Source organism: Bacillus sp. EA-CB0995, assembly GCF_055814245.1.
The window spans coordinates 4062501-4120171 of sequence record NZ_CP169269.1; the positions used below are offsets into that span (position 1 = coordinate 4062501).

General features: G+C 35.9%; 46 protein-coding genes, 1 rRNA gene and 8 pseudogenes (2 of these 55 cut by a window edge). 13 read left to right on the forward strand and 42 right to left on the reverse strand.

Annotated elements, in window-relative coordinates; genetic code table 11:
* Positions 1-662, reverse strand: a 16S ribosomal RNA gene (locus tag ACEWFJ_RS20940); it reaches 890 nt to the left of the window's first position.
* A gap of 396 nt (positions 663-1058) precedes the next feature.
* On the opposite strand from ACEWFJ_RS20940, the pseudogene ACEWFJ_RS20945 reads away from it, so the two are divergent.
* Positions 1059-4100: pseudogene (locus ACEWFJ_RS20945) on the forward strand (efflux RND transporter permease subunit).
* 183 nt (positions 4101-4283) lie between these two features.
* On the opposite strand, the gene arsC reads toward ACEWFJ_RS20945, so the two are convergent.
* From arsC to ACEWFJ_RS20980, 7 genes are all read right to left on the reverse strand, one after another.
* Complete coding sequence (arsC, locus tag ACEWFJ_RS20950; protein WP_473689791.1) at positions 4284-4688, reverse strand: arsenate reductase (thioredoxin); 405 nt, start codon at positions 4686-4688, stop codon at positions 4284-4286.
* Between the two features lie 26 nt (positions 4689-4714).
* On the reverse strand, positions 4715-5755 hold the full coding sequence (gene arsB, locus ACEWFJ_RS20955; protein WP_473689792.1) for an ACR3 family arsenite efflux transporter: 1041 nt from the start codon (positions 5753-5755) through the stop codon (positions 4715-4717).
* Positions 5756-5772: 17 nt separating this feature from the next.
* Positions 5773-6174, reverse strand: a complete 402-nt coding sequence (locus ACEWFJ_RS20960; protein ID WP_098309093.1) for an ArsI/CadI family heavy metal resistance metalloenzyme — start codon at positions 6172-6174, stop codon at positions 5773-5775.
* A 65-nt stretch (positions 6175-6239) separates the two neighbouring features.
* Positions 6240-6545 carry an arsenical resistance operon transcriptional regulator ArsR gene (gene arsR, locus ACEWFJ_RS20965; protein ID WP_098309092.1) on the reverse strand — a complete coding sequence of 102 codons (306 nt, stop codon included), beginning with the start codon at positions 6543-6545 and terminating at the stop codon, positions 6240-6242.
* A gap of 343 nt (positions 6546-6888) precedes the next feature.
* Positions 6889-7806, reverse strand: a complete 918-nt coding sequence (gene pstA / locus ACEWFJ_RS20970; RefSeq protein ID WP_253628628.1) for a phosphate ABC transporter permease PstA — start codon at positions 7804-7806, stop codon at positions 6889-6891.
* Between the two features lie 2 nt (positions 7807-7808).
* Entirely contained in the window at positions 7809-8693 is an 885-nt protein-coding gene (pstC, locus tag ACEWFJ_RS20975; RefSeq protein ID WP_473692627.1) for a phosphate ABC transporter permease subunit PstC, read from the reverse strand.
* 69 nt (positions 8694-8762) lie between these two features.
* A complete protein-coding gene (locus ACEWFJ_RS20980) occupies positions 8763-9662 on the reverse strand; it encodes a phosphate ABC transporter substrate-binding protein PstS family protein (protein WP_473689793.1) in 900 nt (299 codons plus the stop codon).
* 668 nt (positions 9663-10330) lie between these two features.
* On the opposite strand from ACEWFJ_RS20980, the gene ACEWFJ_RS20985 reads away from it, so the two are divergent.
* From ACEWFJ_RS20985 to ACEWFJ_RS20995, 3 genes are read left to right on the forward strand one after another with little or no spacing between them, the layout of a single operon-like run.
* On the forward strand, positions 10331-10588 hold the full coding sequence (locus tag ACEWFJ_RS20985) for a FeoA family protein (RefSeq protein ID WP_098309088.1): 258 nt from the start codon (positions 10331-10333) through the stop codon (positions 10586-10588).
* Complete coding sequence (locus ACEWFJ_RS20990; protein WP_473689794.1) at positions 10585-11307, forward strand: FeoB small GTPase domain-containing protein; 723 nt, start codon at positions 10585-10587, stop codon at positions 11305-11307. Before ACEWFJ_RS20985 ends, ACEWFJ_RS20990 begins: the two co-directional genes overlap by 4 nt.
* Positions 11285-12685, forward strand: a complete 1401-nt coding sequence (locus ACEWFJ_RS20995) for a nucleoside recognition domain-containing protein (RefSeq protein ID WP_473689795.1) — start codon at positions 11285-11287, stop codon at positions 12683-12685. The genes ACEWFJ_RS20990 and ACEWFJ_RS20995 overlap by 23 nt, the downstream gene beginning before the upstream one ends.
* 18 nt (positions 12686-12703) lie before the next feature.
* On the opposite strand, the gene ACEWFJ_RS21000 is transcribed toward ACEWFJ_RS20995, so the two are convergent.
* The 11 genes and pseudogenes from ACEWFJ_RS21000 to ACEWFJ_RS21050 form a co-directional block, all read right to left on the reverse strand.
* Positions 12704-12844, reverse strand: a complete 141-nt coding sequence (locus ACEWFJ_RS21000; RefSeq protein ID WP_473689796.1) for a hypothetical protein — start codon at positions 12842-12844, stop codon at positions 12704-12706.
* Positions 12845-12860: 16 nt separating this feature from the next.
* A pseudogene (locus ACEWFJ_RS21005) lies at positions 12861-14046 on the reverse strand (Ger(x)C family spore germination protein).
* A pseudogene (locus ACEWFJ_RS21010) lies at positions 14030-15147 on the reverse strand (GerAB/ArcD/ProY family transporter). Before ACEWFJ_RS21010 ends, ACEWFJ_RS21005 begins: the two co-directional pseudogenes overlap by 17 nt.
* A 1-nt stretch (position 15148) precedes the next feature.
* On the reverse strand, positions 15149-16618 hold the full coding sequence (locus tag ACEWFJ_RS21015; protein ID WP_473692629.1) for a spore germination protein: 1470 nt from the start codon (positions 16616-16618) through the stop codon (positions 15149-15151).
* 115 nt (positions 16619-16733) lie between these two features.
* Complete coding sequence (locus tag ACEWFJ_RS21020) at positions 16734-17909, reverse strand: M20 family metallopeptidase (protein WP_473689797.1); 1176 nt, start codon at positions 17907-17909, stop codon at positions 16734-16736.
* 272 nt (positions 17910-18181) lie between these two features.
* A complete protein-coding gene (locus tag ACEWFJ_RS21025; protein WP_154711198.1) occupies positions 18182-18406 on the reverse strand; it encodes a DUF4022 family protein in 225 nt (74 codons plus the stop codon).
* A gap of 349 nt (positions 18407-18755) precedes the next feature.
* Positions 18756-19067, reverse strand: coding sequence for a cytochrome aa3 quinol oxidase subunit IV (qoxD, locus tag ACEWFJ_RS21030; protein WP_098309079.1), 312 nt, complete (start codon positions 19065-19067; stop codon positions 18756-18758).
* A 2-nt stretch (positions 19068-19069) separates the two neighbouring features.
* The gene (gene qoxC / locus ACEWFJ_RS21035; RefSeq protein ID WP_098309078.1) at positions 19070-19672 is read right to left on the reverse strand and encodes a cytochrome aa3 quinol oxidase subunit III; all 603 of its coding nucleotides are present in this window, start codon (positions 19670-19672) and stop codon (positions 19070-19072) included.
* Between the two features lie 13 nt (positions 19673-19685).
* Entirely contained in the window at positions 19686-21620 is a 1935-nt protein-coding gene (gene qoxB / locus ACEWFJ_RS21040) for a cytochrome aa3 quinol oxidase subunit I (protein WP_473689798.1), read from the reverse strand.
* Between the two features lie 33 nt (positions 21621-21653).
* On the reverse strand, positions 21654-22535 hold the full coding sequence (qoxA, locus tag ACEWFJ_RS21045; protein WP_473692631.1) for a cytochrome aa3 quinol oxidase subunit II: 882 nt from the start codon (positions 22533-22535) through the stop codon (positions 21654-21656).
* Between the two features lie 285 nt (positions 22536-22820).
* Positions 22821-24227 carry an amino acid permease gene (locus tag ACEWFJ_RS21050; protein WP_473689799.1) on the reverse strand — a complete coding sequence of 469 codons (1407 nt, stop codon included), beginning with the start codon at positions 24225-24227 and terminating at the stop codon, positions 22821-22823.
* Between the two features lie 289 nt (positions 24228-24516).
* On the opposite strand from ACEWFJ_RS21050, the gene ACEWFJ_RS21055 reads away from it, so the two are divergent.
* On the forward strand, positions 24517-25260 hold the full coding sequence (locus tag ACEWFJ_RS21055; RefSeq protein WP_473689800.1) for a C39 family peptidase: 744 nt from the start codon (positions 24517-24519) through the stop codon (positions 25258-25260).
* A gap of 169 nt (positions 25261-25429) precedes the next feature.
* Complete coding sequence (locus ACEWFJ_RS21060; RefSeq protein WP_473689801.1) at positions 25430-25867, forward strand: GNAT family N-acetyltransferase; 438 nt, start codon at positions 25430-25432, stop codon at positions 25865-25867.
* A 60-nt stretch (positions 25868-25927) separates the two neighbouring features.
* Here ACEWFJ_RS21060 and ACEWFJ_RS21065 read toward each other — a convergent pair whose 3' ends face one another.
* Positions 25928-27220 (reverse strand): NCS2 family permease, encoded by a 1293-nt coding sequence (locus ACEWFJ_RS21065; protein WP_473689803.1) that lies wholly within the window; start codon positions 27218-27220, stop codon positions 25928-25930.
* A gap of 315 nt (positions 27221-27535) precedes the next feature.
* Here ACEWFJ_RS21065 and ACEWFJ_RS21070 point away from each other — a divergent pair, with 315 nt between their 5' ends.
* Entirely contained in the window at positions 27536-28933 is a 1398-nt protein-coding gene (locus tag ACEWFJ_RS21070; protein ID WP_473689804.1) for an amino acid permease, read from the forward strand.
* Positions 28934-29354: 421 nt separating this feature from the next.
* Positions 29355-30740: a peptide MFS transporter gene (locus tag ACEWFJ_RS21075; RefSeq protein WP_473689805.1), complete on the forward strand. Its 1386-nt coding sequence runs from the start codon at positions 29355-29357 to the stop codon at positions 30738-30740.
* A gap of 30 nt (positions 30741-30770) precedes the next feature.
* On the opposite strand, the gene ACEWFJ_RS21080 is transcribed toward ACEWFJ_RS21075, so the two are convergent.
* The 5 genes from ACEWFJ_RS21080 to ACEWFJ_RS21100 all read right to left on the reverse strand — a co-directional run bounded on the left by ACEWFJ_RS21080 (position 30771) and on the right by ACEWFJ_RS21100 (position 34741).
* The gene (locus ACEWFJ_RS21080) at positions 30771-31811 is read right to left on the reverse strand and encodes a YHYH domain-containing protein (protein ID WP_473689806.1); all 1041 of its coding nucleotides are present in this window, start codon (positions 31809-31811) and stop codon (positions 30771-30773) included.
* Positions 31812-31959: 148 nt separating this feature from the next.
* Positions 31960-32586, reverse strand: coding sequence for a class A sortase (locus tag ACEWFJ_RS21085; RefSeq protein ID WP_473689807.1), 627 nt, complete (start codon positions 32584-32586; stop codon positions 31960-31962).
* Positions 32587-32720: 134 nt separating this feature from the next.
* Entirely contained in the window at positions 32721-33194 is a 474-nt protein-coding gene (locus ACEWFJ_RS21090) for a DUF2178 domain-containing protein (RefSeq protein WP_473689808.1), read from the reverse strand.
* Positions 33187-33405 carry a helix-turn-helix transcriptional regulator gene (locus tag ACEWFJ_RS21095; RefSeq protein WP_154711184.1) on the reverse strand — a complete coding sequence of 73 codons (219 nt, stop codon included), beginning with the start codon at positions 33403-33405 and terminating at the stop codon, positions 33187-33189. Before ACEWFJ_RS21095 ends, ACEWFJ_RS21090 begins: the two co-directional genes overlap by 8 nt.
* 112 nt (positions 33406-33517) lie before the next feature.
* On the reverse strand, positions 33518-34741 hold the full coding sequence (locus ACEWFJ_RS21100) for a 3D domain-containing protein (protein ID WP_473689809.1): 1224 nt from the start codon (positions 34739-34741) through the stop codon (positions 33518-33520).
* Positions 34742-34989: 248 nt separating this feature from the next.
* Between ACEWFJ_RS21100 and ACEWFJ_RS21105 the strand changes: the two genes are divergently transcribed.
* The gene (locus tag ACEWFJ_RS21105) at positions 34990-35130 is read left to right on the forward strand and encodes a hypothetical protein (RefSeq protein WP_176524589.1); all 141 of its coding nucleotides are present in this window, start codon (positions 34990-34992) and stop codon (positions 35128-35130) included.
* 90 nt (positions 35131-35220) lie between these two features.
* Here the strand turns inward: ACEWFJ_RS21105 and ACEWFJ_RS21110 are convergent, their stop codons facing one another.
* Positions 35221-36069 carry a phospholipase C gene (locus ACEWFJ_RS21110; RefSeq protein WP_473689810.1) on the reverse strand — a complete coding sequence of 283 codons (849 nt, stop codon included), beginning with the start codon at positions 36067-36069 and terminating at the stop codon, positions 35221-35223.
* 420 nt (positions 36070-36489) lie between these two features.
* Between ACEWFJ_RS21110 and ACEWFJ_RS21115 the strand changes: the two genes are divergently transcribed.
* Both ACEWFJ_RS21115 and ACEWFJ_RS21120 read left to right on the forward strand, forming a co-directional pair.
* A complete protein-coding gene (locus ACEWFJ_RS21115; protein ID WP_473689811.1) occupies positions 36490-38196 on the forward strand; it encodes an IS200/IS605 family accessory protein TnpB-related protein in 1707 nt (568 codons plus the stop codon).
* 185 nt (positions 38197-38381) lie between these two features.
* Entirely contained in the window at positions 38382-39536 is a 1155-nt protein-coding gene (locus tag ACEWFJ_RS21120; RefSeq protein WP_473689812.1) for an MFS transporter, read from the forward strand.
* A gap of 299 nt (positions 39537-39835) precedes the next feature.
* On the opposite strand, the gene fsa is transcribed toward ACEWFJ_RS21120, so the two are convergent.
* From fsa to ACEWFJ_RS21190, 14 genes and pseudogenes are all read right to left on the reverse strand, one after another.
* A complete protein-coding gene (gene fsa, locus ACEWFJ_RS21125; RefSeq protein WP_429710319.1) occupies positions 39836-40483 on the reverse strand; it encodes a fructose-6-phosphate aldolase in 648 nt (215 codons plus the stop codon).
* A 272-nt stretch (positions 40484-40755) separates the two neighbouring features.
* Positions 40756-41055, reverse strand: a pseudogene (gene rbsC, locus ACEWFJ_RS21130) (ribose ABC transporter permease); the annotation flags it as partial.
* Positions 41056-41127: 72 nt separating this feature from the next.
* Positions 41128-42027, reverse strand: coding sequence for a ribokinase (rbsK, locus tag ACEWFJ_RS21135; protein WP_473689813.1), 900 nt, complete (start codon positions 42025-42027; stop codon positions 41128-41130).
* Between the two features lie 13 nt (positions 42028-42040).
* A complete protein-coding gene (locus ACEWFJ_RS21140) occupies positions 42041-43012 on the reverse strand; it encodes a LacI family DNA-binding transcriptional regulator (protein ID WP_473689815.1) in 972 nt (323 codons plus the stop codon).
* Between the two features lie 148 nt (positions 43013-43160).
* Positions 43161-44801 (reverse strand): MDR family MFS transporter, encoded by a 1641-nt coding sequence (locus ACEWFJ_RS21145; RefSeq protein WP_473692633.1) that lies wholly within the window; start codon positions 44799-44801, stop codon positions 43161-43163.
* A gap of 168 nt (positions 44802-44969) precedes the next feature.
* A pseudogene (locus tag ACEWFJ_RS21150) lies at positions 44970-45278 on the reverse strand (MarR family winged helix-turn-helix transcriptional regulator); the annotation flags it as partial.
* Positions 45279-45573: 295 nt separating this feature from the next.
* Positions 45574-45950, reverse strand: a pseudogene (locus ACEWFJ_RS21155) (OsmC family protein).
* Complete coding sequence (locus tag ACEWFJ_RS21160) at positions 45925-47352, reverse strand: amino acid permease (RefSeq protein ID WP_473689816.1); 1428 nt, start codon at positions 47350-47352, stop codon at positions 45925-45927. Before ACEWFJ_RS21160 ends, ACEWFJ_RS21155 begins: the two are co-directional and overlap by 26 nt.
* Before the next feature lie 282 nt (positions 47353-47634).
* A complete protein-coding gene (locus ACEWFJ_RS21165; RefSeq protein WP_473689817.1) occupies positions 47635-48279 on the reverse strand; it encodes an amino acid ABC transporter permease in 645 nt (214 codons plus the stop codon).
* Entirely contained in the window at positions 48280-48936 is a 657-nt protein-coding gene (locus ACEWFJ_RS21170) for an amino acid ABC transporter permease (protein ID WP_473692635.1), read from the reverse strand.
* 72 nt (positions 48937-49008) lie between these two features.
* Positions 49009-49838: pseudogene (locus ACEWFJ_RS21175) on the reverse strand (glutamate ABC transporter substrate-binding protein).
* A 12-nt stretch (positions 49839-49850) separates the two neighbouring features.
* Positions 49851-50579 carry an amino acid ABC transporter ATP-binding protein gene (locus tag ACEWFJ_RS21180; protein ID WP_473689818.1) on the reverse strand — a complete coding sequence of 243 codons (729 nt, stop codon included), beginning with the start codon at positions 50577-50579 and terminating at the stop codon, positions 49851-49853.
* Positions 50580-51006: 427 nt separating this feature from the next.
* Positions 51007-51981, reverse strand: coding sequence for a phosphotransferase enzyme family protein (locus tag ACEWFJ_RS21185; protein WP_473689819.1), 975 nt, complete (start codon positions 51979-51981; stop codon positions 51007-51009).
* 364 nt (positions 51982-52345) lie between these two features.
* A complete protein-coding gene (locus tag ACEWFJ_RS21190; RefSeq protein WP_253628600.1) occupies positions 52346-52549 on the reverse strand; it encodes a hypothetical protein in 204 nt (67 codons plus the stop codon).
* A 365-nt stretch (positions 52550-52914) separates the two neighbouring features.
* Between ACEWFJ_RS21190 and ACEWFJ_RS21195 the strand changes: the two are divergent.
* A pseudogene (locus tag ACEWFJ_RS21195) lies at positions 52915-53804 on the forward strand (SDR family oxidoreductase).
* Positions 53805-54034: 230 nt separating this feature from the next.
* Here ACEWFJ_RS21195 and ACEWFJ_RS21200 read toward each other — a convergent pair.
* A complete protein-coding gene (locus tag ACEWFJ_RS21200) occupies positions 54035-55120 on the reverse strand; it encodes a hypothetical protein (protein ID WP_473689820.1) in 1086 nt (361 codons plus the stop codon).
* Between the two features lie 68 nt (positions 55121-55188).
* Positions 55189-55992 carry a hypothetical protein gene (locus ACEWFJ_RS21205; protein ID WP_473689821.1) on the reverse strand — a complete coding sequence of 268 codons (804 nt, stop codon included), beginning with the start codon at positions 55990-55992 and terminating at the stop codon, positions 55189-55191.
* A gap of 460 nt (positions 55993-56452) precedes the next feature.
* On the opposite strand from ACEWFJ_RS21205, the gene ACEWFJ_RS21210 reads away from it, so the two are divergent.
* Positions 56453-57671 carry the 5' portion of an amino acid permease gene (locus tag ACEWFJ_RS21210; RefSeq protein ID WP_473689822.1) on the forward strand. 206 nt of this gene lie beyond the right edge of the window, so the window shows 1219 of its 1425 coding nt (coding positions 1-1219); the start codon lies at positions 56453-56455; the stop codon falls past the right edge of the window.

Below are 57671 nucleotides of genomic sequence, written 5' to 3' on the forward strand. Positions count from 1 at the left end.
AAGTCTCCCAGTTTCCAATGACCCTCCACGGTTGAGCCGTGGGCTTTCACATCAGACTTAAGAAACCACCTGCGCGCGCTTTACGCCCAATAATTCCGGATAACGCTTGCCACCTACGTATTACCGCGGCTGCTGGCACGTAGTTAGCCGTGGCTTTCTGGTTAGGTACCGTCAAGGTGCCAGCTTATTCAACTAGCACTTGTTCTTCCCTAACAACAGAGCTTTACGACCCGAAGGCCTTCATCGCTCACGCGGCGTTGCTCCGTCAGACTTTCGTCCATTGCGGAAGATTCCCTACTGCTGCCTCCCGTAGGAGTCTGGGCCGTGTCTCAGTCCCAGTGTGGCCGATCACCCTCTCAGGTCGGCTACGCATCGTCGCCTTGGTGAGCCGTTACCTCACCAACTAGCCAATGCGCCGCAGGTCCATCTATAAGTGACAGCCGAAGCCGCCTTTCAATTTCGCACCATGCGGTGCAAAATGTTATCCGGTATTAGCCCCGGTTTCCCGGAGTTATCCCAGTCTTATAGGCAGGTTACCTACGTGTTACTCACCCGTCCGCCGCTAACTTCTTAAGAGCAAGCTCTTAATTGGTTCGCTCGACTTGCATGTATTAGGCACGCCGCCAGCGTTCATCCTGAGCCAGGATCAAACTCTCCAATAAAGTGTTTGTCTAGCATCATAAATAAAAATTGACGTTTCACGTTGTTTGTTTCGTTCAGTTTTCAAAGAACTTGTCCGCCGCTCAATTAGCGACTTCCCTATGTTAACATCTCAGTTATTCGATGTCAACATTTTTTTATTTTTCTTTTTTCGCTTTCTGCTGCAGTGCAGCAGCGACGTTTATTAATATATCATCTGTATTTTTAAAGCGCAAGTACTTTTTAAAAAATATAAAGTTTTTTGTATACCTACTGTTAACTCGTTAACTAACCACAAAGTGAATCCCTTACTTAAGATTTTTTTAGAAAATTTTTACATATTTTTAACTCTACTTCCCTGTCATTTGTTATATAGTAAAACAGTAAACCATCAAACCCTATTATGGAGGAATTTATTTATGGAAAGATTGACGAAGTTTTCATTAAAAAATAGGGCCGCTATTATCATCATGGTTTTTCTCATCTCTGTATTAGGTATTTATTCCGGCTCTAAGTTACCGATGGAGTTTTTACCAAGTATCGATAATCCAGTAATAACAATCACCACCTTATCCGAGGGACTAGATGCTGAAACAATGACAAAAGAAGTAACAGAACCTCTCGAGAAACAATTTCGAAACCTTTCACACGTCGATACCATTACATCGTCAACAAGTGAAGGTTTATCACGGATTGATATTACGTACACCTCAGAAGCAAACATGAAAGATGCAACACGTGAAGTTGAAAAACTCACAAACGGAATACCACTTCCAAAAGACGCAATGAAACCTGTTGTCAGCCAACTAAACACTTCTATGATTCCACTCGCACAAATTACAGTTCAAAAGAAAAACGGTTTTACACAAGCTGATGAAAAACAAATTGAAAAAGAAATTATCCCGCAACTTGAAAATATCGATGGTGTTTCCAATGTTATGTTTTACGGGAAATCAACAGCTGAATTATCTATTATATTAGATCCCATTAAAATGAAAGATAAAAACATCATAACATCACAAATTGTATCTGCCCTTCAAGGAAAAGAAGTTTCTATACCCGCTGGACAAATATCTATAAATAATGAAAATCATCTACTTCGTGTAATTGGAGAAATAAAAAATATTGAAGACATAAAAAACATTACACTCACACCAGAAGTAAAACTAAGTGATATTGCAAAAATTGAGCTAAAACAACATCATGATGCAATTTCTCATATTAATGGAGAAGATGGTGCCGTATTAGTCGTTATGAAGGAACCGAGCAAAAATGCAGTTACAATTGGAAAAGAAATCGAGAAAAAGTTCATAATATGAGCAAACAATATAAAAACACTTTCACTATAAAAACACTTATGTCAACGCACGAACAAGTCGAAAACGCTGTTACAAGCATGGCTAAAGAAGTTATTCTTGGTGCTATCGCTGCTACATTCATCATTTTAATTTTCTTACGTAACATTCGTACTACTTTAATCGCTATTGTCAGTATCCCTTTATCCATACTTCTCACACTCTTTTACTTGATCAATCTCATATCACTTTAAATATTTTAACATTAGGTGGATTAGCAGTTGCTGTCGGACGCCTTGTCGATGATAGCATCGTTGTAATCGAAAACATTTTCCGTCGTTTACAAAAAGATTCTTTCTCAAAAGACGTTATTATTGATGCTACGAAAGAAGTTGCAATCGCAATTACGTCTTCCACTTTAACGACCGTCGCTGTTTTTTTACCAATTGGCTTTGTAGCAGGCGGAATCGGTGAATTTATGTTGCCTATGGTGTTGGCAGTTGTATATTCAATTCTTTCCTCTCTAGTAGTGGCCTTAACAGTTGTTCCGCTCATGGCTTTTCTACTGTTAAAGAAAACAAGACACGAAGAGCGAAAAGGAACAAAACGTTATACAGCCATTTTAAAATGGTCGTTATCACATAAATTTATCATTTTACTTACTTCTTTCTTATTGTTTGTCGGTTCAATTGTAGCTTACATTGTACTTCCAAAAGCGAATATTAAATCTGACGATAACACAATGCTTTCTATCAATATGACATTCCCTGCTAATTACGATTTAGAAAAAGGAAAACAACAAGCTTTCGAATTAGAAAAGAAATTACTTGCAGATACACAGGTACAAGACGTTACATTACGAATGGGATCTGCTTCAGAAGATGCGCAGTGGGGGCAAACGACGAAAAACAATCTTGCAAGTATATATGTAGGATTTAAAAAAGGAATTGACCTTGACGCATACATTAACAAACTAAAAAAAGAGCAGAATCAATTTCAACCAGCAACGTTTGATTATATAAAAGTGAGTTTTTCAAATTTCGGTGGCGGGAATACTTTACAATTTAACGTTACGGCCAACAATAGTGAAGATTTAAAGAAAACTGCCGATCTTGTTACCACAAAATTAAAAGGCTTAGATAGTCTTTCAAAAGTAAAAACAAATGTGGAAGAAGAGAAAAAGAATGGATCATCAACGTCGATCAAACAAAAGCAGAGAAAGCGGGATTAACTCCTGAAGTCATCGCACAACAAGTTGCATTTTTAATGAAAAAATCACCAATTGGCCAAATTTCACTCGATAATGAAAAAACAACTATTGTACTAGAACATCAAAAAACAGACATCCATAATAAAGATGCGATTTTAGACTCAAATATTTTGTCTCCAGTTACTGGTTTGATTGCATTAAAAGATGTTGCAACCATTTCTGAAAAACAAATACAAACAGAAATATTCCATAAGGAAGGAAAAGAAACAATTCAAGTTACAGCAGAAGCAAAAGATGACGATTTAAGTAAAGTAAGTAAAGACGTAAATACAACTATTACAAATTTAAAATTACCTGATGGAGCGAAAGTTAACATTGCCGGAGCAACAGAATCGATGCAAGAAAGTTTCACTGATTTATTTAAAATTATGGGAATTGCAATTGGTGTCGTTTACTTAATTATGGTTATTACTTTCGGGCAAGCACGTGCACCGTTTGCAATTTTATTCTCTCTTCCATTAGCTGCTGTTGGCGGTATTTTAGGTTTAATTATTTCACAAACACCTGTCGATTTAAACTCTCTTATCGGTGCCTTAATGCTAATCGGAATCGTTGTGACAAATGCAATTGTATTAATAGAACGTGTACAACAAAATCGCGAAAAAGGAATGCCAACAAGAGAAGCACTATTAGAAGCTGGCTCAATAAGACTACGCCCAATTATCATGACAGCTATTACAACAATCTTCGCAATGCTTCCTCTACTATTCGGTGATACACAAGCTGGAAGCATGGTATCCAAAAGCTTAGCTGTTGTAGTAATTGGCGGTTTATTAGTTTCTACATTACTAACGCTGGTTGTTGTACCTGTTATGTACGAATTACTAGATCGAATTGGTAGTAGGAAGCATCGCAAAAAACAACATGATTCTTATACGGATATTCCAAACTCATAAAGTGAAATTTCCATCAGTGGGGGTCTTACTGCCCGTTAATACGGGATAAAATACAACAGCCGCATTCAGACTTCTGGATACAACTTTATTACAAGTGCTTAAACTGTTTTAAGAAAGAGAGAGATACTGTCAACAAACTAGAGCAGATGCTCAAAGTGTTGACGGTACCTCTTATTGAAAGAATTATTCTCCTTTTGCTGCAAATTGTTGAATGCGCTCTCCAATTTCATTACGCACTCGTTGAAACTCAGACCATTCTTTTCCTGCTGGATCGTCAAATCCCCAATGAACTCGTTTTACATGTGAAGGTGTAGTTGGACACACATCATTCGCATGACCACAAAGAGTTACTACAAAGTCAGCTTTATCTAAAATTGCTGGATCAATGACATCAGATGTTTGGTCAGTAATATCGATGCCTACTTCTTTCATCGCTTTAACTGCATTAGGATTTACTCCATGTGCCTCAATACCGGCAGAGAGTACAGTCCATTTGTCACCTAAATATTTTTTACCCCAAGCTTCAGCCATCTGACTACGGCAAGAGTTTCCTGTACATAAGAAGTAAATTGTTTTTTTGCTTTCCATATGAATTCCACCTTTTTTATGAATAGTTATTTGGGTTGTGTTTGAAAGTATTTACGTTGAAACCACAGTGCTACATTTACAAGAGCAATCATAACGGGAACTTCGACTAAAGGCCCGATAACCGCTGCAAATGCTGCGCCGGACTGAATTCCAAATACACCTACAGCTACAGCAATTGCTAATTCAAAGTTGTTACTTCCAGCTGTAAATGCTAATGTAGTTGTTACTCCGTAACTTGCCCCAATTTTTTTGCCCATAAAGAAAGAAACAAAGAACATTAATACAAAATAAATAAGTAACGGGATCGCAATACGTACAACATCAAGTGGTACACTCACAATGACTTCTCCTTTTAATGAGAACATCACAATGATTGTAAATAATAATGCGATTAATGTAATCGGGCTAATCTTTGGAATGAATACTTTTTCATACCAAATACGTCCTTTTGTTTTTACAAAGATTAAGCGCGTTAATATCCCACTGATGAATGGAATTCCTAAGTAAATAAATACCGATTTTGCAACCTCCCCCATTGTAATATCTACAATAGCACCTTCAATTCCCAACCATTCTGGAATTACTGTTACAAATACATACGCATACACTGAGAAAAATAACATTTGAAAAACAGAGTTAAAAGCAACTAATCCTGCCGCATACTCTATATCACCTTTTGCTAGGTCATTCCAAACAATGACCATAGCGATACAACGGGCTAAACCAATCATAATTAAGCCCACCATATATTCTGGCTTATCTGGTAAAAATATTACCGCTAAAGCAAACATCAGAACAGGACCAACGATCCAGTTTTGAACAAGTGATAAAACTAATACTTTTCCATCTTTAAAAACTCTCCCCATCTCTTCATAACGAACCTTCGCTAAAGGAGGATACATCATCAAAATTAAACCTATTGCAAGTGGAATAGATGTTGTACCCACTTGTAATAGGTTTAAGTTACTTGTGATTTGTGGAAATAGTATTCCTATACCGATTCCTATAGCCATAGCAAGAAAAATCCAAATGGTTAAGTATCGATCTAAAAATGATAGTCGCTTCATAAAGTTCTCCTTTCAGATTAACAGCAAGATGTAGATTCTATCTTATGAACGTCGCTGTCCGCCCTTGTATAGAAGAATTCCCATTCGTTACCGTCTGGGTCAGTTATCCAAAATTTATCTTGTACGGCATAGCAACATGTTGTATTTATCTCGTCTCGTGCGAAAAAACCTTCTTTTTCTAAACGGTCCTTATGGCCCTTTATTTCTTCTTCATTTTCTAATTGGAATCCAAAGTGATTAACTTGATTTCCATTCACATTATCTATTACATTTAAGGTGAAATTTAATCCTGGAGTTTCCAATAAGAATTTTGCATAATCATTCTTTACTTTAACTGGTTTTACTCCAAATACTTTTTCATAGAATTCAATAGATTTTTCTAGATTTGTAACATTAATCCCAACATGTACGTATTTCATCATAAATTCCTCCTTTGATTTTACATAATATTAATCAAAAAAAATTGATGTATAGTTTAAAAAAATTAGCAACAAGTTCCTTTTCCTGTTTTTCTAAATATACAACAAAGTTCTTCTGATAATAGATTATTTACTTCAGTATCATTTAAATCGTAGTAACTCCAAGTACCTTGCGTTTCTTTGATTATTAAATTTGCATCTAATAAAATTTTCAAGTGATAAGATAATTTAGATTGTGTCATCCCAAATACTTCTGTTAAATCACATACACAAGTTCTTCCCCTTTGACAAAGTTCATACATAATTTCTAATCTTTTTTGATCTGCAAGGGCTTTAAATTTCTTCTCATATTGTTCAAATTGTTTATTCATATCATCCAACCTCGTTCATCAATTTTGTTTGATATTTTTATTATACGCGAGACTTTTTGTTCAATACAACAGTTAAATCAAATTTTTTTGATCAATTCAATTAAGAAATCTTTAGTTCTCCAAAATGGAACATATTTATATAATAAGACAGTCCCCAACACATTATATATGTCTAATATGTTGGGGGTTTGATTTGAAAACGTTTTTATAAAAAAGATAGATCGGACACTTTTTTTCACTCTCTATCTCTTCATTGTGTATAAACAAAAAGAGCATCCTCAAAAGGTCGATTTTATCGAACTTTTAGAGGACACCCTCTTTATTCTATATAGGATACAAGAAGTTATGCTGCTTTTACTTTATTACTTTTACGAGATTTTTTCGTGCCAGTAAAGCGTTTATGCAGTACAGATGCTATAAAGCGAGCAAGAATATTAAATAGTAATACCATAATAATTAATACTGCTGCTGATTTTGCTGCAATTAGCTTCGCATCAGGAACAATTCCCTCAGAATTTAACTTCCAAATATGCACTGCTAATGTTTCTGCTGGTCGAAATGGGTTCAACGGATTAGCAGGACTTGAAAGATCTGCTGCTGCATTTAAAATTGGTGACGTTAATCCCGCTGTATAAATTAGTGCTGCCGCTTCACCAAAAATACGTCCAGCCGCTAAAATTACACCTGTAATAATTTGTGGTAATGCCGATGGAAGAATAATTCTAACAATTGTTTGCCACTTTGTTGCACCTAATCCAAGACTTGCTTCTTTCACATTAGATGGAATTTCTGTAATTGCATTTTCACAAACGCGCGTTAAACTTGGTAAATTTAAAATCGTTAAAGCTAACGCCCCGCCCATGGCAGTATAACCCCAACCTGCCATCGTAACAAACACAAGTAATCCAAATAAACCAACTACAATAGAAGGTAAAGATGCCATTGTTTCGATACATAGACGAACAAAATTTAAAAATCGACCTTGCTTTGCATATTCCGCAAGATAAATTCCCGCACCAAGACCTAAAGGAATTGAAATAATTAATGTAATAACAAGCATATAGAAGGAATTAAATAATTGAGGACCAATCCCTCCTCCTGCTGTTGTATTACTTGGTTCTCCAAATAAAAAATTTGGATCCCAAAATCCCCAACCTTGTCGTAAAATTTCGTATACAAGAAAACCAAGTAAAGCGACTACTAACACTGCAACCGCATATAAAATCCCTGTCCATATACTATTAACTGTTCTAGCATTCATCGTTATCTTTCACCTCTTTGGCCAATCGCTCGAATTACTAAGATAAATAAGAAGGAAATAAGAAGTAATATCATCGCTAATGTCCATAGCGCATTATTCCAAGCTGTCCCATTTAACGTATTTGTCATATCCATTGTCAAAATACCTGTTAAAGTTGAAGTTGGGCTATATAGTCCTTCTGGTAATTTTATTGTATTACCAATTACCATCTGAACTGCTAATGCTTCACCAAAAGCACGAGCTATTCCAAGAACAACCCCTGTTAAAATACCCTGTTTCGCCGCCGGAACAATGACGCGGCTAATCGCTTGCCATTTCGTCGATCCTAAACCATAAGAGGCTTCTAAATATTCAAAAGGAACTGCACGAATTGCATCGGAAGCAATACTTGCAATCGTTGGCAAAATCATAATACTTAATACAACAATACCTGCAATTAAACTAAATCCTACACCACCAAAAGAATCACGTAAAAGCGGAATTAAAATGGTAACCCCTAGTAAACCATATACAACAGACGGAATCCCTACTAATAATTCTAAAACCGGCTTTAGTACTTTGTTTCCAAACTTTGGTGAAATTAAATTCATAAACACTGCTAGTGCAATTGCAATCGGCGCACTAATAATTACTGCACCGAGAGATACAGCAGTAGATCCAACTATGAAAATAACAGCTCCAAAACTTCCATCATTCGGAGCCCATTTTGTTGATGTGAATATTTCTGAAATTGAGATATTGCTTTGCGTAAATGATTGAATTCCTTTTGCACAAATGAATGCGATAATAGCTAATGTAACAGCAACAATTAATAAACCACAAAGCGTCACAAGTGTTCTTCCAATATATTCACTTTTTACGTAGTTAATTTGTTTTTTCCCCTTCATCACAAGACCACAACCTTACTTCCCATATTGAAATGAACAAGACTGGCTAAATAGCCAGCCCGTTTTATATTATTGCTTTAATTTAGACATTGGGATGTAACCCATTTCTTCTACTTTCTTCTCGAAGTCTTTACCTTTTACATAATCAATGTAACCTTTTGTTGCGTCTTTTGCTTCACCTTTTGTGATCATGTATTCATAAGACCAAAACGGATATTTACCAGAAGAAATATTTTCAGTTGTTGGTTCTACACCATCAATTTTCATTGTTTTTAAAGTACCTTTTTTGTCACCAACCATGTAAGAGTTAGCTAAATAACTAATAGATCCTGGTGTAGAGTTGATTGCTTGCTCTACTGCACCATTTGAATCTTGTGTTGTACCTGTAGCATCGTTAATTTTCGCGTCTTTCATAACTGTTTTTTCAAATGTAGCACGTGTACCAGAAGCCGCTGGACGATTAATTACATTAATCTTTTCGTCTTTTCCGCCAACTTCTTTCCAGTTTGTAACTTTACCAGAGAAAATATCTTGTACTTGTTTTACTGTTAAGTTATCAACATTTACATCTTTATTTACAACTAATGCAAATCCGATACCTGCAACTTTGTTATCTACTAATTCTTTTGCTTTGTCAGCTTCTTTTATTTTATCTGCAGCAGGAACATCAGAGTTACCAACTTGAACAGCGCCAGAAGCTACTTGGTTAATTCCAGTTCCACTACCGCCACCTTGAACTGTAATTGACACTTTTGAATTTGTTCCCATAAATTCTTTAGCAGCTTCTTCTGCAAGTGGTTGAAGCGCCGTAGAACCAGCTGCTGTAATTGTACCGGATAATTCTTGCTTCGTTTCGTTACCACCTTTAGCAGTTTCCGTCTTTGTTGTGTCTGTTTTCCCACAACCTACTAAAGCACCTGCAACTACTAATGCTGCTAACGAAAATTTAAAGCCTTTTTTCATAACCATGTCTTGTACCCCCATTTGATTATCACTTTTCATTTCTACATTATTATGTGCATATCTCGTAGTACAAATTCATTGTAGGATAATAATATTATGTCAGTGTTAAGCGTTTTTTAATTTTAAGTAAAGACAGGGGATTCATAGAAAAATCCTTATATATTCATTGTTTTTAACATAAAACAAGTAAAAAACCTTAAGAAACAGAACGTATTGTAAATTTAATTTTAAGAATGTAAATTGATTGTAAATTCTTATCCTCGCTTTTACACTTTTGTTAAGATGTTTTTTCCAAAAGCTCTACTTCCCCTTGTTAAGACACCAACATCCACAACAAAACATGGAATAACATGCAAGTTAGCCATATGAAAACTCCCGCCACTTATCTCCTTTGGATCTTGAAGTGAGGGTTTCTCGTGTATCACCTTCAAGAGATGCTTAACACGAGTGGAGTTGACACAGCTGCCTGATGGCACAACCCCTCTATTCCATCGGCAAACGCCTTTGGAACTACTTTTTTAAGATGTTATAGGAACCATTCAAAAAATACCTGAATATTTTTAAAGTAGTAATTGACAACAACGCTCAATATAACCTAGTATATTATTAACAAAATGTTTCCCTAAGGAAACATTTTGAACTCGTACTAAAAAAATAGAAGTGAGGTAACTCTTATGGTATCGGTTAAAACCCAACCACTCTCTACTTTTAAAACAGGTCAACTTGTACAAATTGAAAAAGTTCAATTAGAAGGAACCATGAAACGCCGCCTGCTTGATTTAGGATTTATTCCTGGTGCAACGATTAAAGTGTTACAGAAAAGTCCACTTGGCGATCCCATTGCATATCAAGTAAGTAATACGACAATCGCCCTTCGAAATGAAGAAAGTTCACGAATAACAGGGACATTGATAGGAGATGATCCGAAATGAATAAGCATCGTATTGCATTAGCAGGAAATCCGAACACCGGAAAAAGTACATTATTTAATACATTAACTGGATTAAAACAACATACTGGAAACTGGACAGGGAAAACGGTATTAAAAGCTGAAGGCGAATATGAACATAACGGAAGCCTCTACACCGTAATCGATTTACCAGGAACATATTCCTTATACTCAAACTCTGCCGATGAAGAAGTTGCACGTGATTACATTATCTTTGAAAAACCAGATGTAACAGTTGTTGTTGTAGATGCTACTGCAATGGAAAGAAACTTGAACTTAGCCTTGCAAGTTATGGAAATGACAAAAGAAGTTGTCATTTGTGTTAACTTGATTGACGAAGCAGAAAAGAAAGGAATTATAATCGATGAGAAAAAATTAGCAAAATCGCTTGGAGTTCCTGTTGTGAAAATTTCTGCACGTAATAAAATTGGACTCGGTCAGTTGTTAAATATGATTGAAAAAGTAGCTAATAGAAAAGTAATTTGTACTCCTTTTCAAATTACTTATAACGAAAAAATAGAACAGATGATTCAAGAACTCGAACCACAAGTCTATAAAGTTTTTGGAGATTCCTATCCTGCACGTTGGATTGCACTTCGCATTCTAGATGGAGATAAGAACTTCTTAGAATCTCTTCAAAAACATCATGAAGAACCACTTGTAAGGGAGGTTGTAATCAATGGAATCTCATTCAACCAGTAAAGCTCTTCCATTAGACTATATCGTGCAGCGCGCGCAAGCACTTGTTAAAGAAGACATTCGCGATGAAATTGTCGTTGATATCTACCGTGCTTCAGCTAATATTTGTAAGAATTCGGTTCAATACACAGATAAAAATAAATTATACCGTTCAGAGAAGCTCGATAAAATATTCACTTCTCCTATATTCGGTTTCCCTATTATGCTCGCTATTTTATCTGTTATTTTTTATCTTACAATTGCCGGAGCTAACGTTCCTTCTGATATGATCGCTGAATTTTTCGGATGGGCAGAAGGTTATTTAACCGCTTGGTTCCAAGCGATGCATGCCCCGGAATGGTTACATGGCATCCTTATTCTCGGTTTATTCCGCGGAACAGGAGCTGTTATTAGTGTTATGTTGCCACCGATGGCTATTTTCTTCCCAATGTTTGCTTTATTAGAAAACTATGGTTACTTACCACGCGTTGCTTTTAACATGGACCGTCTCTTTAAACGTGCCGGGGCACACGGGAAGCAATCTTTAACAATGGCAATGGGATTTGGATGTAACGCAGCTGCAATTATGTCAACACGTATTATCGAATCACCTCGTGAACGTATGCTCGCAATCTTAACAAATAACTTTGTTCCTTGTAACGGTCGATGGCCAACGCTAATTTTATTAGCATCTTTATTTATGGCCGCTGGATATACAGGTGGTATGCAAACCCTTGTAACAGCCGGAGTTGTTGTCGGCATGGTTGTAATTGGCATTATCGTAACTTTAACCGTATCATGGGCACTCTCAAAAACAGCTTTAAAAGGTGTTCCAACTCACTATACGTTAGAATTACCACCTTATAGAAAACCAAAAATTTGGGATACAATCGTACGTGCAACGCTTGATAAATCAATATACGTTCTGAAACGTGCCGTTATCGTTGCAGCACCCGCTGCAGTATTAACATGGGTATTAGCAAATCTATTTATTGGAGACACAAGTCTTCTTATGTATATCGTAAATTTTTTAGATCCGTTTGCAAAATTACTTGGCCTTGACGGATACATTTTAGCAGCATTTATTCTCGGCTTACCTGCAAACGAAATTGTTGTTCCAATTTTATTAATGGCTTATTTATCAACAGGTTCATTAACAGACTTAGACAATTTAACACAAATTAAACAACTGTTTCTTGATCACGGTTGGACTTGGCTAACTGCATTAAACATGATGTTGTTCTCCCTTCTTCATTTCCCATGTGGAACAACACTAGTTAATATATATAAAGAAACAAAAAGTGCAAAATGGACATTTCTTTCATTTGCCATCCCTACTGTAATTGCCATTGTTGTTACATTCTTTACGGCACAATTGGTACATTGGTTAGGACTTATATAAAAAAAGAAACCCAACGTATTACTCGGGTTTCTTTTTTTGCTGCATTTGTTTTTGCCAAGGTTGTGCACCGTATTCTTGTATTTTTTTATGAATGAAATAAGCAGTATATGGAAGAGCTGCCATTAAAATCGTACATATAATCCCTAAAGTTGTAAACATTATGCCGCTCCTTTACTCACCTTCTTACTGGTAACACAGATCCAGTATGTTCAATACTTGGATGCACACGAACAATAATGTTACTCTTACTAAAGTAATTTTTACCTTGGTCCCAATTTTTCCCGATTTTTATCCATTGCTTATAATTTTGACGCTTATAATATTCCCCTAATCCAAGTGCATCTACTTTTAAATCTTTTTGGACAATTTTAATTGTTTTTTGTATCTGTTTTTCCATTTCACTTGCAAGGTATTTACTGATTTCTTCAGGACTCATCGTCTTATTATCTTTCCTTAAATAAACCTCTGCTAATGTTCCGTCTAAATATACATCAATTACAAATTTAGGCTTTTTAGGATTTGTTAAGAATGTGTGGATTTTTCTACGCATCTCACGAATTTCAAATACAATAAGCTGATTTCCTTTTTTTATTTTAAAAAAGCCCCTACTTTTTTCCAACAATATAATTTAGTCCTAATGTTTCCATCCCATTCAGACTACCTACAAATTTAGTATCTTTTCCGCGAAATACAGCTGCTCCTTCCATTTTAATTCCCTGCCGAGTTAGCCCTAAGACAGGAAGAACAAAACTTCGATCAGCAGACATTTTTTCTTGTAAATCACCAATTCGAACTGCTTCTAACATTTGGGCATTTTTCTGCGCATGATTTGATATCATACTTACGTATTTAGAGGGTAAATTTTCTGGTTTTGCACTCTGCTTTAAAATTTCTTCCGCCCTTTCTTTTGAAACGAAAATACGAATGTTCCTGCGCATTTCATGATCACGAAAAAATACATCTAATGTATCTTCTAAAACGAAAGGTTTTTTCAATAAGTCCTCAGAAAAAATAAGCGCTTCTATATGGGGAAAGAATAAGGACCGACTTATTTTCTTAGAGATAATCCGAATTTGAGCAAATACACTATCAGCCGTCGCATTAATATTAATGTAATTTTTTCCACTTGACGGCTTGCTTCCCTGCTGCGTTAAAGAACTAGGCAATACAATTTGATACGTTCCTTTTATAAGGGGTGAATGACTGGTAGTTGTCGTTTCGCTTTTTTCTCCCTTATTCGTTGCCTTATCTAATGCAACACCAACAACAAACCCTCTTTCTTCAATTTCCTGCCGTTCAGAGCAGCCACTTATAAGTAAAATCAAAAACAGACAACTCATGATTTTAAGAAGAAGGTTCATTTTTATTCCCCCTCCTTTTATTTTATAGAAAATAAAAATGAGAAGAGGAACAACAAACATAACAGACATGTCAACCCAAGCTAAATATGTACCATACTTACTTATCACATCCAAATTACCTGGAATATTATTTACAACATAAATGATAGGTGCACTAATAAAAATAAACGTATGTTTTTTTATTGCAGGAAACATTGCACAAAATAAAAAAATAGCGACATCATAATACAATGCAGTTGTATTAAAAACAGTAATAATCCATGTTATAAAAAAGATTGCATCAAATCTCTCTAGAAAACCTCCCCCAATTTCAATTTCTTTTCCAAGTTCAATCGTTGGATATGTTAAAGTGCTAGTCGTTAAATAAGTAAATACACTTATACAAGTAACATAAATTAACATATAGGATAAAACAGTAATCATAACCCCTTTCGCTGCTGCCATAGGGGCTTTTTTTGTTGACTTGAGTATAGCAGCATAGAAAAACCCCACTTCAAATCCAATAAATGTAAAGGCAGATTCTCTGATTCCACCCATATATTTACTCATTTTAGTTTGAAAAAATGGGGCTAAATTTTCAAATTCCATTAAATTAACATTTAACAGCGATAACAAAATAATAGCAATAAAAACAATAGGTAAAAACAGAACAGTAAGTCTTAATAATCCTGCCCTAGATCCACAAACGCCATAAACAACAACGAGCAAATAAAAAAAGGACAAAAGCTGAACAGGTGTATCACTAAATAAATAGGTTTGAGAAATAATAGAAATTGTTCGCGCTTCATGAGCCGTAATTCCTGTAAATATTAGTATTAAAATAAGACAGATAAGATAAGTAATCGGCTTCGTTAAATACACGCTCGTATATTGAACAAAATTTTGTTTCGGAAATAAAATGGCAACCTTCATGATAAACCATGCAAAACAAGCAGATGCTAATCCACCTAGGAGTAAAAGAATCCATCCATCCGCAAAAAGCGCATGAGTCGCTATAACACGCGGCATGGCAAGTGCACCTGTACCAATAATAGTAGAAGATATAGCAAACGTGAGTTCACGAGTACCAACTTCTTCATCTCCATACTCAAACGGCTTCACTTCATCCCCTCTCCTTTGAACGCAGCGTTTTATCCTGTGGTTGTAAGTACTCCGGTCTTTCTTTCAACATTGCTTTAGGCAAACGTACAACATCTTCCTTCCAATCTTTATAAAAGGCAGGTGTAATCGGTGCAGAATACGGTACTCCAACACTCGTTAAATTTACGATGTGAATTGCTAAGGCAATTAATCCTAAAATAATTCCATACAAGCCAAAGACTGTAGCGGCCAACATAAATGCAAACAATAAAATACGAAAGGTAATTGTAATGCTATATACTGGCAATGAAAATGTAGCTACGGCCGTAACCGCAATAATAATGACAAGAAACGGATTTACAATGCCGGCACTTACAGCAGCTTCTCCAATAACAAGACCTCCTACAATACCAATCGTTGGTCCCATTGGCTTAGGAAGGCGAATTCCAGCTTCACGAATCAGCTCCATTGTAAAAGCCATTATGAGTGCCTCAATATACGCTGGAAACGGAACACCTTCTCTTGCTCCAGCAATTGAATATGCAAGAGTAGAGGGGATAAGCCCTTGATGATAAGAAACGAGAGCTACATACATAGCCGGTAATAAAATCGCAATCGTGCCCGCTAACATTCGAAGGCCTCTTAACAACGTTCCAATCATCCAACGTTCATAGTGGTCTTCCGGTGATTGAAATATGTCAATCATCACCATTGGAGCAATAAGTGCAAATGGAGAACCATCTACTAAAATAGCTGCTTTCCCTTTTGCAAGTGAAGCTGCGACGTTATCTGGTCTTTCTGTATTTAAAAATTGAGGGAAAGGAGACAAACTATTATCTTGTATGAGTTGTTCAATCGTTCCTGTTTCAAAAATAATATCTGTTTCAATAGACTGCAGTCTCCGATTTAATTCTTTTACAATATAAGGATGAATAATATCTTCAATGTAAGCTAATGTTACTTCCTTCTGTGAACGTTTCCCCATAATATAGGAATGAAAACGTAATTGCGGGTCACGGATGTGACGCCGAATTAACATTTTGTTTACATTCACATCTTCAATAAATCCTAAATTAGGCCCTCGAATGATTGTCTCTGTCGTCGGTGAATCAAGACTTCGTTTCTCCCATTCACGGAAATTTACAATCATTGCAGAAGGAATACCATCTAGCAGCACAATTGTATCGCCTGCTAATAGTGCATTCATAACATCTGGAAATGTCTTTGCAATACTCACTTCTCCAACTGATAAAAATTGATCGATTAATGTTTGCATAATTGGAGCTTGTTTAGGAATGTCTTCATACTGCAATGGGCGAATAACAAAACGATAAATCATATCTTTATTGCTTAGTCCGCATAAAAATATAACTGCACATCGATCGTTTGTTCCTGAAAGAGAAAATTCACGCACAGTTAAGTCATTAGGTGAATCTAACTTTTCTCGAATTGCATTGGTAATTTTCGATAAGTTAGCATCTAACTGAATCATCTTTATCATCTAACTTTCTTTTTCAAAATGTTGTAGTTATATTTCTCCACTTCAAACAAATATATACAAAAAGAGTTATCCTTTTGTAACAGGATAACTCGAGTAAAACACTATCTTATTCCCTATTTCTCATGAAATTCAAAACAGACGAAACAAATATTTCTACACCGATTGGCAAGGCATCCTCGTCAATTGTAAAAAGCGGATGATGATGTGGATATATAATTCCCTTCTCTTGATTTCCAGCTCCAATAAAGAAAAATGTACCTGGGGCTTTTTGCAAGAATGCGGAAAAGTCTTCTCCAGCCATCGTCGGCTGTAAATGAACAACTTGTTCCCTTCCTAAAAGTTGCAATGCCGTATTTTCTACATGCCTTGTTACATTCTCTTCATTTACAACTGGGCGATATCCATATTCATATGTAAATGTATAAGATGCCCCGTATGCCTCTGTAATACATTTTACAATTCTCTCAATTCGCTCTGCTGTTTGCTTCCGAAGTTCATCTCGTAAACTTCTTACTGTTCCTCCAATTGTCGCACTGTCAGGAATTACATTATGAGTTGTCCCTGCATGGAACTGTGTTACAGATAACACTAATGAATCTAACGGATTAGTAAGCCTAGAGACAATTTGTTGTAATTGAGAAACAACTTGTGTGCCAATTGCAATACTATCAACCGTTTCATGCGGAATACCAGCATGCCCACCTTTTCCCACAATCGTAATCGAAAACGCATCAGGAGCAGCCATTGCTGGACCATATACAACACCAATTTTCCCAACTTCCAGTGGTGCCCAAAGGTGTGCACCAATAATATAATCGACCCCTTCCATAACACCAGCGTCAACCATTTCCTGTGCACCGCCCGGAAAGTTCTCCTCAGCATGTTGAAACAAAAAACGAATTTCACCTTGAATTTGATCCCGCTTTTGTGAAAGTGTGTATGCTGTTCCAAGTAACATCGCAATATGTCCATCATGTCCACACGCGTGCATAACTCCTTGATATCTAGAAACAAAATCAAACTCATTCTCTTCTTCAATAGGTAGTGCGTCCATATCAGCACGAAGCGCAATTGTTTTTCCTGGCTGTTTACCAACCAATTTTGCCATCACACTATACTGCGTTGGACGCGAAACTTCTAGATGAGGAAATGTTTGTAGTATGTCGTAAATCGTTTGAGATGTTTTTTCTTCATGATAAGAAAGCTCAGGATACATATGAAAATGTCTTCTCCATTGAATAAGCTGCTCTTTCGAAATAGATGCTTCTTGTATAATATCCATATACAATCATCCTTTCTCCACTAAATTACCTGTTATTATAGCGTGTACAGCTAACAAAACAAACATTATTCTGATAATTATCACTATTAAATGTTATTGATTTATGAATTTAAAAAATAAAAAGGCTATCGGATTTGATAGCTTTTTTATCCCGCATTAACAGATAGTAAGACCCCCACCTCAAGATTCAGAGAAAATCGAAGAAGTTAGGTGGGGGATCTTACTGCTCGTAAAAGCCCGATTGGTTCAACTAATAATCAATAGCCATAAAGTTAAAATTTTACCTTATCTGTAAGTTGTATAAAAAAATAGGCTGGTGCTATACAAAGCCCCAATATGCTACTGGTTCCAATAATAAGAGAAAGTAAAATGCAAGAATACTTTACTCCGTTTGTTTTTTTCCATCCATAACTCCAAATTTCAATGCTGAGGCCAATCAGTATAATTGCGATAAGTACTTCCCCAAGTAATAAAAGAGCTAAAGTTGATATTGACATGTCTTAACACTTCCTTAGCTACATATGATAGTAATATTTTACCATACATATAACTTAAGGAATATTGCGAACTTACTGCGCAATTAAGGTTTAATAAATTAATTTCTTCTATAAAGAATAAGGTGAAAATGTCATTAAATCTGTTCTTTTGAACCTGTTAAAAAGGGTGGATCTCCATGCTGTAGTTTCGTAGTACCATGAGATATTAATGATTTTGAATAGTGAGTACCTTACCTAAGGGGAGTAGACGACGCAGTGCTAAAGCTTCATATGTATATAAGATAAGTATTTAAGCAATATAAAAAAAGCCTGCTGAGGCATTGCCCCAACAGACTTTTGAAAATACGCGTTACATAGAGAAGAAAATCCAAACTGTACCAACAACCGTTACTGCAGCGATGAAAAAGTGGAATACGATTGTGAGTGTTTGTATTGTGCCTTCTCCTTCTGTCATGTGCATAAACATAACTAATTGTAATGCGGCTTGTGCCACTGCCATTATAAGAATGCTCGTTAAGATTGTTGCAAATGGCAAACTTGTATATAACGCTACATATAAAGCAAGGAACGTTAATGCAAGTGATAAAATAAATCCGAAAACGTGTGACCATGGAAATCCGCTATGAGCGTGTTGATTTGCTTGTGTATTGTTTTGTCCCATTATTACGCCACCATCCCGTTCAAGTAAACTAGTGTGTAAATGAAGATCCAAACAACATCAAGGAAATGCCAGTATAAGCTGATAATAAATACTTTACGAGCTGTAACTGGTGTTAGTCCTCGTTTTAAAATTTGGATAATAACACAAGTTGCCCAAATGATACCACCTGTTACGTGGGCACCATGCGTTCCAAGAAGAACGAAGAACCCAGATAAGAATCCGCTTGTTTGTAGTGTAGCACCGTGGCTTGCGTACAGTGCAAATTCTTCAATCTCCATGTAAAGGAAGCCAGCGCCTAACAGTAATGTAATGATAAACCATAGGAGCATACCATTTTTATTTTCTTTACGCATTTCATGAATTGCGATCCCGCATGTGAAACTACTTGTTAAAAGTAAAAGTGTTTCAATCATAACAGGCTTTACTTCGAAAAGTTGTGCAGGTGTTGGACCACCTGCGGTACTACCAGCTAATACTAGGTAAGAGGCGAAAAGCGTTGCAAATAGCACGATTTCAGCCCCAAGGAAAATCCAAAACCCTAAAATATTCAATCTGCTTTGTTCAGTTTGATATTCTAGAGGTAAGCTTTTATCTAAAGCCGCCATTTCGTTTCACCTCTCATGCAACATGTTCTGTCTTTTTAATTTCATCCACGCTAATGTAATATCCGTTGTCGTAATCAAACGAGCGCCAGATCATACAACCTAACATACCAATACCACCGACAATTGCTAACCCGAACCAACTAAATACTAATGCAAAACCTGCAAGACCAATAAAACAAGACATAATAATTGGAACACCTGAATTGCTTGGCATATGAATTGGTTTCAAGTCTTCAGGTTTTGGTGTAATAGACTCACCGTTTTTCTTCATTTCCCAGAATATATCGCTCTGCTTAATTTCTGGTACTACTGCAAAGTTGTAATGTTGTACAGGAGACTGTGTTGCCCATTCAAGTGTACGGCCATCCCAAGGATCTCCAGTTAAATCACGCTCGCCATGACGAATGCTGTAAACTACGTTGTAGCATAATAAGATAAAGCCGATACCCATCATTACTGCACCAACAGATGCGATTAGGTTTAATCCACCCCATCCAAGGTTTGCAGAGTATGTGTACATACGACGTGTCATACCGTCTAAACCTAGGAAGTACATTGGGAAGAAACAGATGTTAAATCCGCTCATAAAGATCCAGAATGTCCATTTACCAAGGCGTTCATTTAGCATATGACCTGTGATTTTTGGATACCAGAATGTAAATCCAGCAAGCATCGCAAATACTGTACCTGCGATTAATACGTAGTGGAAGTGAGCAACTAGGAAGTAGCTGTTATGGTACTGATAGTCAGCTGCTGCCATCGCAAGCATAACACCCGTAACTCCACCGATTACGAAGTTTGGAATAAACGCCAATGACCAAAGCATTGGAACTGTAAAACGAATACGACCTTTATACATTGTAAACAACCAGTTAAAGATTTTAACACCGGTTGGAATCGAAATCGCCATTGTTGAAATCGAGAAGAATGAGTTAACCGATGGTCCTGCGCCCATTGTAAAGAAGTGATGGAGCCATACAAGACCACTTAAAACTGAGATAGCAACCATTGAGTAAACCATCGCGCTATATCCGAATAGACGCTTACGCGAGAATGTACTTATGATTTCAGAGAAAATACCGAATGCCGGTAAAATAACGATATATACTTCAGGGTGACCCCATACCCAGAATAAGTTCGCCCAAAGCATTGGCATACCACCGCTCGCCATCGTAAAGAAGTGAGCATCAAATAGACGGTCAAATGTCATTAATGCAAGAGCAACTGTTAATACTGGGAAAGCAAAGATAATGATTACACATGTGATTAAAATAGACCATGTAAACATTGGCATTTTCATTAACTTCATGCCTGGTGCACGCATTTTCAAGATCGTAACAAGGAAGTTAATCCCTGTCATCAGCGTACCGAGACCCGCAATCTGCAATGCAATTGAATAATAGTTGTTTCCTACGCCTTGGCTAAACTCTTTACCAGCCATTGGGAAGTACGATGTCCATCCAGCGTCTGGAGAACCACCGACAACGAAGGAGATGTTAAATAACATAGCACCTACAAAGAATAACCAAAAACTTAATGAGTTTAAGAAAGGATATGCAACATCACGCGCCCCAATTTGAAGAGGTACAACAATGTTCATTAATCCCATAACAAATGGCATTGCCATGAATAGAATCATTACAGTGCCGTGCGTTGTAAAGATGCCGTTATAGTGTTCAGCATTTAAATAAGTTGTGTCAGGAAACGTTAATTGGGCACGGATCATTAAGCCGTCCATACCACCACGGAACAGCATTAAAATCGCTGAAAGAATATACATAGTCCCAATTTTCTTATGGTCAACAGAAGTTAACCACTCATCCCAAAGCCATCTCCATTTTTTGTACTTTGTTAGTACGAAAAGGATTCCTAATGTCACAAGAACAATAGATACGTCCGCTCCGTAGATAATCGGATCGCCTGTGACAAAAAATTCATCAAGCTTCACTGTATTCACTCCAATCTGTTGGAATAGTCGTTGTTACTTTTTGTTTTTGTAGTAGTTGTAATCACAATATTCAAGTGATTTTGGATCTACATATTTTAAATGATTGCTAGAGAACGTCATACGCCCTACTACACCTGGTTCAATAATTTCTTTATACTTGTTTTCTGATAATTTAGGGGCAGTTTCTTGTACTTCTGTTACCCACTTGTTGTAGTCTTCTTTTGTTTTAGCTTCAAGTTCAAACTCCATGTCAGTAAATCCTTCACCAGAGAAGTTTGCACTACGTCCAGTATAAGAACCTGGTTTATCAGCTTGTAGGTATAAATCCATGACCATATTATCCATTGTATACTTCATACCACCAAGTTCTGGAATCCAGAAAGCATTCATTGGACCGACAGAAGTTAATTTAAATTGAATTGGTACACCTGCTGGTACATTTAAATAGTTAACGGTTTCAATTCCTTCCTCAGGATAACTGAATAACCATTTCCAGTTTGCAGATGTAACGTAAATTTCAACAGGTTTTATATCTTTTGATTGTGCTGGAGGCTTTTCCGATGCATATGTTGCTTTTACCGTTGGAATTGATAATGCAATCACGATGATAACAGGGAAAATAGTCCAGATAATTTCTAAAAGAGTATTACCGTGTATATCAGGTGGCTCATAGTCCATATTATCTGGTTTTTCACGGTAACGAATTAAAATAACTGTAAACAAGACGAATACGACTAGAATAATTACAGACATCAGTATCATTGACCAAACAATTAAATCATACTGTGTTTTTGCAACAGGTCCTTGTGGATTTAATACAGCGATTTTGTCGCATCCACCGAGGAACAAGAGTAGTGATAGTGGAAGAAGTGCAGCCAACTTCCAAAACTTTTTTTCAGTTGCACGATTGAAAATCTCCTTTCTCCTTGGATTGAAACTATGCCAATAAAACAATATAAACCTATTAATTTATAGATGGCAATAGTTTTTAAGATATTGTTAAAAAATAGACACAAATACACAGTTTTTACGATGAAAAACTTTTGTAACTTGCTAATATTGTAAACTATTTTTAATGCCATATCTCGATTTTTAAAATTTTAAGATAAATAAAGTTATACCAGAATATCCAATAAATAGAAAAAAGCTATCTCATAATAAGTTGAAATAGCCGAATATTTCATATATTTATTTTATTACTCATGAAACATTTTTTTGTTGTTCAAATGTGACAATTTTTTTAAATTTTACACGATAAAAAATGTAACAAATAATCATGAATGGAATTCCACAATATAAAGCAATACGTTGATCTGGAATAAACGCTAAGCTTATGAATGTAACAAAGTTTAAAGAGAACGCCAAAATAGGAACGAGTGGATAAAGTGGAGTGCGGTATTTTAATTCTCGTATATCCCCACCATTTTTTATAAATTCTCTTCTAAAGAAAAATTGAGATGCAGCAATGGACATCCAAACAACGACAGCTGCCATCGCTGCAATAGATGTTAATACTAAAAAGACGGTATCAGCAGCGAATACACTTGTTAAAAGAGAAAGGCTAGCAAATATAAGGCTGAAAATTAATGCATTGAGTGGTACGCCTTTTTTCGTTAATTTTGAAAAGATAGGACTTGCCATTCCTTGTTTTGACATTGCCCAAAGCATACGAGAATTTGCATATAAACCAGAATTTGCTACCGATAATACAGCTGTAATAATAACAAAGTTCATAATGTCTGCTGCATACGGAATTCCAACTGTGTCAAAAACGAGTACGAACGGGCTTTCCACAAGATTTGCTTCTTGCCATGGTAATAATCCAACGACCACAGCAATTGAAAGGACGAAAAAGAAAAGTGTACGCCAAATTGTATTTTTTATAGCACTTGGTACTGTTTTTTCCGGTTGCTTACTTTCAGCTGAGGCAATACCAATTAACTCTGTTCCTTGGAACGCATAATTAACAGTAATCATTGTAAGCAAAACAGCTGGAAGTCCATTTGGAAATAATCCGCCATTTCCTGTGAAGTTATGGAACATCGGCGCGGGCTTACCATTAAAGTCTAATAGACCAAACATAACGGCACCGCCGAGTATGATAAAAACAATAATCGTTATTACTTTAACACTCGCAAACCAAAATTCAGTTTCAGCGTATGCACGTGCAGATGAAGCGTTTACAATAAAGAGCACGGCGGCAAATACAACACACCATATCCAAGATGAAACATCCGGGAACCAACGTTTCATTAAAATGCTGACAGTCGTTAGTTCAACTCCAACGGTAACAGCCCAGTTTAACCAATACATCCATCCCATGACAAATCCAAAACCAGGTGAAATAAATCGGCTAGCATAGCTTTGGAAAGAGCCGGCTTCAGGCATCGCAACTGTTAGCTCACCAAGACAAAGCATTGTTAAATACATAACAAATCCACCAACTAAATAGGCAAGAATAGCTCCGCCAGGTCCAGCGTTGTGAACAATTTGTCCTGATCCCATAAATAACCCTGTTCCGATAACTCCCCCTAGAGCAATCATAAAGAGGTGTCTACTTTGCATCGTACGTTTTAGTTCATTTTGCTGATTCTCTTTCTGTATCATATACCCCTCACCTCATATCTTTTAGTAGAAATCACAATTAAACCCGCTAGTGAATTTGCTTATCCTTATTGAAGAAGGTTCACTAAGTTAAGCATGTTTTATTCTAACAAAATATTCTGAAATTGTATATTAAAAAATCTTTTTATTTCAAAAAATACGAATTTTATGACGGTATACTGAAATAACAATTCGTATAATCATTCTAGTAAACTAGTGAAAACAACGGTACAATAAAGAGAGTATTATTTTGGAAAATGTAAGAAAATAATTATGTAATGGAGTTAGATATATGTTTAGGCTAGTCAAATACATATGTGTTTTAGGAATTGGAGTTATTGTTAGTGCGGCATGCAGTAAGGATGTTATGGGAGTAATTGAAACAGGGAAAAACAAAATTTTACAAAAAACTGAGGAACTCCGCTTAGACTTTTCATATGAAATGAAGGATCAAGTGATGATTGAAAATGTGCCATTTATAAAGCAACTTCCTGAATTAGAAAGAGGTTGTGAAGTGACAAGTTTAGCAATGTTACTGCAATATAAAGGAATTCAAGTTGACAAAATGAAGCTTGCGGATGAAATTGAACGTGTACCGTTTGAGGCGAACGGTTTGCGAGGAAATCCTCATGAAGGATTTGTAGGAAATATTTATACAAAGTCTAAACCAGGTTACGGTGTATACCATCAGCCGATTTTTCAATTAGCACAAAAATATGTTCCAGATAAAACAATTGATTTAACAGGAAGAGAGATAGAAGATATATATAAAGTGCTTAGTGCTGGTTCACCGGTATGGGTTATTGTTAATACAACTTTTCAGCCGCTAGATGAGGGAAGCTTTGAAACTTGGAACACAGATTCTGGAGAAGTAAAGATTACATATTATGAACATAGCGCTGTTATTGTTGGTTATGATCAAAATTTTGTATATGTAAATGATCCATTGGCAAACAAACCGCGTAAAGGTATTCCGCGTGCTCAATTTGAAAAAGCATGGGAACAAATGGGGAAACAAGCAATTACTATTCTATGAAAATAAAGGGAAACTTCCATCAGTGGATGGGGCTTCATCCCCCACCTATCTTCTTCGATTTTCTCTGAATCTTGAGGTGGGGGTCTTACTGCCCGCGAATAGCGGGATAAAACCGATAAATAAGAGCTGTTCCTGTCCGTTAATATGACATAAGAAGAGAGGTATGTGTATGGTCGAAATAAAGCGAATTGATTGCTCGCAAACATATGCACTTCGCCACGAAATTTTACGGCCTAATCAAAGTTTAGAAGACTGTAAATATACTTCTGATAATGAAGAAAATACCTTTCACCTCGGAGCATTTATGAACAATATGCTTATTAGTATTGCTTCCTTTTCTTATGAAACACATCCTTCTTTAGGAGAAGGCATTCATTATCGCTTAAGAGGAATGGCCACAAGACAAAATTTCCGCAAACAGCATGCTGGAAGTACTCTAATTCACAGTGCTGAAGCAATATTAACAGAGCGCCGCGCACAGCTTCTATGGTGTAATGCCAGAATCAACGTTGCAAATTATTATACACGATTAGGATTTCAAGAATATGGTGAAATATTCGATATTCCTCCAATCGGATTACACAAATTAATGTACAAAATCTTATAATCCATTTTATTATGTACAAAAAAAGAGCGTCTCCTACGAGAAACTCTTTTTTGCAATTCATTATAAAAACAAGTGACAACCAAATAATATAGCAAAGAAATAAAGAAACGGATGTACTTCCTTCCCTTTTCCTTTTACGATTTTTAAAATCGGGTAAATTAAGAAGCCAAGTGCTATACCATTCGCGATACTTGATGTGAGCGGTATACCAACGAAAATTAAGAACGCTGGAAGCACATCTTCAAAATCATTCCAATTTACTTCTCGAATATTTTGTGCCATTAGGCTACCAACAATAATAAGAGAAGGCGCTGTAATTGCTGCTACACTTGATAATGACGCGATTACAGGGCTAAAGAAAGCTGTAATGATTGTTAATCCAACAACGACAATACCTGTTAATCCTGTCTTTCCTCCTGCTGCAATACCAGCAGAAGATTCAATTGTAGCTGCTGTTGGACTTGTTCCAAACATTGCCCCTACCGTTCCTCCAATTGCATCTGCAATAAATGCTTTTCCAAAACGTCCTTCCGCATTATCTGTTTTTAAACCAGTCTGCTTAATTAACCCAAGCAATGCTCCTGTTGTATCAAATAACAATACAAGTAAAAATGAAAAAACAATACCATATAATCCGTAATGAATGACATCCGTCACAGCGTGAATCGGATTAAATGTAATCATTCCTTCTGGTAAATGCGGAACTGCTACAAGTTTATCGCTAAACTTTAATTGTCCTGTAAAAAAGGCAATAACTCCCGTTACAATCATACTAATAAACAGTGCACCATTTACGTTTAATACCATCAATACTGCAGCTAACACTAAACCAATTAACGTTAGCACAACAGAGGGCGAGTGAAAATTTCCAATGGTAACTAAGTTTGTAGGATGATCTACGATAATACCAGATAAACGAAGCCCTATAAATGCAATGAACAAACCGATCCCTGCTGCAATCGCATGCTTTAAACTATCCGGAATCGACTCAATTAGTTTTTGACGAAACGATGTAAATGAAAGTAAAAGAAAAATAATACCTGTCAAAAATACAGCTGAAAATGCAATAACGTATGTAATGCCTTCTGCGTTTTGAACAACAGAGTACGCGAAGTAGGCATTCATTCCCATTGCCGGTGCAATCACGATTGGGTAATTTGCTAAAAATGCCATGCATAATGTTCCAACAATTGTTGCAATAATTGTTGCCGTAAAGGCTTGATCGAACGGCACTCCTGCATCAGACAAAATCTTCGGATTGATGACAAGAATGTACGCAAATGTGAAAAACGTCGTAATACCAGCTAAAACCTCCTGCTTTACAGAAGTATTGTATTTCTTTAATTGAAACATATTAGCTATCCTTCCTACTTAATAAAATTATGATTATAACTACCTTCTCAAATTAACTTCTTCTAACAGCAATAATAATGAGGCTTTTATTGCGCGAAAAAATATAATACTTAATCTTATCAATTACTAAAAAAGAGCGTCAATATACTTGCTAATAGTTCGAATTTTAAAATTAAATTTAACGCTCTATAGATATAGTACAGAAAACATTGTCTTTTTTTGTAGCATAACAGGAATAAATGTTTTATAATTTTAAATAGTTAGACATTTTGTAAGCGAATACAATATTTTTTCTTATAATAAAGGGGGCTTACTATGAAGCACACAGACAAAGCAGAAACTTTAAATCGCGGATTAAAACAACGACATATTACACTTATGTCTCTTGGATCTGCTATTGGAGTTGGACTATTTTTAGGATCAGCTTCTGCTATTAAACTAGCAGGACCATCCATTTTATTTGGTTATATCATTGCAGGCCTTGCTATCTTTTTCATTATGCGTGCGCTTGGAGAAATGGCAATTGAACAACCTGTTGCCGGTTCGTTTAGCAAATATGCACATGACTATTTAGGCCCATTAGCAGGTTATATAACAGGCTGGAACTATTGGTTTTTATGGGTTGTTACTTGTATGGCTGAAATTACAGCCGCAGGTATTTATATGGAATATTGGTTCCCTGACATTCCACGTTGGATTTGGGCGCTGATTGCTCTCGTATTAATGAGTGCATTAAACTTTTTATCTGTTAAAGTGTATGGAGAACTTGAATTTTGGTTTGCTCTAGTTAAAATTGTCACAATTATCTGTATGATTGTAATCGGTACTGGTATTATTCTATTTGGTTTTGGAAATGGCGGCGTAGCGACTGGAATTTCAAATCTTTGGTCTCACGGTGGTTGGTTCCCGAATGGTTTCTCTGGTCTTCTTCTTTCTCTACAAATGGTACTATTTGCTTACTTAGGAGTGGAGTTAATCGGTGTAACAGCTGGAGAAGCAGAAAATCCGAAAAAAACATTATCTAAAGCAATCGATAACGTTTTTTGGCGTATTTTAATTTTCTATGTAGGGGCTCTATTCGTTATGATGGCGATTTATCCATGGAATGAGTTTGGCGAAAAAGGAAGTCCATTTGTACTAACATTTGAACAAATCGGCATCGCGAAAGCAGCAGGAATTATTAACTTTGTTGTATTAACAGCTGCCCTTTCTTCTTGTAATGGTGGTCTCTTTAGTACAGGCCGTATGCTATTTACATTAGCACAGCAAAAACAGGCACCAGAGAAGTTTGGTCATTTAAATAAAAATGGCATTCCAAGTAAAGGAATTTTAGCAACAGCTTTCGTATTATTAATAGGCGTTGCTTTAAACTACCTTGTTCCTGCTAAAGTATTTACGTGGCTAACTAGTATTTCAACATTCGGAGCAATTTGGACTTGGGGCGTCATTTTAGTTGCGCAGCTACGCTTCCGTAAAGGATTATCACAGGAAGCACAAAATAAATTAACGTACAAATTGCCACTGTATCCACTTAGCTCTTATATTACACTCGCTTTCCTTGTTTTAGTATTAGGAGTTATGGCATATTCTACTGATACACGTATCGCATTAATCGTTGGACCGATTTGGATTATCGCTTTAGTTGCTGTTTATTATATGAAAGGATTTCATAAAACAGATAAACTGCTTAAATCTCCTTCAAAGATAGGATAAAGTAAAACTTTAATTAGCAGGGGTTTTCTTCACCCTACACTGATTATTAATTAAACGAATCAAGGTTGTTACTGCCCGTCAGTTCAATTTGATGACTATCTATTCATTCAAAAGTTTATGAATGAATAGATATAATAAACCGTTACAATATCGGCGATCGTGTAATATATGACATGAATAATTTAACCAAAGAAGATGATTCCAAATTAACTAAAGTGTTATTTGGAATCATCTTTTTTCTTTTACTTTTATTGTATTCGTTTCACTAAACATACTTATACAAATTCCATTTCCAATTTCTTACGGAAACTCTACCTTTATTGACTTTTAATAGTTAACAATATAAACTATTAAATATGTAAAACTATTAATTAGAGAAAACTATTAATTTTATTTTTATTCATGTCAGGAGGAATTATATATGGAAGCTGCCATACACCTTGATGAGAAACAACAGCAAAAAAAGAAGCATCCTCCAGGTTTATACTTACTCTTCTTCACAGAAATGTGGGAAAGATTTAGTTATTACGGATTACGAGGATTATTAACATTATATTTAACAACAGCCTTAATAAACGGTGGTCTTGGTTTTAGTAAAAGCTGGGCACTTACGATTTACGGTTTTTATACAGGAGCTTGTTATTTCACCCCAATGATTGGTGGATTCTTAACAGATCGTTATCTTGGCAAACGATTAGCTATTACACTCGGCGGTATAACAATTGCACTTGGTAACCTTACGTTATTTGCACTGCAAAGTCACTTAGGGCTATACCTTGGGTTAGCGCTCATTATTATCGGGAACGGTTTCTTTAAACCAAACATTTCCACTCTTGTTGGAGAGTTATATCCAGAAAATGATTCACGTCGTGATGGTGCCTTTACGATTTTTTATATGGGAATTAACGTTGGTTCATTCCTTGCTCCACTCGTTTGCGGATACTTATCAGAAGATTTGTTTAAAACAACAGTAGATGGCGTTATTCATTATGGTTACCAATATGGATTTTTAGCTGCCTCCATCGGGATGGTTATCGGACAAATTTTATTTACAACATTATCCAATCGTTATCTTGGTGACATTGGTAAAAAACCGACAGCAGCTTTACAAACAGGAACTGGCAACAAAACAGCTGGAAATACACCATTAACAAAAAAAGAAAAACAGCATACAGCTGTTATTATCATAATAACTTGTTTCGTTGTTTTCTTCTGGGCTGGATTTGAACAGGCTGGTAGTTCTTTAACGTTATATACAAATACCTTTGTAGATCGCACTATATTTGGTTGGGAAATTCCAACATCTTGGTTTCAATCTGTAAACCCGCTATTTATTATTTTATTAGCACCAGTTGTTTCAGTACTTTGGACAAAGCTTGCTTCTACAAAACGCGGTGATTTGAAAATCCCAACAAAAATGGGTCTCGGTATGATTTTACTTGGAATTGGTTATATGATTCTTCTTGTCGCTACATTAAAAACAGGAAGTAATGAGCAAGACATTACAGAAAAAGCAAATCTGCTCTTTATTGTCTTTACTTACTTATTCCATACGTTAGGTGAATTGTTCTTATCCCCAGTCGGACTATCAATGGTAAGTGCACTCGCTCCTGTCAAACTTGCATCTTTATTAATGGGTGTTTGGTTCGCAAGTACAGGTGTCGCTAATATTTTAGGTGGACAGTTAGCAAATTTTACAACTTCATTAGGTTATTCAGAAGTATTTGCTGTTATTGGAGCTGCCGCTATTTTCTTAGGATGTATATTGCTATTAATTTCAAAAAAATTAGTAAAAATGATGGAATAAAAAAGATGAGGGTACAACCCCTCATCTTTTTTATTTATTTTCTCCTTTTTCTATCGCTTGCTTATATAACTCTTTATATTCTTTGTAATCACTTGGTACAAAGCGCTTATAGAAGAATGAAGTCCAACTTGCGCCTTTTTCATATCCTGCTTCACGAATTTCGGCTGCCTTCTTATTCGATTTAAATCCTTCTTCAAACCATTTCTTTAACAATTCATTCTTTTTATACTTCGTTGGAACTTTTAAATCATAGCTTTCAAATGCAGTTGTGTACCCTTCTTTTTCTACCTTCTCTTTCACAGATTTATAACCTTTTTCATACCCTTCTTCATATGCTTTCACATAGTCTGCTTTATCCATATTTATAGGCTTTTTTTCTGCTAACTCTTTTCCAGCCTTCTCGCCTAACTCAAATTGCTCTTTCTTAATTTTTTCGGTTCTCTCTTTATTCCCTACCTGAAAGCCTTCCGCAAAGTTTGCTTTAAATTCTGAGGAAACTTGACTATCGTCCATTGTTTCTTGAGCTAATCCTTGCTCTTTCCCTTTTTCAAATTGCACCTTTTTTTGTTCTAATAATGACCATGTCGCTGTGTAAGCCTCAGTAAATGCTTGCTTATAGGAGTCTGATTTTCCATTCAAATGCTCTGCTACATTATTCTTCCCTTCTTGAAAATCTTTTTCTCCAGCTGTTTTCCCTTCAACTTGTCCCTTTTCCATCTCCGCTTTCTGCTTTGCTTCTTCGGCTTTTCGTTGTTCTTCAGCTTTTCGTTGTTCTTCTGCCACACGCTGTTTTTCTTCTTCAGCCTTACGATTTGCCTCAGCTTGCTTTTGTGCTTCTATAGCACTATTATCTTGGCTAGGTGCTTGTTGTGTTGTACCGCTATTAGAAGATGGCTCCTTCTTATTATGGTAGTGATATTCTCCATATTGTAATCCCCACTTCTCACAGTTTGTACGACACGTATGTCCACCATTGGCATCTGTATTCCCTGGATGTGCATAAGCTGAAATCGGTGCTACTAATACTGCAATACCTGCTGCTAAGATAAATGACTTTCCTTTTTTAATCATACTGTATCCTCCTTAAATTTATATATAATACATTCATTATACAAATATAAATGAATTTTGTAATATATACTTTAATATTCTTTTACTTCCCAATTATTAGTTAAAAAGAAAGTCCACTTTCGTTGAAGGTGGACTTTTTTTTAACTATTTATTTTTTCATCTGTACGAAATCCCCAGACACTACATATCGTTTCGAATTATCAAGCACAGATGAACACGTAATAAGGGTTACTTCATTTTTCCCGTGATCTTCAACAACTTCCCATTTATCCGGCGTTACTTCTGTTATCTGCTGTACCGCATACTCATACTCATTTTCACTATCATATAAATATACTTTATCGTTCTTTTTCAATTTCGAAATATCGCTAAATAATACACCTTTTTTTGACATATTATGTCCTGCTAATGCGTAATTCCCTTTTCCCATCTCTTGTTTCTCTTTTACCGTTGCTGCACCTGATAATAAATTTTTCTCTGTCGAAGAACTTAGAATTGGTAGCTCTAATCCAATGCTTGGAATAGCAATGCGCCCGATAACTTGCTTCTCATCTAATGAAGCATTTGCCACATCCGCTAAATCTGGTTGTTTTATGTTAGAAGCATCAACAAATTTTGTTTCTTGCTTTTCGTACTTCATTTTCTTAATAGATTGTAGGTTTTCTTCTTGCATTTTCCCAGCTTTATAACCGTCATAAAAAGGTTTTGCAATTAAAATACCACCTACCACAAATAATAGAAGTGCTAATATACTATAAATCCTTTTTTTATTCATACCCCAATTCCTTTCTCTCACAAAATTCCCCTTATATAAAATCATAAAATAAGAATGCTAGATATACAAGTAACATACGCAAGATATAAACGATACTTCCCGATGAAAAAAAGATGTGCGACTTTGCACATCTTTCACACAACCTTATTACGATATAAAGAAATATGAAATACTGTAGTTTGGATTAGTAAAACGAAAAATAATACATATAGCGGATATTCTGGAATGCTTCGATTGAATAGTGGATAAACAACTAACGAGGCAGCTGCAACAGGCATAATAAACCATAGCGAAAGAAGTGTAGTGCGACACGCTTTCGCAGTCAATATTTCTTCTCTCTCATCTTCACTTGGAAATAATAACGGAAATGTCCAAAATGATAATTTCTTATATTTCTTTTTTTGTACCTTGTATCCAATGAATACCCCTACCGCTACAATTAACATCAATGTAATTGGCGTTATATTCATCATAACAGTCCACGTTTGCTTTTCAGTACGTATGATGTTTGCAAGATCCATAATGACATGAAAATACTCAACAAAAGCCCAACCAGCTATAGCAAGAATAAATATATTTATTACATAAGAAAGACCAATTCTATTCATTTTCTTCTTCCTCCTTTTGTAATACAAATACTTCTTCCATTTGTAAACCAAACACATCACAAATCATGAGCGCTAATAATAATGATGGAACATAATCTCCTTTTTCAATAGCTGCAACGGTTTGCCTCGTTACACCTACTTTTTCGGCCAATACACTTTGTGTAAAATTAAAGCGGGCTCGCAGCTCTTTTACTCGATTATAAATGGTCAAAATTACCACCTCTCACCATTATTGTATGCCAAACTTTACAAAATGCAAACTCAACTTAACATTTAATAATAAAAAAACCTACTTTGCTTTTTACAAAGTAGGTTTTTTTATTTTAATCTAAAATGACAACACGAACTTGTTTTCTACCCCAAGAGTTAGATGATGCTTTATCTGGCATTAACACATCAATTTTATGCCCTTTAATTGCTGAGCCAGTGTCTCCAGCGATTGCTGTACCATATCCTTCAACATATACACGAGATCCTAATGGAATAACATCTGGATCAACAGCAATTAATTTCATACCTGGGTTTCCAGTTAAGTCATGTCCCATTTTTGAGTATACATGCTCTCCTGGTTGTTTTCCATTTTCTAAAGGATCTGCAGTATAAGCTGTTGCCTCTACATACATCTCACGTCCACTTTGACTAGAGCCGTCATTTGATTTAGATCCTGATCCTGATCCTGATCCTGATCCTGATCCTGATGCTGTTCCTCTCGCCTTTGCTTCTTCTGCAGCTGCTGCTTTTTGATCTGCAGCTGCCTTTTCACGTGCTTCTGCTGCTGCTTTTGCTGCCGCTTGCTCGCGGGCAATTGTATCTTGTACGCTCTTCATATCTGCTTCAATCTTTGATTTTTCTTGCGCAGCAAGCGTAAGTTGACTTGAAATTTCATTATATTTTGTTTGCACAGACTGCAAGCTCTCTTGACGTTTCTGTAAATTCACTTGTAACTCATCCTGTGCTTTTGCTAATTTTTGTTTATCTACTTCTAAAGATTTTTCTTTTTCATCAATCGCTTTTTTATCATCTTCGATTTGACGAAGATCTTGTTCTTGTAAATTAAGAATCTCTTTATCTGCATCCATAATTGTAGAAACTGCACTCATACGTTCTAAGAGATCTGCAATATTTTTAGAGTTCACAATTACTTCAACTACTAAATTCATATTTGAATTCTCTTGAGCAGAGACCATACGTTTTTTCATAATATCTTTACGCATAAGTACTTTATCTTCTAACGCAATAATCTCTTTCTTTTTTTGTTCAATTTGTTTATTTGTATCATCAATTTTATGCTGAATTTGGTCTTGCTCTGTTTTATTTTTAGAAATAGTATCATTTAAGTCTTTTAATTCTTTTTCAATACCTTCAATTTCTTTCATTACAGCTTGCTTCTCTTGCTCTTTTTGCTGAATAGTATTGTCATTCTGCTGCAATTGCTGCTGCATGTTGTTTAATTTATCGTCGTTTGACTCAGCTTTTACAGCAACTGTACTAGAAAAACAAATGAATCCAGCTAATACAACGCTACTGATACGCTTAAAATAGTTCATAATCCGACTCCCTTCATATTATAGTTATACATTATTTGTTTTACAGTTTGTTTACAAACTCATTAAATACAGTTTATTTTTTATGGATAAAAATAACAGATATCAAAAAATATAATAAATACAGTTTAATATTTTTAAAATTTTATATGTATATATTTAAAAAAATGCTGAAATTTTAATATAAAGTGAAACTTCTATAAGCAAAATCTTATTATCTATTAACAAAGGAAATAGCAAATCATAGAAGCTTGGGGAGAATATTATGTTTACAAAAACAAAATCAAGTACAAGAGTTAGAACAGCAATTACATCAAAAAGAGAAAGAACATCAAAATGTTATCACTTCATTACATGAAAATGTATTAACGGTTGTAAGTGAACAATTATAAAGCCCTTTCCTTCAACTATAACTGTGTCCAGGTTAGTATGAAAAAAGACCAAATACTTAAAGAGTAAGTATTTGGTCTTTCTATAAATCATTAGCGATTTACATACGTATCAAACCACAAATGTATATAACCGGCTGTAACGCGCTGTGCTTCCATTAAGCGCTTTCCTGTTACCGGTGTCACTTCCGCCCGCCATTTATCTGCATATTCTTGAGATACAGCTGCTTTTACAAACCAATCTTTTGTCGTATCATTCACAATGCCAGGATAATCTTGTTTAGCTGCTACCGCTGATCCTTGAATCCAATCTTCTGGGTTTGCCCCTTTCCAATTCCAATATCCATTACTATCTGAAACTATATAGTTATCTTTTATTGTATCAACAAAATTTTCGTATTTAGAATGGAAACCCATTGGATACGAAAGATTCGTAAAGTTTGCTGCATGCATCGGCTGATTTACATCTCCTAAATAATGAAGCGATAATCCTAAGTAGAAGAATGCCTGTTTTAAATCTTGCTTTTGGTATGCTTCACCAGCAAGCTTAAAATATTTTGTACCTGTTTCTTTTGCCTGTTTCGCAAAAGGAATGTATGTTTTTCCAGTATCCGGATCGTAAAAGTGAGAAGCATATGTACCATTATCATAATAAGGATTCTCGTAATCAGCAGAATAAATACCATTTTCTAAATCAGTACGCCACTCATTTAATAAAGCTGCTTCATTCGGCTTCACAATCGTTGTATTACGAGACATGATATCAATTGCACGATTTACAATCCACAAATGAGTGCTAACCCCTTCATTATGCTTATCCTCAGCTGACCATCTTAAAACCGGTACAGGACTTTCATTATTATTTGTTTGCGCAAATACTACACTTTGAACTGGTGCAGCTAAAGCAACCATAGCTGCTAGTGCTAATACTTTCTTTTTCATACAAAATCCTCCCATTTTATATTTATATCCTCATGAAGTAGAACTTCTGATGTTATTTGGTAAATCTATTATACGGATATCCTATCTTTTGATGATTTTACATCTTTGAAATGAGATATAAAAATATAAACAAAAGATAGATTAATACATATATATATATTGTTATGATTCAGTTTAATTATAGTGAGGAAATGTTAATCTCGTGCAAAAAGATTGATAAAACAGTGTAAATATTAAGAAAATAAAATCGTTACTATTTTCATTAATTTTTATCATATCTGGCTAGAAGCCCCCACCTCAAGCGCGAAGCGGTAGGTGGGGGATGAATCGCTTTTTCTGTTTTTTTTAGTATATAAAATAGAAACGTATGTTCCTTTTTGATATACTTTGTGTATACAAAACAAGAAAGGAGCGTGTCCAATGAAAAAAGCATATTTTTCAATTCGTATCTATAAGAATGCACTGCATCCGAAGTATGTTGAAGCTATTGGACATGCTCTTTTCGTATTTAATCGTGCGAAGCATTTCGCTTTTCAAACGCAAGTGTTAGAAAAACGTTCTGGCACCTCCAGACGTTCTGATAGTATGCAAATTACTGTAAAATCACGATTTAGTCTGAATGACTATTATGCAAATAGTGCTGTGCAGGAGGCAAATGCGCTGTTTTCTTCTCAGACAGAATTGAAGAAATTGTATATCGAAAATAAAAATGAACAGATTAAAGCTATAAAAAAGAAGATTAAGAAAACCAAGTCAGATTTGACAGTGCTGAATAAAATGAAAGCATCTTTTATCAAAGGGGAACCAAAGTTCAATAAAACGTCCAAAGAACAACAAATGGGACGATATTTTGTTGTTCAATTTAAAAAGAGAACGGATATTTACTATCATGCTTATCAATTTGAGCATAAATATTTAAATGTGCGTATTCAAACACTTTGTTCTCGTTTAGGTAGCCTTGAATTTCGGTTGGATAGACTACAAAAACTACTTCATAGTTTAAAAACCAATGTTTCTTCTGTTGTGTTTGGGAGTAAAAAACTATTCAAAGCACAACATACTGTAGATGCTTATGTTCAAAATCATATACTTTGGGTTCAGGATTTTGAACAGGCTCGTTACAGTCAAATGTTGATTTCAGGTCGAAAAGACGCGAAATCAGGAAACTTTGTATTTACATACAATACAGAATCACAATCTTTACACTTTACAACACCAAACGGTGTTGTAGTTGAAATTCCGAACCTTACATTTCCGTATGGACAAGAACAATTGAATGCAACTGTTCAAAACCAACGGAATTGCAAAGATAAAAAGAATGCAGGAAAGCCAATCAGTTGGGCAATTGAAGATCATGGGGATTACTACATTTTTAAGTGTTTAATAGATATTGAAGAGAACCAAAATAAAAACTTCAGCAAATCCGATGGTGTCATTGGAGTAGACTGTAATTTTGACCACTTTGCTTGGTCAAACATCAATAAACAAGGACAACTAATAAAAACGGGTGTATTATTCTTTGATATTTTAGGTAAAACGTCAGAACAAATTACTAAAATTATTGAAGCAGAAGCCATTGCATTAGTTGATATTGCTGTAAAAGCAAACAAACCGATTGTTGTAGAAAAATTAAATACAACAAAAGCAAAGGTTAAGAACCCTTATGGTAACAAAAAAGCAAACATGATGATGAGCATGTTTGCTTACAAAAAGATGATTTCAGCTATTAAAAGCCGTGCTGAGAAGATGGGTGTAGCAGTATTTGAGATAAATCCAGCGTACACTTCTCAAATTGGTAAAATCAAATATATGAAACGTTTTGGTATCAGTATTCACCAAACAGCTTCTTATGTCATTGCTAGAAGAGCAATGGGATGTAAAGAAAAACTTCCACCAATTTTGTATTCACTATTACCGGAGAAGATGGTAGGTCTGCATCATTGGGCGCAATGGAAGTGGCTGTCTGGCATCCTGTCTGATTTGCGTGTTCACACATTCTATCAGATGGAGCTTTCGAACCATAACAAGATTCGTTCTGCGAACGAACTTTTTCCTTCAGGGGCTCTTACAGACTTGGAAGTAAAAGGTTTGTCTAAGTTTGAAAGCAGAAAAACCATACCTTGTTGAATGGGAATGGTCTGCTAAGCATTTTGTCTTAGTTGTCCCTTTTGGGAATCCCTTCCTCAAAAATCCGTTAGGATTTTAGGTGGGGGTAGTTCAATTAAAGTGTACAATTTTCCATACATAACAAATTAATTTCATTGCAGAGAAAAATAGCATTATGCCATAATAGCAAAAGAGAGGTGAACAGGTTGAAATACTTTATTTATTTTATTGTTATCATTGCATTCTTAGATACATTTTCACAATTACCCATTATGAGTACATACGCGCAAAGTCTTGGAGGAACCCCTCTTATTATCGGCCTTGTCGTTGGAATGTACTCATTTGCAAATATGATCGGCAATATTATTGCAGGTGCGTCTGTTGATAAATACGGAGCCAAAAAAGTTCTTTCTATTAGCATGGCAATTACGAGTCTCATAGTTTTATTGTATACAGTTGTCCAAAACGGTGAACAACTTATTATCGTTCGTTTTCTACACGGATTTAGTGACGGCTTCTTAATACCAGCTGCCTTTACTTTCTTATCAAAACAAACAGAAGCAACAAAGCAAGGGAAAGCAATGGCTTTATCTGGTGCAGCTGTTGGAACAGCAGCTATCGTAGGTCCTGCTTTCAGTGGGATTATGAAAGCAACCGCGGGTATACACTGGGTCTTCATTACAATTTCTATCTTAATGGTACTTGGTACAATCGTCTCGCTCTTCTTGTTGCCAAATCATATAACAAGAACAAATACATTACGGACACAAATAATGAACAAAGAAGATATGGTTGGATTATTAAAATCTGAACCGTTATTACAAGCATACATCGGTGCCTTTACGTTAATGTTCTCACAAGGAATTGTCACATATATGTTACCTATGAAAATAGAAGATTTAGGACTTAAAGCTTCCTTAACGGGAATGATGCTTAGTGTCTTTGGAATCACTGCAATCCTCTTCTTCTTACTACCAACAAACCGTATATACGATTACTTTAACCGTCAAAAAATGATGGTCATTGGTATTGCAGTTATGGCATTTGCATTATCGTTACTTGGTATATTTGCAACAAAAGGCATGCTCTTTATTGTCATGATAATTTACGGAATTGGATTTGCAATTCTCTTTCCTTCTATTAATGCTTTACTTGTTGAAAATACAACAGAAGATAATCGCGGAAAAGCATTCGGATTATTTTATGCGTTCTTCTCACTCGGTGTCGTTGGCGGATCCTTTACCGTTGGAGCAATCGGAGCATCACCGAGCGTAAGTTTTGTAATTGGAACAGCTTTCTTGCTTACATTTGCTTCGATGATTTACGTAAGAGGACGATTTAAAAAAACAATGATGGGGTAGACTCCATCATTGTTTTTTATTTTAAAAAGCATATCGATACAATCCATTTACAAAAAAGCTGTGCAAATACCATTCATATTTCGACAATTCCCTAGGAAATATTCATTTCTCCTACAAAATCCGTTAGAAACTTAGATAAACTGAAACTTCCATCAGTGGAACCAATCGGGCCTTTATAGGCAGTTATACCCCACTATCTTCCTCGCTCCTCTCTGAATCTTGAGGTAAAGGTCTTATTGACCGCGAATAGCGGGACAAAAAAACGGTTCAACTTGAAAGTTGAACCGTTCCATAAAAAATTATTTTCCTTGTGTTTTTTCCCAATCCGCTAAAAACTTTTCAATTCCTTGATCTGTTAATGGATGTTTCACTAATGAAGCAATAACATTTGCTGGAATTGTTGCAATGTGCGCACCATTTAATGCTGCGTCTGTTACGTGTACAGAGTGGCGAACAGATGCTGCAATAATTTCTGTTTTAATGTCATGAATTACAAAAATATCTGCGATTTGACGAATTAGATCCATACCATTGTGACCAATATCATCTAAGCGACCTAAAAATGGTGATACATATGTTGCACCAGCACGTGCAGCCATTAATGCTTGTACAGCTGAGAATACTAATGTTACGTTTGTACGAATACCTAAATCAGCAAATGCTTTTACTGCTTTTAAACCTTCTATTGTCATCGGTACTTTTACAACAACGTTAGGTGCAATTCTTGCTAATTCTTTTCCTTCTTCAATCATTTTATCTGCTTCTAAGCTAATAACTTCTGCACTTACAGGACCTTCTACAACACTGCAAATTTCACGAATGCGTTCATGAAAATCTACGCCTTCTTTTGCAACAAGAGATGGGTTCGTTGTTACACCTGCTAATACGCCAAGAGCATTTGCCTCTTTAATTTCATCAATGTTTGCTGTATCAATAAAAAATTTCATGTTTTTTCTTCCTTTCTGAATTCGAGTATATGTTTATTTTTGCTTAATAAGGCCTAATTCAACCAAAATAATTTTTTTACTTTTTTCTTCGCTTTTTTCTTTTTCCACACTTACCGCTGACGCAACTGCTTTGGAATCTGTTAAGATGATACCGGTTACATATACGCTTTTTTGAATGACATTTTCTGCATCATTTTGTACATCAACTACTATTCATTTAACGCCAGTATCTGCTATCACCTCTGCTTCTTCATGCCAACCAATACGTTGATTTTCTTTAAAATCAAGTACTGTATAGCAACAGCAGTTATCTTCGTTATATCACATACAGGAATATCAAAGCAATAACCAAGATCGGTGATCAGACGTCTGTCCATATAAACAAGTGTAAAGCCCCTAAAAACATCATTGTTGATAAAAGTTGCTATTTTCCCTTTCTCAATAATGACACCGTTTATTATTCCCATTATACGAACAGCAAGCAAATCCACTCCTATTGCAAAGAATGAATTCATACCAGCAATAAGTGTACGTAATAATGCTAAAATAGAACCTACTGATAAGTCAATACCTCAAAGTTAAAATTACGCTAAAAGTCATAATTTTAACTGTATTCGACAGTTCAATATACGCTAATTAAAACTTCACCATCCAATAATCATCTGCACTTCTCGTACTTTATCTCGTGATGGCATTCCACCTTGAGCTCCTAATTTTGTTACAGAAAGCCCTGCTGCAATGTTTGCAAAATGAATTGCTTTTTGCAGTTCTTCTCCTTCAGCAATCGCAACTGCTAATGCACCGTTAAATGTATCTCCAGCTCCTGTCGTATCGACAACTTCTACAGAAATACTTGGTACATGAACAATTTCTGTTCCATTATGGAATCGAACACCGTTTTTCCCTTCTGTCATTAACAGTTTATTAGGATATTTTGCAAGTAATGATTCGATTGGTGACGTGAAGTCATCTAGAACAATTCGGCATTCATGTTCATTTGGCGTAATGTACGTTGCCTTTTGCAGCACTTCCTCTGGTAGTACTTGTGCTGGAGCTGGATTTAAAATTACTGGAACTTGATGTTCTTCACAAATTTTTAGTACATACTTTACTGTTTCGAGTGGGATTTCTAACTGCAAAACAACCATATCCGCTTTCGTAAGAAGATCTTTTGCATGATTTACAAGTTGCTCACTTACAAGACGATTTGCACCTTGTACAACAATGATACTATTATCTTCTTCAGCCAATACAATATGGGCAATTCCTGTTGTTTCATTTGTAATCGCTTCCACACAATCAATAAAAATACATTCATTCTCTAAATTTTTTCGAACAAACTTTCCGTAATTATCATTTCCAATCGCTCCAACCATCGCAACATTTGCGCCTAAACGTGCTGCAGCTACAGCTTGGTTTGCACCCTTTCCACCTGGAACAGTATGAAATGCTTCCCCAATTACTGTTTCCCCAGCTTTGGGGCGTTTTTTTGAAATGGCAACTAAATCCACGGAAATACTGCCGATTACCGCAATATTCGCCAATCTTTTTCTCTCCTTACTTCGTTGTATTTCGCTCTATAATTGTAATTGCTAAACGATGATGCTCTTCCTTTAATTGACGCCCTTCTATTTTCTCAATTAATAACTGCGTTGCAATTTTACCCATCTCATAAATAGGCTGTGCGACGGTTGTAATAGCTGGATACATCATTTCAGCTAAAGAAATTCCATCAAATCCGATAATTTGTAATTCATTTGGAATAGATATTCCCTTTTGCAATGCTGCCTTTACTGTACCTAGTGCAATCAAATCATTTCCTGCTACAATACCATCAATATACGGATGCTTCTCCAGCAGTTCAGAAGCAACACATTCACTTTTCATAGGATGAAATTCACTTTCTGCAATAACGTAAGAAACATTTTGTTTCGTGACAGCATCGATAAATCCTTGAAAACGCTCATTTGCAGTACTGAGATTTCGCGGTCCACGAATATGCGCAATCGCTTGACATCCTTTTGCTAATAAAAGCTCTGTCGCTTGTTTACTTCCAGCATAGTTATCGGCATATACTGTTGGAATACGTTCATGAAACACGCGGTCAATCGCTATAACCGGCACTTGTAGATTCATGTAATTACTACTATTTTGCGGACTTGTTGCGACAATAAAGCCATCGACATTATTTTGTATAAGCACATCAATGTATTGTTTTTCTTTTTCTAAACTTTCATCAGAATTACATAGCACAACCGTATATCCTTGTTTATGAGCTACGTCTTCTACTGCCCGGGCTACCTCTGGAAAGAATGGATTTACGATGTTTGGGACAACTAATCCGATTAGACGAGAACTCTTATTAGATAGAGAACGTGCCACCGTACTTGGCTTATAATCTAATAACTCAATTGCCCGCTTTACTTTTTTGAGCGTATCTTCATGCACATATCCATTCTTATTCAATACTCTAGAAACAGTAGCAACGGATACCTCTGCTAATTTGGCGACGTCTTTTATCGTACTCATTCTTTTCCCTCTCTATCATATGTAACCGTTTACACAAATAATATAACTTATTCAGTAAAATCCGTCAATTGTTTATAAGTAAAAAGACGCGATTAAATCTATGTAAAAATACAAAGAGCATCGCCATTATAGGCGATGCTCTTCCTTATTATGAATAAGATACACTTGCATCTTTCTCTTCTGTTTCATTCTTTTGTTCTTCTGTTTCACTATTTTGTTCTTCTGTTCCCTTTTTACGACCAGAAAGCTTAATTTTCTTCAAGAAAAGTGTAAATACGGCACCGACTACAATAAATACTAATCCAGTCATAAATACATGATGAAGAGAATCTAATAATGATGTCTTCAAGACAGGTACAATGCTATTTGCGATTGCTTCTGGCATTTGCTTCAATGATTCTGGACTAAATAACATTGAATATAGCCCTTGTGGATTTGTGTGAATCATGTCTTTAAACTTCGCCGCTATTTCCCCTGCTTGTGGTGGGAACGTATTTAGCACAGGTACTAACTTATCTGTTAATACTGTACCGGATGTGTTATTCATAATAGAACCTAAAATAGTAATCCCAAATGTACCACCGATTTGACGGAAAAATTGACTCGATGAAGTCACAACTCCAAGATCTTTTTTCGGGAAGCTTTCTTGTAATGCTAATGTTAAGGTTGGCATTACAAGACCCATTCCTAAACCAATAACCATCATATATGACGATGCGACGAGCTTACTTGTATGCATATCCATTGTAGTTAAAAGCCCGAATCCACCGGCCATAATGAGCATTCCAGTGATAATTTGTGGCTTTACTCCCACCTTTAATACAAGCTGACCACCAATAATACTTGTAATGATCATCGTGATCATCATTGGTGTCATAATTGTTCCCGATTCAGCAGCACTTACACCTACAATTCCTTGCATAAAGAATGGTACAAACGTAATGGCTCCAAACATTCCAACACTCATAAAGAAACCAATTGTATTTAATAGTGTAAATGTACGATTTTTAAAGAAATGGATAGGTAAAATCGGTTCTTTCGCTTTTGTTTCGACAATGACAAAGCTTATGAGACCAATAACTGCAAGCGCAAATAACCCAATAATTTGCCAAGAACCCCAAGCGTAGTCTTTCCCGCCAAATGTTAATGCTAATAATAAGCTCACAACACCGAGAATCATAGTGAAAATACCCGCGATGTCAATTTGAATTGGGCCAGTTTGTTTCTGTCCTTTTAAGCCCATTGCGATAAAGATTGTCGCTATAATCCCAACTGGTAAGTTAATGTAGAACACCCATCTCCAGCTCATTGAATCAACAATCCAACCACCAATTTGTGGACCAATGACAGAAGCAAGACCATAAAGTGCTCCAAAAATCCCTTGCCATTTCGCACGTTCTTTCCCTGTAAACATATCCCCAATGATAATCATGGCCATTGGCATCATAATACCGCCGCCTAGCCCTTGAATACCACGGAAAATAATTAATTCTGTCATACCATTTGCCATACCACAAAGCGCAGAACCAACCATGAAGATAATTAATCCTGTCAAATATACATTGCGGCGACCTAACAAATCTGCCAGCTTACCAGCAATTGGTACAACCGTTGTTGATGATAACATATATGCTGTTGTTAACCACGTCATTAAACTTAATCCGCCAAGTTCACCGACAATACGCGGCATTGCTGTACCGACGATTGTTCCGTCTAATGCAGCAAATAACATTGCGATAACTAAACCAATTAACAACAATGTTCTATTTTGATTTTCTTGTTGTTCCATATAATCTCCTCGACTCTCTTTATTTTTCTCTTTCTTCTCTGATGTTTGACAAATAATTGCTTCTAGTTTTTCAAACAAACGAAGTAAGTCTTCTCTCTCTTGTACTTCTAATTGTGAAAAGTATTTTGCAATATGTTGATTCCGAGCAGTCATTGCCTCTTCTAATACATCTTTCCCCTTCGCCGTTAACTCAATTATGACAACGCGGCGATCATTTTTATCATGATAGCGTAAAACCAATTCGTGATCGATTAAACGATCGATCATCACTGTGATTGCACTTGGCTTCACATACATTTTCTTCGCTAATTCTGTCGCTCTTGCTGTACCATAATGATTTAAGATTTTTAAAATATAAAATTGCGGTGGTGTTAGTCCAGATGATTGCAATTGCTCTAATAACTCCGTTTGCATTTTCTTTCCAATAGAAAATGTAAGAGCCTGAATTTTATCAATATGAGTCATATCATTTTGCATATGTTCCACCTCTTATTTAACCCCTAAAATATTTAACATCTTTAAATATTAAACTGTGCAATTAATAATGTCAAACATTTTTATCTTCCACCTATGTTCTTTGTTTTCTTAGAATCTTCAGGCGAGAGGAGCTTACTTGCCGCAAATAGCGGAATGAAAACGCCCACAATTCTATAACCAAACTCATAACAAAAATCAAGAAAAATTAGAGTATAAAACTATGAGGGATAATTTTACAAAAACAAAAACTACCATTACTATTTACACAAACATAGCAATGGTAGTTTTCGCTTTTTTATAAAATCAATTCAATTGTTTCAATAACTTGGATACTATCCTTCACGGATTGAACAATCGTACAATTCTTCACAGCAAGCTCTAACGCCTTTTCTAACTGCTCTTGCGCGATTCCCTCCGCCTTTATTTTATAGTGCAAATGAATACTCTCCACTGGTTTTGACAAAACTTCACTTCTTACAATTTCAGCTTCAATTGTAAACTCATTATACGTAATACGTTTTTTTCTAAAATCGTTCGAAACACAATCGAACTGCATCCTGCAATCGAAGCAATAAGAAGTTCTAATGGTGTATACCCATTTTCTTTTCCAATTTGCAATTCACCATATGGGAGATCAGTTGTTATTTCATTGCGCTTGACTGTTAGTTTCATATGCGTTCCCCATTTCTACTTGCACCGTTTGCTTTCGTTTCTTATTTATATAATAATACACGTAGCAAAAAATGATAAATGGGATGCCGCAATATAATGCCATGCGCTGTTCTGGGATAAAAGCTAAACTAATCACAACAATGCTATTTAAAATAAGCGCTGCAATTGGAACAATCGGATATAATGGTGTCTTATATTTTAATTCTTCCAACTTGCCACCATTCTTCAAATATTGTTGTCTAAATCGAATTTGTGAAAATGCGATAATAATCCAACTCGCTACTGCTGATAAACCTGCAATAGATAGTAAATACATGTATACTGTACTTTCTGCGAATACACTTGTTAATAAAGATAGTGCTGCAACAGCTATCGTCACAACTAATGCAGTAATAGGAACACCTCTTTTATTTAACTTCTTAAAGGAAGTTGGTGCCATACCTTCATTTGATAGCGACCATAAAATACGTGTTGCTGCATATAACCCAGAGTTTGCTACAGATAATAGAGCAGTAATAATAACAAAGTTCATAATATCCGCTGCATATGGAATACCGATTTTATCAAATACAACAACAAACGGGCTTTCAATAACTCCCGCTTCTTTCCAAGGAATCAGTCCTACTAAAATCGTCATTGTTAAAATGAAGAATAACATAATGCGCCATACTGTATTACGAATTGCACGCGGAATAGTTTTTTCCGGTTCCTTACTTTCACCTGCTGCAATCCCAATTAACTCTGTTCCTTGGAAAGAGAAGTTTACAGTAATCATTGTTAGTAACACAGCTCCAAGTCCATTTGGAAATAATCCACCATCTTGTACAAAGTTAGAAAAAAGCGGCGCCGCTTCTTTTCCGTCGTATGGTAAAAACCCGAGCAATGCACTTCCACCAAGAAGAATAAATCCAATAATGGTAACTACTTTAATACTTGAAAACCAAAATTCTAATTCTGCATAGCTTTTTGCTGATACTGCATTTGTAATGAATAAAAGACTGCCAAACACGAGGCACCATACCCAAGTATTTACATCAGGAAACCATCTTTTCATCATTAAACCAATTGACGTTAACTCTAAACCAACAGTTACAGCCCAGCCTAACCAATACAGCCAGCCAATCATAAATCCTGTTCCAGGTCCGATAAATTTCGTTGCATACTTTTGAAACGATCCAGAAACAGGCATTGCAACTGTTAGTTCACCAAGGCAAAGCATCGTTAAATACATAATAAACCCACCGACTAAATAAGAAAGAATTGCTCCTCCTGGTCCTGCTTGATTAATTGTATATCCTGATCCGAGAAAGAAACCTGTTCCGATTACTCCTCCGAGTGCGATCATAAATAAATGTCTACTTTTCATTGTACGATGTAATTGCTCATTCGTTGTTTGATTCATCTTCTTCCTCCCCTAAACGCCCTCTGTATTTTAAAATTTCTGATAATATAAAATATACAATAAAGCGTTTACAATTTCTATATAAAATTAAAACTTTTCTAAAAAAATAACTCTTGCATAAAATAATATGCAAGAGTTATCCCGCATTAACGGGCAATAACCCCCACCTCAAGATTGAGAGAAAAGCGAAGAAGATAGGTGGGGATAACTGCCCGTAAATGCCCGATTGGTTCAACTAACCATCAGTGGGGGATGAAGCCCCCTACTGATGGAAGTTTCACTTTATCTGCTCTCTAAGCGTCTTGAAAAAAGAGACAAGCTATAATTTACAATGAAATACATACATGCGGCGAGAATAAAAGTTGGAATCATATAGTTTACATTTTGACCATTAATAATTTGAGCATTATGCATTAATTCTGGCAATGAAATTACGACCGCCAACGATGTATCTTTTAAAAGGGATATAAATTGACTGACAATCGGCGGCACCATACGTCGCAGTGCTTGCGGTAAAATAATATGCTGAAGCGTTTGTACATACGATAGTCCAGAAGCGCGCGCTGCTTCAATTTGTCCCTTCTCAATTGATAATAAACCACTGCGAACAATTTCTGATATCATCGCTGCTTCAAATATCGTCAAAGCCACAATGGCTGCTGTTGTAATCTCTAATTTCAAGCCAGCTTCTGGGAGCGCAAAATATGTAAAGAAAATAATTAATAACAGCGGTAAATTACGAATGATTTCAACAATACAGGCAAGTATTGCTGATACAACCGGTATTTTCGCATATCGTAACGTACCGATTACACTACCAATTATAAAACTAAGGAAGATTGCTATAAGAGCGACTTCTAACGTAATAAGTAGTCCTTTTAGTAAAAAAATAACATGATCTCCTGTATAGGCACCCCGAAAATCCATTTACACAGCTCCTTTCGCCAAGTGTTTCTCCAAGTATCGAACACCCATGCTAAGCGGAACAGTTAAAAGTAAATAAAACATACCAACAAATATATATACATCAAATGTGACAAATGTTCTTGTAGAGATTAAATCACCTTGGTACATTAAATCCGCCCCAGCGATAATACCTAGTATAGAAGAGTTTTTCACTAAATTTAGGAATTGATTACCTAGCGGCGGAATCACAATTTTTACTGCTTGCGGCAAAATGATATAATACATCGCTTGCACGTACGTTAAGCCAGAAGAACGTGCTGCTTCCATCTGCCCTTTCGGAACTGATAAAATTCCTGCACGAATTGCCTCTGTAATAAAAGCCGCTGTATATATAGTAAGTGCAGTTGTACCAGCAACAAAGCCACTTACTGTAACGCCAATTACCGGAAAAGCAAAATAAAAAGCAAATGCAATTAGAACTAACGGGATATTCCGAATAAACTCTACATATACTGTACCCATCCAATTTAGAACCCGAATTGGCGCAATTCGCATCACTGCGATTATGATACCAAGAATAAAACTACCAATTAATGCAACAATACTAGACATCAATGTATATTTGAATCCCTCTAAATACAAATCTAGATTATTTGAGAGAATAGAAAAATCGGGCACAAACTCTCCCTCTTTCTTTATAACAAGAGGATGATTATTTCTCATCCTCTTGTTATCATATATTTTGTAGTTTTACTCAGGCTTTTTCCCAATCCACTTTTCATACAACTTATCGTACTCTCCATTTGCTTTCATCTCTTTTAATAGCTCATTAATTACTTTCGTAAGCTCTGTTTCTCCTTTTCTCACTGCAATACCATATGGTTCGTCGGTGAAGATTTTTCCAACAACTTCATAGTTTGCATCTTGCTTTTCCATACCATATAAAATGGCATTATCTGTTGTTAAAACATCGCCTTGCCCTGCCTTCAATGCCGTAAATGCTTCGCTATAGTTTTCAAATTCAAGCACAGTCGCTTCCGGTGCTTTTGCACGAATATTGTTCGTAGAAGTAGAGCCTTTTACAGCTAACACTTTTACACCTTTTTTCACGTCAGCTATATCCTTAATTTTACTTCCCTTTTTCACAAGTAAAGATTGTCCTGCTTTAAAATACACATCTGAGAAATCAACTTCTTTTTGCGTTCCTCGGTAATTGTCATTGTCGCAATAATTGCGTCAATATCACCGTTTTTCAACATCGGGATGCGCGTTTTAGAAGTAACTTCTTTTAATTCTAACTTATTCTCATCGCCTAGAATTTTTTTAGCAAGTGCTTTCGCAACATCAATATCAAATCCTTCTACCTTGCCCGTTGACGGATTCTTTAATCCAAATAGATTTGTATCATACTTCACACCAACAACTAATTTTCCACGTTCTTTAATTTGATCAATAACAGTTTCTTTCTCATTTTTTACAGTTTCTTTCGTTTCCTCTTTCTTATTTCCGCACCCAGCTACAATCAATGTAAATAAACACGCAAAAGCGATAAGTGTAAACCACTTTTTCATTTTAATCATCGAATTCCTCCCTTAATGATTAAGCACGCGACTTAAAAATAATCGTGCTCGTTCTTGCTTTGGATTTGCAAAGAAATCAACAGGTGCTGCTTCTTCCACAATTTGACCCTTGTCCATAAATAAAATACGATCAGCTACCTCACGAGCAAACCCCATCTCATGTGTAACAACAACCATCGTCATTCCTTCTTTTGCTAATGTTTTCATAACGTCGAGTACCTCGCCAATCATTTCGGGATCAAGTGCAGAAGTTGGTTCATCAAACAGCATGATCTCCGGCCTCATTGCTAGCCCCCTTGCAATGGCAACGCGCTGTTGCTGTCCGCCTGATAGTTGATGCGGATAGGCATTTACTTTATCAGTAATCCCCACTTTTTCTAAGTAAAACATAGCAATTTTTTCTGCTTCTTCTTTCGGCTTTTTGAGTACTTTTATCGGGGCAAGTGTAATATTTTGAAGCACCGTTTTATGGGGATATAAATAAAAATGTTGAAATACCATGCCGATGCTTCGTCTTAGTTGATTTATATCTTTCTTTATCTCATGCACGTTTACACCATTCACAAACAATTCACCATTCGTAATCATCTCTAGTTGATTCATGCAGCGCAGCAACGTGCTTTTTCCTGATCCCGATGGACCAACGACCACGACGACTTCCCCTTTTTCAATTTGCAAATTAATATTTTTTAAAACCTGAAAGCTGCCGTAATATTTATTGACATCGCGAAAGACAATCAATCTACTCCCTCCTTTACAACTCAAAAAAGCCTATACAGTTTTTTATATTCGAAAACACCTAAAAAAATAACTAGTAATCTTTTAAACATGAAAAAGAAGCAAAGAGATTGCTCTCTTTGCTTCTTTCACTTCTTTTATGAAACCTCTTCTTGTTTATCTTTTCTATCAATACCAGTTCACAAAAGTTTCCACAAACCCTCCTTCATTTAAATTGGAATTTTCAGGATATACAAAAGGTATAAAATATACACCTTATGCAATTCAATATTATTTCGAGAAAATAAACACATTTTTGCATAAAAACACAGAATATATTTATTTAGTAAAAAACAGAACAGCAATTATCTAATATAATCTCTATACTCAAACTAGCCTAAAAAAAACTGACCATGACTCCACTAAAGAGTGCTTTAGGTCAGCTTTTTTCTTAACATTCAATAATTGCTTTTCTTGCAAGAATTCTCTGATGAATAGCACTTGTTAATGTTTGAAAATGCTCTGGCATTTTCTTACCGTTAAACTTTTTCATGATTGTTCCATATAAAGCAACATCTCGAAGACGCATGAAAAGCAGCAAAGCATCATATGAGGAATCATCAAGCTGGTGCTCTGTCTCATATCCTTCTCGTAATACTTGCAACTGATGACGTGCAAAAATCGTCTTCTTCTCTTCCGGCCAATCTTTTTGTAAGACAGAATAATACAAAACCATTGCAAGGTCATGTATAAAATAATTATACGTTGCATCATCAAAATCAAAAATTGTTAGCTCTTCATTTTCATAGTGGAAATTTCCATGATGAATATCTCCATGAATTAATCCAAATGTACAATTTGTAGAAGGTAAATTCTTAATTTCTTCTATAATTTCATAAGCGATTTGCTGCAGCTCATGATCTTCCTTTAACATATCAATAATTGTAATTTCATCATCCATCCACGTAACACGATTCTCTGTTTTTGGATAATGCATTGTAAGCCTATGTAACTGACCAATTGCTTTCCCCCATGCATAAAAGAGCGTATCATTCCAAATATCAGGATCGTTATCTTTCACCCTTTCTCCTTTTGCATAATCAAAAAGAGAAACATAAAAAGAAGTTCCATCAGTTGCTTGTAGACTTTCGACAAATAGAGCATTTTTTGAGCGATGCGGCGCAGCTACCTTTGCACCGTTTTTCCCGAGATATGCTAGAAAATCTAATTCGGCCTCAATTTGCTTATATGTACGATGAGATGAATGTGTCAAACGCAAAACATATGGTGTACTTCCTTTTCCCTCTGCACGAAAGATATAATTTTCAAAGTCTCCTAATGGTTCTTCCGTAACAGTTACACCGAAGCGTTTTGCCCCTTCTTGTAAAATTTCTTTTGTAAATACTTGTTCAACTGCTAACTCCATATAACCCCTCCTTTTTCGATCCTCTCTACTAATTCGTTATGAATCTTAAAATCACTGCTATGAAATGTAACAAAGTGTTCGCAATCCTCGCTCAAATGTATGTTATACACCAATACATGAACAATTGTAAAAATAAAAGGAGTAGAATATTCTACTCCTTTTCAACCCTATTAATAGAGAACATATGACTATATTAAGTTAACAAATTTATCCCGTATTAACAGACAGTAAGCCACCCCACCTCAAGATTCAGGGAGAAGCAAAAAAAGATAGTTGAGGAATGAAGTCCCCCAACTGATGGAAGTTTCACTTTATTATAACTTAGATTAAAGCTTATACAATCGTATATTCCATCTTTATATTACTACCATGTTCCCTCTAATATTAGCGCATAAATACCCATGCTCATAACAAATAGTGAAACCCCTAACGTAATAATCCATAATGGAATTTTCAATTTTTTTACTTTAAAATACGCTCCATACCCTTTATATTTAAGAGAGCGATATAAACTGATTCCTCCTACAAAAATCATAAAAACACTTAAAATATGTACGACATACGGCAAGCTCCCACTCCTTAAAAAAACCTCTTTATAAGATTATCACATCACCCTTTTATTTACAGTAATTTCTAAATAATATTTATCATGAAAATATCAAATGAATAAAATAATTTCGGTTTTCTTATTGAGCTAAAGTGGTAGGTTAATGCAAGTTGTCGGGTAATCGGAGAGAGTTACTTCATTGGTAAAGATGCTCTACAACTGCGGGAAGCTGCTGTCCACAACGGAAGTGCCTAATGATGTCCAACTTCGTGTTTACACAGACAGGGATTGGGTCAAAAAAATTGAAATCCAAGACACAGGGCATGCACCTATAATCTTTTTAAGAATATGCTAAATCACATATAACCGAAGGGGGCTGGCTTATTATGTTTGAGCATTTTGGGTTTGTAGAAAAGTGCGACACAATTCCAATCGAATTTCCCCCGCAGTACCAACCTCAGCAGCCGGGTATTGAATCTTTGATGATTCCAAGACCTATCTCCGAAAATCCTAATTATTCTGGAAGCAACAAACTATTGAACAAAGTCGCCATCATTACTGGGGGAGACAGCGGGATTGGCCGGGCTGTCTCCATTGCTTTCGCAAAAGAAGGGGCGGATATTGTAATTGTTTATTTAAATGAGCATGGGGATGCATCCGAAACAAAAGACAGAGTGAACCAATTAGGCAGACAATGCCTGACACTCGCAGGTGATATTGGAGATGCCGGGTTTTGTCATTATGTCGTAAAAAAACAATGGAAGCATTTGGCCATCTTGAAATCTTGGTCAATAATGCGGGAGAAGCACATACACAAGCAAGTATCAGCGACATTTCAGCAGAGCAGCTCGAACGTACTTTTAAAACAAACATTTTTTCATATTTTTATTTAACACAAGCAGCCATGCCCTATTTAAAAAATGGAAGCTCTATTATCAATACGGCTTCACTCGCCGCATACAACGGACTTGATCCCGCGATTGATTATGCCGCTTCCAAGGGAGCTGTCGTTGCATTTACCCGCTCGTTAGCATTATCAGTCATTAATCAAGGAATCCGGGTCAATGGCGTTGCTCCAGGGCCTGTATGGACCCCTCTTATCCCTTCAAGCGCTCCGCCGGAACTTTATGCAACATTTGGAAGCATTACACCAATGAAACGTACTGCACAACCTTTTGAACTGGCACCTGCCTATGTTTATTTGGCGTCGGACGACTCCTCATATGTGACAGGACAAATTCTTCATGTAAACGGTGGAGTGATTATAAATGGATAAGAGTGAATTCCTTCGATTCAAACTTTATTATAAAAAATTGTATTTTAGTGGAAAGAAAGACGCCGTTCTGATCAATCTTTTTTCAAAATGACGTTTTTTTATTTCCTGTTACATATGGAATGAATACTCCCCCACATAATATCGTATGTTCTTCTTAGCTCAATGAGTTTTTTGTAGTGATAGAAAATAGATTGTTTATCTTTGCTTGTTCGCTACAGCATACTTCTAAATCATTCTAATGTGAGTAAATAGTTGATTAACGCATCTTGCTCTTGTTTTGAAAAACCTGTAGCAGAATCTACCCAATATTTATGTCCTTCCCCCGTAATATGTGCGTCTTGTAAATCTTTTGAATTTTTGTTTGCTTCGATTACTTTTCTTCTCAAGTTTTGGTCAATTAATGCTCGCAAGCTGTTAAATGGATTAGGCTCAATTCCTTTTGATACCGTTCCTGTCATACCTAGTTCACTCTCCACGTTTTGGCCAACCGCAACACCTCCATCATGTAAATACGGCGCTCCCCAATAAAGCCCTAACAAACTTGGAACTTTGTAACCACCAGGTGAACCATTTAACATATATGCTAAATCGATTTTCTCTTTATCTAACGAATAAGCCGGAACTTTTAACTGTTTCGCTCCTTTCGGTACAGGTACTGGTGTATCTGGTGAATATATGATAGGATCTGCTAAACTTTTACCTATTGCTTCAAATGATTTCGCTCTTGATGGCTCGGTCTTAATTTCATTAACTGGGATAATTCGATTATTTGTGTAGGTTTGTCCAGCATGACAAGTAATACAACCTGCACGTGCAAACACACTCTTCCCTTGTTTTATCGTCTTTTCATCAACAGATAATGGGGGCTTAGGAGAAACAAATGTATTTTGTAATGCAGACATTCCATTATTTTGCTCCATAACCCGATAGCCAGGGGAACTTGATAATAAACCATTAGGAGAGATTAAAGACGGTCTTGGAAATGTCGGAAGCGTAATTAACTCATTTACTCCTGGAACTCCTGGAGTAGGGTCTACTGAAGCAAAAAACTCAGATGGTTTCTTTCCACTTTTAGGATCATATCGATATTTTAGATTCGCTGCATTTTGTAACATTGTTCCTAAATAAACTTCCTTGTCGATTTTGAAAAGGAATGGACTAGCATGTGCTAATGTCGTTAAATCTGAACCTTGAATATTTACAGCACTATTAATTACACTTAGTCCTTTAAACGGACCAGCTTGTGCAAATCCATTCCACCCATAAGGATGATCTCCAAATGTAAAAGAATCTGGAATTTGTGTTGGATTATTCACCAAATCACTACTCGCATCAAAATTTCCTCTTGGCCATTTTAATAAAGTACGATCTACAGTCTCCTCTATCATCTCTGGATCAGGAAGCGGAGCTTTTTTCCATCAGAAGTTACTACTGTTCGCCCTAAATCTTTTATATAGTCTTGTAATGACTTAATTTCTGCACGAGAAAAATAAGCTGCTGAATTTGTCCCTAATGCTAAAATGAGACCGCCATTAAAATCATTATTTGCAGCACCTTCAATCACTTTTTTTGTATCCCTAGTTACCGTTGCATGGCATGCAGCACAGCTGACTCCTATCTTCTCTCTTCCTTCAGATTTAATAATAGGCATCCCTAACACTTCATTAGAACCTCTTGCAACATCTAAACCAGTATCAACCTTTGTTCCTTTTTCAAACGTTTTATCTCCTATTTTCACAGTTTTCGCCAGTTCAACACGTAAATTTGTTGTCCCTTTTCCATGCAAGTCGTAAATTGCTTTTTTAATATTTTCTAAAGTTAACGCGCCATTTAAAATACCCATGATGTCTGTAAGAAACACTTCATTTCCAAATGTTTCTTCATAAAAAGACTCTCTCCCCACTTTTAATAAATTCTTGTCAATTTTCACTGCTCCGTTTTGTGGTGATAATAACGTTTTGCCTTCATTCGTTTTCAACAACTCATTCGCCTTTTTTTGCGAAATCGTTTGTCCCCAAATATCGTATGCCGGTTGATTTTCCTCAGTTCCATAATGATTTGGTTTGCTCTTTACAATTTGATCTTCAGAAGGAATATAAGCGTATGTTGGTTTTGAAAAGTTAAAAAGGACAACACCTACAAATATTATCCCCAAAACAAGAGATCTAGCCGACTTCCTATTTTTCATTTACTTTCCTCCATGTTCATCAAAAAATATTACGAACGCTCAGTAACAGCCTTAATATTCCCTGTAAAAAGAGATATAAATACAAAAACATACTTTCATCGCTATAAATATTTAATCACCAGGATGAATTTTTATAAAAAAGTTTGTATTTTTCTCTTCCCTTTCTAAAAAACATGTAGTATACTTACTTCAAAATCAGAGGAGAAAGGGAGCAAAGAACTATGCTTACAAATACAACTGTAGTTACATTTGCACAAAAACATCATCATCATACGTAAACCCTTGAAACCTAGCGGAAAAATTCACGCGTAGGTACAAGGGTTATTCCCGTTGTACCTACGTTAGGCAAAGAGCCATGTAGGTATTTTTTATCTACATGGCTCTTTTTTATTTCCAAAAAACACTAGGTACAATAAATCATAAAACAAAAAAAACTATCATCAAAAGGAGTTAGACGATCATGGACACAAAAAAATGGGGTTTATGGATTTTAACAGCATTCGTTGTTGGAAATATGGTTGGTGGCGGCGTGTTTATGCTTCCGGCAAATTTAGCACAAGTATCAGGACCAATGGGGTCCACCCTTGCATGGGCAATTACCGGGCTTGGGGTATTTATGATTGCACTCGTGTTTGGAAACTTAGCAATGCGAAAACCAAATTTAAAAGCAGGTCCGCAAAGCTATGCGCAAGCAATGTTCACTTCACCAAAAGCTGGTAAAGTTGCTGGTTATAGCATGGCGTGGGGTTACTGGGCGGCAAACTGGGCGGCAACAGCTTCTGTTATTATTTCATTTGCAGGATATTTATCTACGTTTTTCCCAGTTATGCAAAGTAAACAAATTTTGTTCACGACAAATGGTTTCTCATTAGAACTAGGAAAAGCCTTAACATTTGCTGTATGTAGTATCATGCTATGGGGCATTCAATATATTCTTTCTCAAAATATTGATCGTGCTGGTAATATGAACTTACTTGCAACTGTTGCAAAAATTATTGGATTTACGATGTTTATTATCATTACATTATTCATCTTTAATGCAGCGAATTTCGGTGATGGGCAAACGTTTATGAATGAAGCTGGAAAGTCTATCCCATTAGGCGGACAAATCAATGCTGCTGCTATCTCAACACTTTGGGCGTTTATTGGTATTGAATCAGCTGTTATGCTTTCAAACCGTGCGAAATCACAGCGCGATGTAAAAAAAGCAACGATTTTCGGATTAGTAATTGCGCTTCTTATTTATGTATCAATTACATTGTTAACAATGGGTGCTCTTCCACAAGAGGCGCTAAAAGGATCACAAAAACCATTGGTTGACGCATTAAGTATGGCTATCGGTAATAAAGGTGCATATATTATGGCATTCCTAGCACTTGTTTCTCTATTCGGCTCTACAGTCGGCTGGATTGTTGTAAGTGCAGAGGTTCCTTATCAAGCAGCAAAAAGCGGGTTATTTCCAGCTTTCTTTGGAAAAACAAATAAAAAAGGAAGCCCAACGAACTCATTATTATTAACAAATATCATGACACAAATATTCTTATTCTCTACTATTTCTGGTTCAGTATCAGAGGCGTATACCTTTGCAATTGTTGTCGCTACGCTTGCTTATTTAATTCCATATCTTGTTTCAACATTGTATCAATTAAAACTCGTTATTACTGGCGAAACATATGACA

Bases quoted from the DNA above. Each gene is read 5' to 3' on its own strand.
- arsC (WP_473689791.1), bottom strand. From the start codon at position 4,688: ATGGAAAGCAAAAAAACAATTTACTTCTTATGTACAGGAAACTCTTGC.
- arsB (WP_473689792.1), bottom strand. From the start codon at position 5,755: ATGAAGCGACTATCATTTTTAGATCGATACTTAACCATTTGGATTTTT.
- ACEWFJ_RS20960 (WP_098309093.1), bottom strand. From the start codon at position 6,174: ATGAAATACGTACATGTTGGGATTAATGTTACAAATCTAGAAAAATCT.
- arsR (WP_098309092.1), bottom strand. From the start codon at position 6,545: ATGAATAAACAATTTGAACAATATGAGAAGAAATTTAAAGCCCTTGCA.
- pstA (WP_253628628.1), bottom strand. From the start codon at position 7,806: ATGAATGCTAGAACAGTTAATAGTATATGGACAGGGATTTTATATGCG.
- pstC (WP_473692627.1), bottom strand. From the start codon at position 8,693: ATGAAGGGGAAAAAACAAATTAACTACGTAAAAAGTGAATATATTGGA.
- ACEWFJ_RS20980 (WP_473689793.1), bottom strand. From the start codon at position 9,662: ATGGTTATGAAAAAAGGCTTTAAATTTTCGTTAGCAGCATTAGTAGTT.
- ACEWFJ_RS20985 (WP_098309088.1), top strand. From the start codon at position 10,331: ATGGTATCGGTTAAAACCCAACCACTCTCTACTTTTAAAACAGGTCAA.
- ACEWFJ_RS20990 (WP_473689794.1), top strand. From the start codon at position 10,585: ATGAATAAGCATCGTATTGCATTAGCAGGAAATCCGAACACCGGAAAA.
- ACEWFJ_RS20995 (WP_473689795.1), top strand. From the start codon at position 11,285: ATGGAATCTCATTCAACCAGTAAAGCTCTTCCATTAGACTATATCGTG.
- ACEWFJ_RS21000 (WP_473689796.1), bottom strand. From the start codon at position 12,844: ATGTTTACAACTTTAGGGATTATATGTACGATTTTAATGGCAGCTCTT.
- ACEWFJ_RS21015 (WP_473692629.1), bottom strand. From the start codon at position 16,618: ATGATTCAGTTAGATGCTAACTTATCGAAAATTACCAATGCAATTCGA.
- ACEWFJ_RS21020 (WP_473689797.1), bottom strand. From the start codon at position 17,909: ATGGATATTATACAAGAAGCATCTATTTCGAAAGAGCAGCTTATTCAA.
- ACEWFJ_RS21025 (WP_154711198.1), bottom strand. From the start codon at position 18,406: ATGTCAATATCAACTTTAGCTCTTTTATTACTTGGGGAAGTACTTATC.
- qoxD (WP_098309079.1), bottom strand. From the start codon at position 19,067: ATGGGACAAAACAATACACAAGCAAATCAACACGCTCATAGCGGATTT.
- qoxC (WP_098309078.1), bottom strand. From the start codon at position 19,672: ATGGCGGCTTTAGATAAAAGCTTACCTCTAGAATATCAAACTGAACAA.
- ACEWFJ_RS21050 (WP_473689799.1), bottom strand. From the start codon at position 24,227: ATGATACAGAAAGAGAATCAGCAAAATGAACTAAAACGTACGATGCAA.
- ACEWFJ_RS21055 (WP_473689800.1), top strand. From the start codon at position 24,517: ATGTTTAGGCTAGTCAAATACATATGTGTTTTAGGAATTGGAGTTATT.
- ACEWFJ_RS21060 (WP_473689801.1), top strand. From the start codon at position 25,430: ATGGTCGAAATAAAGCGAATTGATTGCTCGCAAACATATGCACTTCGC.
- ACEWFJ_RS21065 (WP_473689803.1), bottom strand. From the start codon at position 27,220: ATGTTTCAATTAAAGAAATACAATACTTCTGTAAAGCAGGAGGTTTTA.
- ACEWFJ_RS21070 (WP_473689804.1), top strand. From the start codon at position 27,536: ATGAAGCACACAGACAAAGCAGAAACTTTAAATCGCGGATTAAAACAA.
- ACEWFJ_RS21075 (WP_473689805.1), top strand. From the start codon at position 29,355: ATGGAAGCTGCCATACACCTTGATGAGAAACAACAGCAAAAAAAGAAG.
- ACEWFJ_RS21080 (WP_473689806.1), bottom strand. From the start codon at position 31,811: ATGATTAAAAAAGGAAAGTCATTTATCTTAGCAGCAGGTATTGCAGTA.
- ACEWFJ_RS21085 (WP_473689807.1), bottom strand. From the start codon at position 32,586: ATGAATAAAAAAAGGATTTATAGTATATTAGCACTTCTATTATTTGTG.
- ACEWFJ_RS21090 (WP_473689808.1), bottom strand. From the start codon at position 33,194: ATGAATAGAATTGGTCTTTCTTATGTAATAAATATATTTATTCTTGCT.
- ACEWFJ_RS21100 (WP_473689809.1), bottom strand. From the start codon at position 34,741: ATGAACTATTTTAAGCGTATCAGTAGCGTTGTATTAGCTGGATTCATT.
- ACEWFJ_RS21110 (WP_473689810.1), bottom strand. From the start codon at position 36,069: ATGAAAAAGAAAGTATTAGCACTAGCAGCTATGGTTGCTTTAGCTGCA.
- ACEWFJ_RS21115 (WP_473689811.1), top strand. From the start codon at position 36,490: ATGAAAAAAGCATATTTTTCAATTCGTATCTATAAGAATGCACTGCAT.
- fsa (WP_429710319.1), bottom strand. From the start codon at position 40,483: ATGAAATTTTTTATTGATACAGCAAACATTGATGAAATTAAAGAGGCA.
- ACEWFJ_RS21140 (WP_473689815.1), bottom strand. From the start codon at position 43,012: ATGAGTACGATAAAAGACGTCGCCAAATTAGCAGAGGTATCCGTTGCT.
- ACEWFJ_RS21145 (WP_473692633.1), bottom strand. From the start codon at position 44,801: ATGGAACAACAAGAAAATCAAAATAGAACATTGTTGTTAATTGGTTTA.
- ACEWFJ_RS21160 (WP_473689816.1), bottom strand. From the start codon at position 47,352: ATGAATCAAACAACGAATGAGCAATTACATCGTACAATGAAAAGTAGA.
- ACEWFJ_RS21165 (WP_473689817.1), bottom strand. From the start codon at position 48,279: ATGGATTTTCGGGGTGCCTATACAGGAGATCATGTTATTTTTTTACTA.
- ACEWFJ_RS21185 (WP_473689819.1), bottom strand. From the start codon at position 51,981: ATGGAGTTAGCAGTTGAACAAGTATTTACAAAAGAAATTTTACAAGAA.
- ACEWFJ_RS21205 (WP_473689821.1), bottom strand. From the start codon at position 55,992: ATGAAAAATAGGAAGTCGGCTAGATCTCTTGTTTTGGGGATAATATTT.